Raw genomic sequence first — 55,528 nt, 5'->3', positions numbered from 1 at the left:
GGCCCGGGCATTGAGGCCGAATTGCGCGGCGACGGTGCCCTTGTGCTGCGCTATCACAGCAATGAGACCTCTGCCGAGGCGGTGCTGGAGGCGGTGCGTGCCGCGGGGATTTCCATCCGTGATGTAAAGACCGAAGAGGCCGACCTCGAAGATGTCTTCCTCGCGCTGACGAAGTCCCGCTGATGCTGATCCGTCCGTTTGAGCCCCGCGATGCCGCCGACTGGGCGCGGATCTTTCATGCCGCCGTGCATCAGGTCGGCGCGCGCGACTACACCCCCGAACAATGTGCGGCTTGGAGCCCGGAACCGGCCCCGCTCGACCGCGTGCTGGAACGCGGGCAGGACGGCCGTCGGATTTGGGTTGCGGCGGATGCGCGCGACGTGGCGCAGGGCTTTATCGAGCTGGAGGCCGACGGCCACATCGACTGTTTTTACCTCGCGCCAGAGGTGGCCGGAACCGGTATTGGCGCGGACCTCTATGCCTGCCTTGAGGCAGAAGCCCGCGCCCTTGGTCTTGCGTCGCTTTATGTGGAGGCCAGCGAGGCGGCGCGGCGCTTCTTCCTGCGGCAGGGGTTTGCCGAGGCAGGGCGCTGTGATTTTGAGCGTCGCGGCGTGATGATGCACAACTACGCGATGACCAAGACGCTCTAGTGTCCCGACGTCGGGCGGCTCAGCGCTCGATCCTGGCCTGATAGCAGTTGTTGCGGGCGGAGCGTATGTGGATGTAGCGCACATGCGGGTCGGCGAGGATCTCCTCGGCCTGCGCCATCATCCGGTCCTTTTCCACCACCACGCCAGTGCCATAGACGATGCGGTCGTCGTCCGAGTAGCCCTTGATCAGATAGTCGGGCGAGCGGGTGAAGACCTCGGGCATTGCCGCACCCTCGTGCCGGATGCAGGCGTCGGCACAGAGAAAGATCGGCCCGGTTTCCGCATAGGGCTGCGCTGCGGGAAAGGGGCGGTGGGCGAGGATCAGCATCTCGGCACCTTCCGGGATGTAGCGCAGGCAATGGCGGCAGGGGTTGCCGCCGCCGTCGGAGATGGCGCGCTCTGGCAGTTGGCCGTGCGCATCTGGCTGGCCGGATTGATAGGCGCGGACGGTGTTGGTCGACATTGCGATGATATGGGGCATGGGCTGTGGTCCTGTTTTGTTTGGCTGCCCTTTGGATAGTTCTCTCGCTGCCCGTCCAGCGACCCGGATCTTGCGCCTTCGCCGCAGTGGCAAACGTCCCATGCCGGGGGAGGCTCCCGCCCGTGTCACCTGCATTGGACATGCCGGCGCCCCCGTTGGGCCCGGCAGCGCGCTGCGAATCGCGCGCCGCTTGCAATGTGCAAATACCGCAGGGCCCGGTGTCACAAAACTGCCGAGATCGCACTCGCCGGTTTCCCAACCGCGTCACAGGCTGTAGAACCCGGATCAAACCACTGTCGCTGACCGGAGACGAAACATGCCCGCACCCAAACCTGTCGTTCTTTGCATTCTGGATGGCTGGGGCAGCGCTGCGCCGGGACCGGCCAACGCGCCCTATCTGGCAGAGACCCCGACGCTGGATGCGATCATGGCGGACGGCCCGGCTGCCCGCCTCATCACCCATGGTCCCGACGTCGGACTACCCTCCGGCCAGATGGGCAATTCCGAGGTCGGTCACACCAATATCGGCGCGGGCCGGGTGGTGGCGATGGATTTGGGCCAGATCGACCTGGCGATCGAGGATGGGTCGTTCTTTGACAATGACGCGCTGCAGGCCTTCATTGCCAAGTTGAAAGACACCGGTGGGGCGGCGCATCTGATGGGGTTGGTTTCCGATGGCGGCGTGCATGGCCATGTCACCCATATCCTCGCGGCTGTGAAGGCGATCCGCGATGCGGGTGTGCCGGTCTGGCTGCATGCCATGACCGATGGGCGTGATGTGGCACCCAAATCGGCGCTGGGCTATCTGGAGCAGCTTGAGGCCGGACTGGCGGAGGGCGCACGGATCGCTAGCGTCACCGGGCGCTATTTCGCAATGGACCGCGACAATCGCTGGGAGCGGGTGAGCCAGGCCTATGAGGCGATGGTCCACGGCAGGTGCCAGTTCACCGCGCAGACCGCAAAAGCGGCGGTCGAGGATGCTTACGCGCGTGAGGAGCTGGACGAGTTCATCAAGGCCACGGTGGTTGCAGATTTTGACGGCATGCAGGATGGCGACGGGGTCTTTTGCCTCAACTTCCGCGCCGACCGCGCCCGCGAGATCCTGCGCGCCATCGGAGAGCCCGATTTCACCGACTTCGACACCGGGCCGCGCCCCGACCTTGCCGGGCTCTTGGGCATGGTGGAGTATTCCGCCGATCACAACGGCTACATGACTACGGCATATCCCAAAAAGGCCATCGTCAACACGCTGGGCGAATGGGTGGCCAAGCAGGGCAAGACCCAGTTCCGCCTCGCCGAGACCGAGAAATATCCGCATGTGACCTTCTTCCTCAACGGCGGCAAGGAAACACCCGAGGTGGGCGAGGACCGTGCGATGCCCAAATCGCCCAAGGTGGCGACCTACGATCTGCAGCCGGAAATGTCCGCCCCCGAGGTGACCGAGAAATTCGTCGCGGCGATCGAGGCGGGCTATGACCTTATCGTCACCAACTACGCCAACCCGGACATGGTCGGTCACACCGGTGATCTGGACGCGGCGATCAAGGCCTGCGAGGCGGTGGACAAGGGGCTTGGCGCGGTGGTCACGGCGCTGAAGGCCGCCGGTGGTGCGATGATCGTCACCGCCGACCACGGCAATTGCGAGCTGATGGTGGACCCGGACACTGGCGGCGCCCATACGGCGCATACAACCAACCTCGTTCCTGTTGCTTTGGTAAATGGTCCAGAGGGTGTTGCCTTGCGCGATGGCCGGCTCGCGGACCTGGCGCCGACCCTGCTGGCGCTGATGGGGCTGGAACAGCCCGAGGAAATGACCGGGGAAAGCCTACTCGCATGATGCGCAATCTCGCGATGACCTTTGCGCTGGGCCTGTGTCTGCTGGCTGGCGTGTCTGCCTCTGCGGCGACCCAGAGCCCCGGCGAGGCTGCCAGCACGGCTGCGGCAGCGCTGGAAGCGGCGGGCGAACGCATGGATGCCGCACAAACCGCAAATGACCGGGTCAAGGCACTGACCGAAACCGTGCGGGCCTATGAGGACGGGCTGCAAGCCATGCGCGAAGGCCTGCGCCGGGTGGCCCGGCGTGAAACACAGCTGACCACGCAGCTGCGGGCCCGTGATGAGGAGGTGGCCGAGCTGCTGGGCGTCATCACCACCATCGAGACCTCGACGCCGCCGGTTCTGATGCTGCATCCCTCCGGGCCGCTAGGTGCGGCGCGTTCGGCGATGATGCTGGCAGAGGTTACACCGGGGCTGCAGGCGCGTGCCGATGCGTTGCGCAATGATCTGCAGGAAGTGCGTGACCTGCGCCTGTTGCAGCAGAACGCGGCACAGAAGCTCGAAGACGGGCTGCAGGGCGTCCAGGCGGCCCGGGCTGCGCTCTCGACCGCGATCGCTGACCGTCAGGACTTGCCGCAACGGTTCACCGAGGATCCGGTGCAGACCGCAATCCTGATTTCCTCGACCGAGACGCTGACCGGCTTTGCTGATGGGCTTGCACTGATTGCCGAGGCCAATGGGGTCCAAACGTCGGGTTCTGATATTTCCGACCGCCGCGGCGATCTTGCGCTGCCGGTCGAGGGGTTGTTGCTGCGTGGATATGGCGACAAGGACGCCGCCGGCGTCGCGCGGGCCGGCATTCTGGTGGCCAGCCGCCCCCGGTCGCTGGTCGTCAGCCCGACGGCCGCGACGATCCGCTACCTCGGTCCGTTGCTTGATCTCGGCAATGTGGTGATTCTGGAGCCGCAGCCGGACACGTTGTTCATCCTGTCCGGCCTTGCAGAGGTCTTTGGCGCTGCCGGTCAGGTGATCCCCGAGGGCACGCCGGTCGGTTTGATGGGCGGTGACGCGGCCGCGACAAGCGCGATTTTGTCACTTAGCGGTGAAGGGGGTGGAACTGGCCGGACAGAAACGCTCTATATAGAGGTTAGAATGGAAAACAGTCCCGTGGACCCTGAGACATGGTTCCGGACCGGGCAAGGTGGATAGGCAAGAGATGAAGAAATTTGCGATGGCGGCTCTGGGCGGGACGCTCGCGGGCATTGTGGCAACGACCTATGTGGCAGCACCGCTGCTGGCGCAGGAAAGCAACGAGGCATCCGTCTATGAACAGCTGGACCTGTTTGGCGACATCTTCGAACGCATCCGCGCGCAATATGTCGAGGAAGTAGACGAGACAGAGCTGATCGAGGCGGCCATTGGTGGCATGTTGCAATCGCTTGATCCGCATTCCAGCTATCTCTCGCCCGATGACGCTGACAAGATGCGGGTGCAGACCCGGGGCGAATTTGGTGGTCTCGGCATCGAGGTCACGCAAGCCGACGGCTTTGTGAAGGTCGTCTCGCCAATGGACGGCACGCCCGCCTATGAGGCTGGAATCGAGGCCGGTGATTTCATCACCCATGTCGATGGTGAGAGCCTGCTGGGCCTCGGCCTCGACGAAGCGGTGGAGCTGATGCGCGGCCCGGTGGGGTCCGAGATCATCATCACCGTGGTGCGCGAGGGCGAGGACGAGCCGTTCGATGTCTCCATCATCCGCGACACCATCAAGCTCACTGCTGTGCGTGGACGTACGGAAGGTTCGTCGGTTGTCGTGCGGGTTACCACCTTCAACGAGCAGACCACCCCCAACCTGGAGGCCAATCTCGAAGAACAAATCGAGGAACTGGGCGGGATGGACAACGTCAACGGCATCGTGCTCGACCTGCGCAACAACCCCGGCGGGTTGCTGACCCAGGCGATCAGCGTGGCCGACAGCTTCCTCGAAAGCGGCGAGATCGTCTCCACCCGTGGCCGTCAGGCGGCGGATGGTGAGCGGTTCAACGCCACTCCGGGCGACCTGATCGACGGCAAGCCGATCGTGGTGCTGATCAACGGCGGCTCTGCCTCGGCCTCCGAAATCGTCGCCGGTGCGCTGCAGGATCACCGCCGCGCCATCGTGGTGGGCACCAAATCCTTCGGCAAGGGCTCGGTCCAGACCGTGATGCCTTTGCGCGGCGATGGCGCCATGCGTTTGACCACGGCGCGCTATTACACGCCGTCCGGTCGGTCCATTCAGGCGCTGGGCGTCAGCCCCGACATCGTTGTTGCGCAACCGCGCAATCGCCCCGAGGCAGAAGAGGAAGAGCCCGCCAGCAGCGCCTTTGGCCCCCGGTCCGAGGCCGACTTGCGCGGACGCCTGAACAACGACAGCCTTTCCGAAGACGAGGTGCGTCAGATCGAGGCGGATCGCGAGAAAGCGGAGAAAGCAGCCGAGCTGCGCGAGGAAGACTATCAGATGGCCTATGCCATCGACATCCTCAAAGGGCTGTCGGCACTGGGGCCGAAACAGTAACATCTTCTGCTCGCAGGATATTCATCAAAGGCCGCCCTCACCGGGCGGCCTTTTTCATTGCTCAAAACGATGTTTTGATCGTTGATCCACAGAGCACAGGCGATTTCGGGGTGTTTTCCATATAGACGCCCGAATTTCGGCGGCATGGACCGCGCGTGCGCGCTAAGGTTTGGGCATGATGATGTTTGATCTGCCTGATTCCGAAACCCTCTATGCTGCGCTGCTGGCCCGCGATGCGGCCTATGACGGGCGTGCCTATGTGGGCGTTTCTTCTACCGGGATCTTTTGTCGCCTGACCTGTCCGGCGCGAAAACCCAAGTTTGAGAATTGCCAGTTCTTTGCCACGCCAGGTGCCTGTATCGAGGCCGGGTTCCGGGCCTGCAAACGCTGTCATCCTCTTAGTGCGGCTGCAGGGAATGACCCGATGGTGCGCCGCCTGCTGGATGCATTGGAGGCCCGACCCAGCTACCGCTGGCGTGAGGAGGATCTCTTGGCGCTGGGGGTGGATGCGTCCACCGCGCGCCGCGCCTTCAAGCGACAGTTCGGCATGACATTTCTGGAAATGGCCCGTCAGCGCCGGTTGCGCGAGGGCTTCACCGCGCTCAGCGCCGGTGAGCCGGTGATCGCGGCGCAGATGGATGCGGGCTTTGACAGTCCCAGCGCCTTTCGTGCCGCCTTTGCCCGGCTTGTCGGTGTGGCCCCCGGAGCTTTTCGCAAGGATGCACAATTATTGGCGGATTGGATCGACACGCCCCTCGGTGCGATGGTGGCCGTCGCCTGTCGGCACAAGCTGCACCTTCTGGAGTTCGCTGATCGCAAGGCGCTGCCGCGAGAAGTGGCCAAACTGCAGAAACGCCAGCCCGGAGGTCTGGGCTTTGGTCGCCCTGAGGTGATCGATCAGGCTGCGGCAGAGCTGACAGAGTATTACGCGGGCCGGGCGGCACGGTTTGACACCCCGTTGGCCTATCATGGCACCGCCTTTGAGGCTGAGGTCTGGCGTGCCCTGCGTGACATTCCGGCTGGAGAAACCCGCAGCTACGGTCAGTTGGCCAAAGATCTGGGGCGCCCCGGTTCCAGCCGCGCCGTGGCCCGGGCCAATGGTGCAAACCAGATCGCCGTGATGATTCCCTGCCACAGGGTGCTGGGGGCAGATGGCACGCTTACCGGCTATGGCGGAGGTCTGTGGCGTAAACAACGCCTGATCGAGATCGAGCGGGATTTGAGTGCCACTTCGGCGTAAGGAAGACCTGATAGGGCTTCTGGTGAGGTGTTTCCGACCGGATCGGTCGGACTCGCGCGCGCCGGGCCTATGGCCCGGCGCGCGCCCCACGGCGGACGTGCAAGCGGGCGCAATACCTCTTGTGCCACAGATTTCCCCAGTGGTGCCGTGTCACTCCCATACCGGAGGGCGTATCAGATGGTATCCCGGCAATGCCGTCGAAAGGCGCGCTTCAGCATGTCCAGTTCGGCGCGCAGCAACTCCACCTCGGCGCGCAGATCATCGGCCAGGGGGTCACCGGCGACCAGGGCGAAATCACCAAGTTTCACATCCGCTTCCGTGTCATAGATCAGGAAGCTTTGAACCCCATCGCCCACCGCCTCGCTTGGGATCGGGACGGACAGGCGCCAGCTTCCGGGGGCGTCCCCTTCGGTCAGCGTCACGTCTTCGACTTCCCGGTCCAGAAACCGAACCGAAATCTGCGGTCGGGCGCCGGAGGTAGGCGCATTGTCGATCTGTCCTTCCCAGAGGCCGGAACGGAAGCGGATTTTGCGAAGGGTCAGGGCGCTCATGAGGGGTCTCCTGGCACTGGGATCAGAGGTTGGCCCGGCGGAACCGGGCAAAAGTCACGTCGCGCAGCACCACCTGGTTCATGTCGGGCGCTTCAAAGATCAGATCCACCCAGGCTTTCTCGATCCGCTTTTCGTTCAACCGCGAATAGGCCAGATCATATTCCACCGAGACCGCCGTCTCGCCATGCGGAAGCTCCCGCACCAGCTGTTCGGTATTGGGACCGTGCTTGATGTTCAGGCGGGCAAAAATCTCGACAGGCTGTTCGCTCTCGACAATGCAGTCCAAGCGCACCAGATGCTGGCGGGTCAGGCCGATGGTCGCCTCCGCGGGCAGATCGATGACCAATGACAGAAACGAGCCATCGAATTTGAACACATCCATCCGCAGGCCAAACGGGGCCAGATCTTCTTCGCGGGTGTTGCGCAGCTGGCGCAGGGTCAGTTCTGAAATGGTGCAATCATGGAACAGCTTCACCTCGTGGCCGAGCGGCGTCTTGCTGGGCGCCGAGGACACGCCCGGAAGCGGCAACGGGCCGCGCCAAAGCTCCGGGCGCCAGGACCAGTCGGTACCGTGCGGACGGGCGAAATAGGACGATCCGATCCGCGGCAACGCAAGCTGGCCATCGGCGATATGGATCAGCTGGTCGAGGCGGGCGCGCAGCTTTCGGGCCTCATTGCGTTGTTGCCGCAGGCGGGCAAGACCCGCATCCGGGGCTTTGCGCACGGCGGCTTGCCAGCGGCGAAATGTGCTGGCGTTCAGCACCTGTTCAAGAAATCTGCCCATTCTTCCCCCGCAGATCGCGCTGTCGCGTGCTTTACCAGAGCGTGCTGCTCTGGATTTCGTCTACATATTAACGGATTAGCACAAGGGGACAACACGGCGACACCGAGTTTCTCTCTCCTGTGGCGCTGTGATGTCACGCGCCCGGAGTGCGCGGCGTGAACCTGCGCGCGGCCAGCGCCGTCGCGGGCACGGCAGAGTGCGCTCCTGCCGCGGCTCGCTCTGCAGCATCGTTGGAGGCGGGCGGAGCCGAGGTCTCCGCCAGATGTGTGGCGTTGCGGGTCGCGCGAACAAACTCGCGGATCAGGCGGGCGCCGGATTCACCCAGATAGCCGCTGCCGTCCGGCGCATAGAGCGCAATCGAAACGAGATGCCCATGCACCACAAACGCTCCGCGCCAATGGGTGCCGCTGGCCCCCTCTGCGGAATGCCCGGTCAGGTGCAGCTTCACCAGCGGAACACCTCCGTCGTTGCGGGTTTCAAGAACCCTCGCGCTAGAGCGGGACGTAGCAAACGCCGACCGTAGCGCATCGGCAGAGGGAGGCGGTGTGTTTGCGGCCACCGCGCCCACGGTGGCGGTCAGCATTGCACCATCGCCCGTCCTGAAACGCCCAAACGTGCCAAGCCGCTCGCAGCGGGCGAGCAGTGCAAAACCGCCGCTGCCGGTGTGCTGTTCCATTTGGGCGTCAAAACAGAAACCGGACGGGGCGGCGAGGATCAGTTGCCCATCGCCAAAAACCGCCGTCAGCGCACGCCCGCGCCCATTGCCGGAATGAGGAATATCCTGACCCGGAGGGGCAAAGGCCAGACGGTTGCCTTCCATGCATCCCGCCAACACGAGCGGCAGCACGAGCAAGAGCAGACATCGGCGCAGATCCACTCGCCCGCCTGCACGATCTAACAGGCCGGCAAAGACCTCTGTCCGGCGCCGACCGAGGGCGCAATGAATGGCTGTGGTCCGTGCCCGTAATCCGGTCAATGTCTGCCCCTGCACCCAGATTCTGCGTGACCCCGGCACCGGGGCACACCCTTATTTTCATACCCAGTTTGTTTAAACGGAGCCTTGAATCGGAACAAGTGCTAACGGAGAGTGAACACGCGTGACTTGAATTGCGGCAACAACACGCTTACCTGACGCGCCTTCGCGGGATGCGGTGACGTATCAGGCGCTCTTTGACAGATTTTCGGGGCGCGTTTGTCTGCGACAGACGGTATCGCTTTTGTTTTCAACCCGCCATGGGCTTCACGGCGGTCCGACGGACAGAAAGGACACGGCGTGGAGCCGAGCCTGTTTTCCTTCATCTGGCGCCATTCGAAACGCCAGCAGCTTGGTCTTCTGCTTCTGACCCTGCTCACGTTTCCGTTCCTGTATATCACGCTGGAACTGCCCAAACGTATTGTCAACGACGCTATCGGTTCGCCCAGCGAATGGGTGGATCTCTGGGGCTGGCGGCTGACGTCCGAGGACTACCTTCTGGTGCTCTGCTTTGCCTTTCTCGGGGCAGTGCTGGCCAGCGGCATGATGAAGATGCGGCTCAACACGCTGAAGGGGATCCTCTCCGAACGCCTGCTGCGGCGGCTGCGCTATCAGATGATTGCCCGCATGATGCGGTTTCCATCGGGGCATTTTCATACCACCAGCCAGGGCGAGATGGTGTCGATGATCACCTCCGAGTCCGAGCCGATGGGCGGATTGATGGGGGATGCGGTGGCGCAGCCGGTGTTCCAGGCCGGGCAGATGCTGACCATCGTGACGTTTCTCTTTGTCCAGAGCGTTTGGTTCGGCCTGGCTTCGGTGGCGCTGATCCCACTGCAGGCCTGGCTGATTCCAATGCTGCAACGCCAGATCAACCTTCTCAACAAGGACCGTATCGCCGAGGTGCGCGCGCTATCGGCCGAGATCGGCGAGACGGCGGCAGGGCTCAGCGATCTGCGCAGCAATGGCGGCTGGCGCTACCGGCTGGCGCAGGTCTCCAACCGTCTGGGCCGCCTGTTCGAGATCCGCCGCCGCATCTACATGAAGAAGTTCTTCATGAAGTTCCTCAACAACCTGATCGGCCACCTGACGCCGTTCTTTTTCTATTCGGTCGGCGGCGTTCTGGCGATCCGGGGCGAGATCACCGTGGGCGCGCTGGTGGCGGCATTGGCGGCTTACAAGGATCTGTCGGCGCCTTGGAAGGAGCTGCTGACCTATTACAATCAGGTGCAGGACATGTCGCTGCGCTGGCAGATCATGGCGGAGAAATTCGCCCCTCCCGGCATGATTGATGAAAAGCTGCTTGAAGGTGAGCCCCGGGAAGTGCCGCACCTGCGCGGAGAGATCGAGCTGCGCGACGTCACCGTAAAGGACGCCGAGGGCAAGCCGATCCTCGACGGCCTCAGCCTGACCATTCCGGCGGGCGCGCAGGTCGCAATCCAAAGCAGCTCGACCGCCGAACGTCAGGCGCTGGCGCAGGTGTTGACCCGTGAGGTGCTGCCAAGCCGTGGCGAGGTTATCGTGGCAGGCCGTCCGCTGGCAGAGCTGCATCAGGGGGTGATCGCCAGCCGTATCGGCTATGCGTTCAACGCGCCCTACCTGTTTGACGGCTCGCTTGGCGACAACGTGTTGATGCCGCTGCGCAGCCGTCCACGCGCAACCGGCCCCGAACTGCAATTGCTGCAGCGGGCGGAATCCCTGCGCGCGGGCAACAACCCGGATCCCCTGAACGCCGATTGGGTGAACCCGGATCTGGCCGGGTTGGGGTCCGAGGATGGCCTGCGCGACTGGTGGTTCCAGCTGGTCGAGGCCATGGGCATTGACGGGCAGCTCTTCCATCGCACCCTGCACGCCCGGCTGCAGGACCGCCACCGCGCGCTCGAAGCGCAGATCACCGAGCTGCGCCCCCGGATCGAGGCGCGCCTGCAGGAAAAAGGCCTGCGCGATGTGGTCTATCGCTTCCTGCCTGATCACTACAATCCGGCGCTGTCGCTGGCGGAGAACATGATGTTCGCCTTTCCGGTGCAGCCGGTTCCGGCCAAACTGTTCACAAACCCGGATGGCCCCTTTCAGCGCGTGTTGCGCGCCGAGGGGCTGGAGGCGCAGACCCGCGACATCAGTCTGGCGCTTCTCGACACCTTGCAGCGCACCTTCGGTCGCGGCGACACCTCGCATCCGCTGTTCCGTCGCCTCGGCCTTGACGAGGATCTTTATGCCCGCATTACCAAGGCCGCGGAGCGCCATCTGGCGGCGCAGGAGCTCAACCGCGAGGATCGCGCGCTGTTGTGTACCCTGCCATTCCTGCTCACCGAAGAGCAGATCGGCCCCGGCCTGCCGCGCGCGTACAAGACCCACATCCTGCGCATACGCGAGAACCGCAGCGATCTGCTGTTGAGTGAATGCAGCGGCGTCTATCGGCGCCTGCGGTCGGAAGAATACGCCCGCAAGCTGACGGTGCTGGAAAACGCTCTGTTTGGCCGTATCTCGGCGCATGCGGGGGCGCGGGCGCAGGCGGTCGAGGATGCCGTGGCGGATGTAATGGCCGACCACGACCTGAAAGCACGGCTGGCATTGATGATCTACGACCTGCCGACCGGCCTCGGCGGAGCGCTGCTGGAGCCTGTGTTCCGTGAACGTGCCGCCTTTACCCGCGCCGCGATCAAACGCCCGGACATCCTGATTTTGGACCATGTGCTGGCCAGCCACGACTCTGACAGCCGACTGAAAACCCGGACCCGACTGCAGGCGCTGCTGCCCAAGACCACCATGATCCACTTTGAGGATCATTTTGAAAACCCATCGCGCTATGATCTCTATCTGGAGCTGAAGGACGGGCGCGTCGACGGGCAGGAGGGGGCGGCAACGCCGGTCTGGACCGACACGGACGACACTGGCGGTGATTTCGACCGCAAACTTGCGGTCATCAGCGAGATTGATCTGTTTGCGCGGCTTGACGCGCGGCATCGCCGGCTGCTGGCCTTCTCCGCATCCTGGGTGAATGTCCCAACCGGGGCCGCAGTCTTTCGCGCGGGCGAAGAGGGCGATGCGGTCTATCTCTGCCTGTCCGGTCAGGCATCGCTGCGTTTTCCCGAGGATGGAAGCCATCTGGACATGATCGGTCCGGGGCGGTTGATCGGCGACCTGGCGGTGATCACCGGTGACCCCAGGCAACTGGATCTTTTGGCCGCAGAAGATTGTGTTTTCCTGCGCATCGGGTCACAGGAATATCGTACCGTGATCGAAAGCGACATTTCGGTGGCCCTGCAATTGTTGAAGACCGTGTCGGGCCACTTGTCCAGCGCGGCAGAGGCCCTGCAGGAGGCGCGCTCAGGTCGCATGCCCGCGGCCCCCTCCGCACTGGCGACCTCGGCGGATGACGGGACAGCCACAGCCCCGGTGGCACCAGATCATTGATGCTGATGATCGCCTGCGCCAATACATGATGACCAAAGAAGGCCCGCCGATATGAGCTACCACCCGCATGAGACCCTGCTGCAGGAGGCGCGCGCCAAATCGGAACTCTGGCGCTTTGCCCTCGGTGTGGTGTTGGTAATCGTCGTCTGGTTTGCCCTCAGCCTGTTGTCGGACGTGTTCCTGCTGCCCGTTTTGCTTGCGGCGACCGACCAAGCCGATTTCATCACTGGCACCAACCCGGCCGGAATGGCGATGCTGCTCGGCAGTTTCATCTACGCGATTGTCGCTGTCGGGCTGGTGGTGCAGGGGCTGCATCACCGCAGCCTCGGGTCGGTGATCGGTCCGAAGCACCGCGCCATCTGGCAGGGAACGCGCGTGTTGCGCATCCTCGCGGTGCTTGTGGCCGTGCTGGTCATCCTGCCCCCCTACAGTATGGGCGCGCCGTTGGGTCGAAATCTCGACCTTGCGCGCTGGCTGATGTGGCTTCCGCTCTCGCTCGCACTGGTGCTGATTCAGGTCAGCGCAGAGGAAATCCTGTTTCGCGGATATCTTCAGCAAGGTCTCGCGGCCCGGTTCAAAAGCCCACTGGTGTGGATGGTCTTGCCTTCGGCACTGTTCGGCATGGGACACTACATGCCGGCCGAGGCGGGAGAAAATGCCTGGCTGATCGTGGCGGGCTCGACCCTTTATGGTGTGTTGATGGCGGATCTGACGGCGCGGTCCGGCAGCCTTGGCCCCGCGATCGCAGTGCATTTCGTCAACAATGTCTGGTCGCTTCTGGTAATTGCCTCTCCGTCCAGTCTTCACGGGCTGGCGCTCTACCTGCATCCCTTTGCCATGGACGACATTGCCGCCCTGCGCCCCTGGCTGCTGGTGGATCTGCTGGTGATCCTCGTGTCATGGCTTGCGGCACGGGTTGCGATCAGGGCCTGATTGCAATTGACTGAAAGTCACCTTATCTGGGGACGCAACGCCAATCAGGCAGAGGCCATTTGATGAACTGGATCACCAACTACGTCCGTCCCAGGATCAACTCGATCTTTTCGCGCCGCGAAGTGCCCGAGAACCTGTGGAAGAAATGCGACGACTGCGGCACCATGCTGTTTCACCGCGAGTTGAGCGACAATCAGAACGTCTGCACCAACTGCGGGCACCACATGCACATCACGCCGCGGGATCGCTTTGACGCGCTGTTTGATGGCGGCATCTTCGCAGAGGTCAAGGTGCCGGAGCCCGTGGTGGATCCGCTGAAGTTCCGCGATCAGAAACGCTATCCGGATCGGCTGCGCACCGCACAGCGGACCACTGGCGAAAAGGAAGCGATGCTGGTCGCCACCGGCGAGATTGGCCGCACCCCGATCGTGGCCGCGGCGCAGGATTTCTCCTTCATGGCGGGCTCCATGGGCATGTATGTCGGCAACGCCATCATCGCCGCCGCCGAAGAGGCTGTGAAGCTGCACCGCCCGCTGGTTCTGTTCTCCGCCGCCGGTGGCGCCCGCATGCAGGAGGGCATCCTTTCCCTGATGCAGATGCCGCGCACCACCGTTGCGATCGAGATGCTGAAAGAGGCGGGCCTGCCCTATATCGTCGTGCTGACCCATCCGACCACCGGTGGCGTCACCGCGTCCTACGCGATGCTGGGCGATGTGCATATTTCCGAACCCAACGCGCTGATCTGCTTTGCCGGTCCCCGCGTGATTGAACAGACCATCCGTGAAAAGCTGCCTGACGGGTTCCAGCGCGCGGAATACCTGCTGGATCACGGCATGCTGGACCGCGTGACACCGCGCACCGCGATGCGCGGCGAGCTGGTCACCATCATCCGGATGTTGATGGGCCTGCCGCCGCAAGTGCACGGGGACCTGCCCGCGCCGGATCCGGAGCCGGAACAGATTTCGGTCGAAAAAGACGAAAAAGCGCCCGCAGAGGACGCATCGGGCGAAGACAAATAAGCCTGCGTCCCTTCATTGTAAGTCTTGCCTGACCGAAGGTCGGGCAGCGCCCGTCCCGCCCTCAACCCGGACGGGCGCTTCGCTTCCACCCCGACGGGACGGGCGCTGCTCTCATCGCATGTGGCACCGCCTCGCTCCGTGATCAGACCGGATCACGCCAGATGACTGACCAGACCTCCGACGCCATCCTCGCCCGCATGATGGCGCTTCACCCGAAGATCATCGACCTGACGCTGGATCGGGTCTGGCGCCTGCTGGCGGCCCTGGACAACCCGCAGGACAAGCTGCCGCCGGTGGTCCATATCGCCGGCACCAATGGCAAGGGCTCCACCCAGGCGATGATCCGCGCCGGGCTTGAGGGCTGGGGCAAATCCGTGCACGCCTATACCTCGCCTCATTTGGCACGCTTTCACGAACGCATTCGTTTGGCGGGCGATCTGATCTCCGAGGATCACCTGACGCAGGTGCTGGACGAGTGCTACAGCGCCAATGGCGACGAGACGATCACCTATTTCGAGATCACCACCGTGGCGGGGCTGCTGGCGTTTTCGCGGAGCTCTGCGGATTACACCCTGCTGGAGGTTGGCCTTGGCGGGCGGCTCGACGCCACCAATGTCATCACGCCCGAAGTCTCGGTGATTACGCCGATTTCCATCGACCATGAACAATTCCTTGGCAACACGCTGGCCAAGATCGCAGGCGAGAAGGCGGGCATCATCAAGCGCGGCGTGCCGGTGGTGGTCGGCCCGCAACCCGACGAGGCGATGGAGGTCATCGAAGACACCGCCCTGCGCCTGGGCGCACCGGTGATTGCCTATGGTCAGCACTGGCATGTCCATGAGGAACGTGGCCGTCTGGTCTATCAGGACGAACGCGGTCTGCTGGATCTGCCACTTCCCGCATTGATGGGCGCGCATCAAGTGCAAAACGCCGGGGCAGCGCTGGCAGTGCTGCGTCACCTCGGCGCGGATGAGGCCGCCTGCGAGGCTGCGATGACCGGCGCCGAATGGCCCGCCCGCATGCAACGCCTCAAAACCGGCCCGCTGGTCGAGGCCGCAGGCGCGGCAGAGCTATGGCTCGATGGCGGTCACAACGCCGCCGCCGGGATTGCGCTCGCCGATGTGCTGGCCAAGCTGCCCAAACGTCCGACGCATCTGATCTGCGGCATGCTCAACACCAAAGATGTGACCGGCTATATGCGCCCCCTTGCAGCCCAGGCCGACAGTCTGACCGCAGTGTCGATCCCCGGCGAAGCGGCGACGCTCAGCGCGGTAGACACGGCGGCTGCGGCGGCCTCCGTGGGGCTTGCGGCACAGGAGGCCGAGAGCGTTGCGGCGGCGCTGGACGCGATCCTGGCCCGCGATCCCGATTGCCGAGTGCTGATCTGCGGCTCGCTCTATCTCGCGGGCAATATCCTGCGCGAAAACGGCTAATACCCACCGCGCCTTCATCTTTTCGGAAATACCTCGGGGGAGGCCCAAAGGGCCGGGGGCAGCGCCCCCAGCTCCGGCTTCAATCCCCGCGCCCCCAGTCCTTGTCCTGCATTTCCCGCAGGCGCGAGGCGGTGCGTTCGAATTCAAAGGCGCCGTCGCCCTCCATATAGAGGAACTCCGGCTCTGCAGCCGCCGAGCAAATGAGCCGCACGCGCGCCTCGTAGAGGGCGTCGATCAGGGTCACGAACCGCTTGGCCTCGTTGAAGTTATTACGCCCGAGGCTGGGGATGTTCTCCAGCACCAGAACCTTTACCGCATCGGCCACCGCCAGGTAGTCGCCCGGGCCCAGCATGGTGCCGCAGAGGTCGTAGAATGTCGCCCGCGCCACCCCGTTGCGATAGGCGGGCAGGGTGACCTCGCGGCCCTTCACAGTCAGCACCAACGGCTCCGCCGCGCCGCCGGTCAGATCGCGCCAGATCTCTTCCATCTCGGCGCGGGTGTCGGCGTTCAGCGGCGTGAAATAGACCCGAGAGCCGGTCAGACGATCCTGCCGATAGTCCTTCGGGCTGACCATTTCATGCACCTGCATCTTCTCTTTGATGAGGTCGATGAAGGGCAGGAACAGCTGCCGGTTCAGCCCGTTCTTATAAAGATCATCCGGCACCCGGTTGGAGGTGGTCACCACCACCACGCCAGCCTCGAACAGCGCCTCGAATAGGCGGCCGACGATCATCGCATCGGTGATATCGGTGATCTGCATCTCGTCAAACGCCAACAAGCGCACCGAGGCCACCACGTCTGCCACCACCGGCGCCAGCGCATCCTCGGTGCCGGCCTCACGGGCGAGGTGCATCTTGGCGTGGATTTCCTGCATGAAGGCATGAAAATGCACCCGGCGGCTGGGAATATCGTCGAGGCTCTCGACAAAGAGATCCATCAGCATCGACTTGCCACGCCCGACGCCGCCCCAGAGATAGAGCCCCTTGACCTCCGGTCGCACTGCCTTGCGGAACAGGCCGCGCTTGACCGGCTCGGCGCGCAGGCCTTCGGCGATGCGGTCAAACTCCGGCAGGACCGCCTCTTGCGCTGGGTCCGGCTGGATCTGCCCGGCATCGACGCGGGCCTGATAGAGGTCAGTCATATGTGTCATGGTCCAGCCATAGCGGGATGATTTTGCAAAGGAAAGCGGCACGGGCACGGCGAGCGCGCCTGAGTGTTCAATTTTTCTGATGTATGCACACAAAACTCCTGAATTGACGGCCGCTGCCGGATCGCCACACTGTCGCGCAACAAGAACCGGAGACCGCCATGGACCGCCCCGCCCCCCTGTTCACGCCCGTCCTTTTGGTGGGCTGCCTGATCATCATGGTCAGCTTTGCCGTGCGCGCCTCCTTTGGGGTGTTCCAGATCCCGATTGCCGAGGATTTCGGCTGGTTGCGCAGTGAATTCTCCCTCGCCATTGCCATCCAGAACCTCGCCTGGGGCATCGGTCAGCCGATCTTTGGCGCCATCGCCGAGAAGATCGGCGACCGCAAGGCGATCATCATCGGCGCGGTGATCTATGCCGCCGGTCTGGTGCTCAGCTCCGGCGCCACCACCCCGTTTGAAATGCAGAGCTACGAATGGCTGGTGGGCTTTGGCGTTGCGGGCACCGGCTTTGGCGTGGTGCTTGCGGTGGTGGGCCGTGCCAGCTCGGACGAGAACCGCTCCATGTCGCTGGCGATCGTCACCGCGGCAGGCTCGGCGGGGCAGATCTTTGGCGCGCCGACGGCGGAATATCTGCTGGGGCTGATGTCCTGGCAATCGGTGTTCCTGGTCTTTGCCGGCGTGGTGCTGGCGCTGATCCTGTCGCTGCCGCTGATGCGAGCGCCGGTTTCCGCCGGCAAGGCGGAACTGGAAGAGAGCATGGGCGCGATCCTCAAGAAAGCCTTTCGCGATCCGTCCTACACGCTGATCTTCCTCGGGTTTTTCAGCTGCGGCTATCAGCTGGCCTTTGTCACCGCGCATTTCCCGGCCTTTGTGACAGAGATGTGCGGCCCGATCATGCCGGGTGGTATGCTGCATGGGCTGGGGATCACCACCACCTCGGCGCTGGGGGCGGTGTCGATCTCGCTCATCGGTCTGGCCAATGTGGGCGGCACGCTGCTGGCAGGCTGGGCAGGCAAGCATTATTCCAAGAAGTACCTGCTGGCGGGGATCTATACCGCGCGCACCATTGTGGCGGGGGCCTTCATCCTGCTGCCGATCACGCCGTTGTCGGTGATTATCTTCTCGGTTGCGATGGGGTCATTGTGGCTGGCGACGGTGCCACTGACCTCTGGCCTCGTGGCGCATATCTATGGGCTGCGCTACATGGGCACGCTCTATGGTATCGTCTTCCTCAGCCACCAGATCGGCGGCTTCCTCGGCGTGTGGTTGGGCGGTCGGATGTATGACATCTACGGCGATTACACCATGGTGTGGTGGATCGGTGTGGGCGTCGGCGCCTTCAGCGCCATCGTGCATCTGCCGGTGCGCGAACGCCCCTTGCCGGTGGCCCCGGCGGTCTGAGCGTCAGCCGGGGCAAGCGGATGGCGCAGCCCGTGCAGCTTAGTGCAGACCGTGACGAATGTTGTCGGAGATGACCCGCGCCACCTCCTGCGGGTGGGTGTAGACCACGCCATGTCCGGCGCCTTCAACCACGTCCTGCTTGGCGGAACGGTTGATCTCCGCCAGCCGCCCGATCACATGGCCGGGGATGATCCGATCCGCGCCGCCCCAGATTGCCAGGACCGGCAGGCCCTGAAGATGAAACAGCCGGTGCTCGGGGCCAAAATCATCACGCAGGATGCCGCGCATGGCCGCCAGGTTGGAGGGAAAAAAGCCCCGCCGCCGGGTCTGCGCCACCTGCGCACGGATCACGTCGGGCGGGGTATCGCTGTCTGTCAGGTGACTGCGAAGGTAGCGCCGCGCCGCCATCGGATAGGTCCAGCGCAGGAACAGGTCGCGCAGGCCGGGGCGGTGCTCCATGAAGCTCGCGACCGGAGACGTCGGTGAATGCAGCCCGACCGAGGCGATCAGGATCAGCTGGCGCACCCGTGGCAGGTTCTCGGCGGCAAAGGAGGTGGCGATGCATCCTCCGGCGGAATAACCAATAAGCGTGAAGTCCTCCACCACGCCCTCATGCGCCAGAAGATCCTGCAGTTGCTGGTGAAAGAAGGCGCGGTCCTGCGCTCCCGACACATGGTCCGACAGCCCGCGCCCGTAGAGATCATAGAGCAGCACCCGGTATCCGGTTTTTGCCAGTTCCTCGGCCAGTGGCACCAGCCCTTCTGAGGGGGTGGTGATGCCATGCACGCAGACCGCAACCGGACCGCGTTCTGGTCCGATCCAGTAGAAATGGGTCATCCCCTCGCTCAGCTCAGCAAAGCTGCCACGGGCAAAGCGGCGCATCGACTCCGTCATTGGGCTGCGCAGGGTTTCCTGTACCGAGGGCAGGAACAACAGGCTCAGGAGCAGAAGGCCAATGACCGGCAGCCAGATCATTCACTTTGGGTCCAGAGATCCAGAATATGACGGCTGACCATCAGGTCGAGATGCGCACCGCCGCCGTTCTTGAACAGGGTGATCGCCTGCGGATCATAGGCCGGGAATTGCGCGATGTTGTAGAAATCCGCCAGCACATCGGATCGCTGCAACGTTCCGGCGGCCAGGGGGATTTTGAACTCGCCGATATGGTCCAGCGTGGTGTCAAAACTGTCGCAATAGATCTGGGACTTTGCCAGCGCCGCATCGTCGGCCTCGCGCATGTCGGGTCGATAGGCGCCAATCATGTTGAGGTGTTGGCCGGGCCGCAGCCACTCGCCGCGGATCACCGGTTCGGTTGACATGGTACAGGTCAGGATAATGTCGGCGGCCGACACAGCCTGCGGCAGATCGGTGGCGACCGCGGTGCCGGGGTGGTCCGCCGCCAGCGCCTCGGCCTTGGCGGTGGTGCGGTTCCACACGCGGATCTGCGCATCGGGCCAGACGGCCGAGAAGGCTTCGATCAGGGTGCCCGCAACCGTGCCGGCGCCGACAATCAAGATTTCTTTCGCGTCCGGATTGGCCAGACGACGCGCGCCCAGCAGGCTGTCTCCGGCGGTTTTCCACTTGGTGACCAGATGGAAATCCACCAGCGCTTCCAGCAGGCCGTTGGTGTCGTTGAACAGGCTCACGCCGCCGTTCACCACCGGCAGATTGCGGTCCGGGTTGCCGGGGAAGATCATCGCGGTCTTGACGGCGATGCCCAGCCCGTCGATCCAGGCAGACCGCGACAGCAGCGTATCGTCGCCCCGGTAGAGAAACGTGTCGTCGACCTTTGCCTTGGGATGGCTGTGCCCCTCGGCAAGCGCATCACTCAGCGTGACCCAGTCCAGCAAGGCCTCTCCTTGGTCGAATTCAATGTTGGTCAGGCTCATTGCGCTTCCTCTTCAGTCAGTAGCCCCTCTGCAACCAACCGCGCGGCCCAGGTTTCGGGCTGGTCGAACAGATGGGTTTTCCAGCCGCGCACGGCGGCGGCGGTGATATTTTCGGGTCGGTCGTCGGTGAACAGCAGCTCATCGGGGCGGCGCCCGGTGCCCTGTTCCAGCTGCGCATAGATCTCCGCATCCGGCTTGATGCAGCGCAGATGGGCGGAGACAAAGGCCTGATCGAATTCGCGCAGGAACGGATAATGCGTTTGCGCGATCACGAAGGTCTCCGCACCGAAATTGGTCAACGCATAGACCGGCACGCCCTTGGCCTTCAGCGCCCGCAGCAAGCGCACCGAATGGGGGATTTCCGGGCTGGCCATCTTGATCCAGCTGTCGTGCCAGTGGCGGATTTCCTCGGCCCAGTCGGGATGTTTGTCGGCAAGGCCATAGATCGTCTCGCGGAACGGGTGGCCACGGTCGACGTCGAGGTTGGCGCCATGCAGATCGACCTCCTTGAACAGGGCGGTGCGGCGCGGCTCGCCAATGAGGCGGTCGTAAAAACGCTCCGGCTCCCATTCGAGTAGAACGTGACCGATATCAAAGACGACGGCGGTGATGGACATAAGGGCAGGCCTTTCTAGCCGGAGGAACGGGGCCGCGGACGTGGCGGCGGGCCGGGGGTGCGGGTTTCACGCCAGAGAGAAACAAGACCGGCGCCGATAATCAAGGCCGAGCCGAGCCAGACGGACTGATCCGGCCATTCTGCAAACACCAGAACCCCCCAGACCACAGCCAGCGGCATGGCGATATATTCAAAAGGTGCCACCAGCCCGGCCTCGCACATGCGATAGGCTTGACCAACCAGATAGCCGCCGATTGCGCCTGACACCCCGGCGACGGCAAAAATGCCCCACTCAAAGCCGTCGGGCCAGGCCCAGGGTTTGAGTACCACATCCGTAAGCGGAGCGCCGGTGGCCCAATTGCCATGGCCGAAGATCAGGCCGGCGAGGGCGCTGATGATCAGAAACCCGAGGGTGGGATAGAAGGACAGCGTTGCCGCCTTGTCAGATCCACCGGCGCGTCGGGTCAGGATATGCAGCGTCGCATAACCACAGGAGCCGAAGAAGGGCAGCAGCGCATAGGGCTGAAACGCGTCCATGCCGGGTTTGACGATCACCAGGATGCCACTGAACCCCACAATGACGGCGCCCCAACGCCAGGGTCCGACGCGTTCCTTCAGAAACAGGACGGAGAGGATGGTGACGATCAGTGGTGTCGCAAAGGCAATGGCCACCGCTTCGGCCAGGGGCAAGACCGCAAGACCGGAGAAAAAGGAGATATTGGCAAAGGCCACAGCGGCGACCCGCATCAGGTGCAACCGCGTGTTGCGTGTCCGCAGGATGCGATAGCCGCCCTCCAGCGGGATGATGATCGCCAGCAGCAGGGCCAGCGCCACAACAGAACGGAAGAACACCACCTGGTAGAGCGGATAACCGTCGGAGAGAAACTTGAAGGTCACATCAATCACGGAGAAGGCGACGGCGGCGCCAATCGCGGCGAGGATGCCGAGAACATTCGAATTGATCAGTGCTGTACGCATCGGTGTGTGCCTCCCCGGCGGTTGTCGCGCATGGTCAAGCACAGGGCAACGAGAATGCGGCACGGGTACAATTTCGCAAGATGTACCAATCGGTCAGAGTGGAGTGCGTGGCAAAGGGGGAGGGCTCCCGCCCGTCCGCCCTGCGCCAGAGGCACAGGCCTGTCGGTTGGGGGTGGCACCGCGCGCCCGTGGGGCGCGCGGTGCGGCCTTCCGCCCCGGACCGGGGCGGAAGGCCCGGCCCAACGCAACCAGGGGGGCTTGCCGCAGGGCAAGGCACCCGTTGGGGCGGGAGGGCCCCCGTCTCGCCTGCACCCGGTGTTGCATGCGGGCCGTGCGCACTGGTTGCGAAATCCTGAGGCATGTCTTTTAGGTTGTAGTGGATCGCGATCATCTGCCGGGCGTAAAATACTCGGCAACACACCAGGAACCGGCTCCCCCGCGTTGGGGGGCAGTGCAGAGATAACGTTGAGCACGCGGGGGGATACCCCCGGTCACCTCCGCCCCTGTGGCGGCGCCGCCATCCTTATCGGACAGTAGACCTTAGATGATCCGTTGATTGTCATTGGGGATCAGGATCCCGGATCAAAGCGGGGATGAGAGATCCAACCGGGGCGCTTTGGCGTGATCCCGGCGTTTGGCGTGGCGATCTGGGCTTATGTCAGACCAAAAACTTCATACTCGCGCGGAATGTGCTGGGTCGCACGCCACCAGTCCGATGCCCGGGAGCGGGTCTGGTGAAGGTCAAACGCCGCCGGACCCGTGAAACATTCCTCGACGCTCCAGATCAGCGGATCGTCTGTCTGTCGCACCTCGAATGAGACGCAGCCGGGCTCGTTCCGCGTCAGGCGGATATGTTCGGGCAGCTTGGCTTTGATCAGCGCGACATCCGCAGGGGTTGCGCAGATCATCCGCCCGCTCAGGCGCACCACATCGTCTGAACTGCTTTCTGTCATGTCAGTCATTGCCCTTCATCCTTTCGCCGCGCGGATTTCCCGTTCCAGCGAGTCCAGGAACCGTGAGCGGTCCGCCTTGGAAAACCCCTTGCCGCCGCCTGCCATGCCAAGCGGGTTGGCGGCGCGCAGATCCGCCATCAGGTCGCGCATTGCCAGCTGCTGGCCGATATTGGCCTCAGTGAACCGCTCACCGTTGTGGCGCAGCACCCGGGCGCCGGCCTCGATGCATTTTGCGGCCAGGGGGATGTCGCCGGTCACCACGATATCGCCCGGCCCGCAACGCTCGGCGATCCACATGTCGGCCACATCGGCGCCCGCATCGACGATGACATTCTCCACCAGCGGGTTCTGCGAGGGACGCAAGCCGCCGTTGGAGACCACGAACATCCGCAGTTTGTGGCGGCTGGCCACGCGCTCCGCCTCGGCCTTCACCGGGCAGGCATCCGCATCGATATAGAGCGCGCTCACTTTGTGGCCTTGTCCTTGCCAGTCTCGTCATCTTGGCCAGTCTCGCCATCCGCCTTATCGGCTTTGGCCTCTGCCGTCTTGGCCGGGGCTTTCTTGGGCTTGGCGGGCTTCTTGTCCTTGTAGGCCTCCGGGATCGGCATCCGGTTGAAGGCATCCAGCCCGGCGATCTTGTAGGCCTCGGCCAGGGTCGGGTAGTTGAAGGTGTTCTGAACGAAGTAATCCACCGTGCCCTTGAGGTTCAGCACCGCCTGCGCGATGTGGATCAGCTCGGTGGCGCCCTCGCCGACGATCTGCACCCCCAGCACCCGGCGGGTCTTGAGCGAGAACAGCATCTTCAGCATGCCGTGCTCCAGCCCCATGATATGCCCGCGTGAGGTCTCGCGGAACCGCGCGATGCCGACCTCGTAAGGGACCCCACGCTCGTTCAGCTCCTCTTCGGACATGCCGCAGGTGGACATTTCCGGCACCGAGTAGATGCCATAGGGGAACCAGGGGCTTTCGGGCACCGTGGGCACTTCCATCGCGTGACAGGCGGCGACGCGGCCCTGCTGCAGCGAGGTGGAGGCCAGCGACGGGTGGCCGATCACATCGCCGGTGGCGTAGATATGGGACACTTTGGTCTGATAGGTCTTGCGCTCCACCTCGAGACGGCCGCGATGATCGGTCTCCAGCCCCACGGCCTTGAGGTTCAGCCGATCCGTGTTGCCCATGCGCCCGGCGGCAAACAGCAGCATCTCGCCACGTATATGGCGGCCATTGTCCAGCGTCACCTCGATATGGCTGCCCTCGTCGTCGATGCTCTCGATGGGAGAGCCGAGCCGCAGATCGACGCCGTTTTCGCGAATCTGATGGGTGAATTCCTGGATCAGGGTACGGTCGATGAAATCGAGGAAGGTGTCGCGCGGCTCGATCAAGGTGACCCGCACATCCAGGGCCGAGAACATGGTGGCATATTCCACCCCGATCACCCCGGCGCCCACCACGATCAGCGAGCGCGGGATTTCCCCCATCTCGAGGAACTCGTCCCCGTCTACCACGGTGGTGCCGTTGAAGGGCACGGTGTCGGGGCGATAGGTGCGGGTGCCGGTGGCGATCAGGAATTTCTCGCCGGTGACGCGGGTGGTGTCGCCTGCCTCGACCTCAACCTCGACCTCGTTGGGACCGGTGAAATGCGCCATGCCGGCCAGCATATCCACATGGTTGCGGTTGAACTGGTGTTCCAGCACATCGACCTCGTGGTCGAGCGTCATGTGCAGGCGCGCCTTCAGGTCATCGGCCTTGATCTGGTCCTTCACCCGGTATGCGCGGCCATAGAAACTGCGCTCGCGCCAGCCGGTGAGGTTCAGCACGGTTTCGCGCAGTGTCTTTGATGGCACCGTGCCGGTGTGGACCGACACCCCGCCCAAGCGATCCTTGCGGTCGATCACCAGCACGCGGCGCTTGAGCTTGGCGGCCTGAATGGCGGCGGTCCGGCCGGAGGGGCCGGAACCGATGACGATCAGATCATAGTCGAACTTGGAACGGGTCGCGGTCATGGTGTTACTCCCGGTAGAGGGCGTCGGCGTGGAAGGAGACATGCTCCTCCATGAAGGTGGAGACGAAGAAATAGCTGTGATCATAGCCCTTCTGCATCCGCAGGCTGGCCTCTTGGCGGCGCGCGGCGATGGCGCTGGCCAGCGCTTCGGTCTTCAGCAGATCGCCGAACTGGTCCGCCGTGCCTGTGTCGATCAGCACCGGACCATCAAAGCCCACGTCGCGCATCAAGAGCGCGGCGTCATGCTTGGCCCAGAGGCTCTCGTCCGCGCCGAGATAGGCGCCCAGCTGCTTGCGGCCCCAATCGGAGGCGGTGGGGTTGCAGATCGGCGCAAAGGCCGAGACCGAGCGGAACCGCCCCGGCAGGTTCATCGCCAGCGTCAGCGCGCCGTGGCCGCCCATGGAGTGGCCAGTGATGCCTTGCCGGGCCATGTCGAGGTTGAAGTTCTCCGCCAGCAGCGCCGGCAGCTCCTCGGCCACGTAGTCCCACATCTGGAAATGCGGCGCCCACGGGTCCTGAGTGGCGTTGACATAAAAGCCCGCGCCCTGACCCAGATCATAAGCCTCGTCATTGGCAACCCCCTCGCCGCGCGGGCTGGTGTCGGGAAAGACCATGGCGATGCCCTGCTCGGCGCACCAGGCCTGCGCGCCGGCCTTGGTCATGGCGTTCTCATGGGTGCAGGTGAGGCCGGAGAGATACCACAGGAGCGGCACCGGACCGTCGGTCGCCTCTTCCGGCAGGAACAGGCCAAAGGTCATGTCGCAGTTGGTGGCGGAACTGGCGTGGCGGTAGACACCCTGAATGCCGCCAAAGGCCCGGTTCTCGGCCAGGGTTTCCATCGAAGTTGCCATCGAAGACCTCCATAAATCGGTGTTGGCTCATCGCTAACCGGATGGGGCGTATTAATCCAGTGCTGGGGCGTCGTCTTGACCCCTTTTTGCGCCGGAAGGTTTCAATTGGCTGAAGATCGCATTTTTCAAATGGTTGGGTTGGTGTTTAGGGCAGCACCTGAGCTTGGGGAGGCGTGAAGCGCCTTCCCGGGGGAAGGTCAGGCGCTGTCTGGCCATACGGCCGAACTCATAACAGCGTATTGGCCCAGGCGATCACCAGCGGCACCGACACGATCGACACCACAGTGGAGATCAGGATCGCTGCCGAGGCGCGTTGCGGTGCGACGCCGTAGTGCTGCGCCAGCATGTAGACATTGCCCGCCACCGGCAGCGCGGCGGCAGAAATCGCCACCGCTGCAGAAAACGGCGCAACCGGCATCAGCCACAACACGCCCGCCGCCACGCCCAAGGGATGCAACACCAGCTTGGCAAACGAGAGCCAGCCTGCGACCTCCACCCGTTCGGCGGATTTCGAAGCCAGCGACGCGCCAATGGCAAACAACGCGCCGGGGGTGGCGGCACCGCCCAGGATCGCAAGGAAATCATTCATCGGCGTCGGGATCGGCACCTGTCCGGCAGACCATGCAAGCCCCGCCACAATGGCCAGGATCATCGGGTTCTTCAGCAGTCCCACGCCGACCAGTCGCAGCGTTGCAAGGCTCAGACCCGCACCGCGATGGATATTGATCAGCACCACGATCAGCGAGGAAAACACCACCAGATCCACCGTGAGCACAAGCATCATCGGTCCTACGGAAGCCTCACCAAAGAGGATCACCATCATCGGAATGCCAAGAAAGCCGACATTGCCGATCGCCGCGCATTGGGCCTCTACTGCGGCGGTCGATATATCCTGTCGCCGCAGCATCGCCACAACGGTCGCCACCGCATAAACCCCAAGCGTGCCTGCAAGGTAGCCGAGGATCAGGTTGGGATCGAAAATTTCCGCCACCGACAGGTTCGCGGCAAAGCGGAAAATCATCGCCGACAGTGGAAAGAAGAACACGAACTTGGTCAGGAACGCGGTGGCTTCTTCGGTGAAAAAGCGCGTGCGCCCGGCCCAGTAGCCCAGGCCGATGATTGCAAAGAACGGAAGTGTGCGAAAGAAAATCTCGGCCATTTCCAGAATTGGTAACCTGAACTGACCAGAAGAAAAAGGCTTTTTGCCTGCGCTCTGCACGCATGAACACGGCACTGTCGCTTTCCTGCTGTCAGCTTGTGCGTTAATGCTGGTCCATTGCACGGATCGGGGCTTGGGACGGCCTCGGAGGTGTGCAACTGGACTGGAGTGTATGTGTCACGCAGCACGTATGAGTGGGCAAGGGACGGCCCCGGCTGCGTGCAAGGAGGATGGACAAGGTGATGAACCAAAGCGCAACCGCCGTGCGCAGGGGCCGGAAATTCGATCAGGTGCTGGAGGGGGCCCGCAAGGTCTTCATGGCAGATGGGTTCGAAGGCGCAAGTGTCGATGACATTGCCCGCGCGGCAGAGGTCTCCAAGGCGACGCTCTACAGTTATTTCCCCGACAAGAGGCTGTTGTTCATGGAGGTGGCGCGCAGCGAATGCGCCCGTCATGCAACGCGGCAACTGGACATTCCCGAAGGCTCTGGGCCGCGTCAGGTGTTGACGCAGCTGGCACGCCATATCCTGTCGGTCATCCTGTCCGAGGTGGGTCAGAAGATCTATCGCATCTGCGTGGCAGAGACCGAGCGGTTTCCCGATCTGGGCCGAGAATTCTTCGCCAGCGGCCCGCAGGTGGAGCGTGACAAGCTCAAGGACTACCTGCGGGCGGCGGTGGCGCGCGGCGAGTTGGAGATCGAGGATTTCGACATGGCCGCCGAGCAATGGATGGCGCTGTTGCGCGCGGATCTGTTCCCGCGTCTGATCTTCAATCTGCGCGACGGTGTTGAGGAGGCCGAGATCAACCGGGTTGCCGACGCGACCGTCGATATGTTCCTCGCGCGCTATGGCGCCTCGTCGTCCGGTTAAAGCCTGGTTGAGACCGCAGGTCGCAATCCCGGCGTCATCTGGCTTCGGGGCCGAGGGGGCGATCCGTTGATGCCCGTGAGCCGTGGTGCGGCGGTCGATCAATGCGCTCTCGCTGCAAAGACTTCGGTGCGGGGCGAAGCCTTTGCCGTGGGCAACGCCCGGCATCGACGCTAAGATCGGCGCATGGCGACACCGCGTTTTGATATCATCGGACAGGCGATTGCGGATGCAAGCCGCACCCGGATGCTCTGCGAGCTGATGGAGGGGCGCGCCTTCACCAACAAGGAACTGGCCAGCGCCGCAGGGGTCACGCCGCAGACGGCCTCTGCCCATCTGCGCCTGTTGCAGGATGCCGGTCTGGTGGTGGCGGAAAAGCGCGGGCGTTGTGTTTTTCATCGCCTGTCGGGACCAGAGGTGGCGCACACGCTGGAGCAATTGGCAGCGATTGCCCCCATGGACAGCCTGTACCGCGCACAGCGCCGCAAGGCCGGCGGGCTCGCGGAGGTGCGCAGCTGCTATGATCACCTCGCCGGGCCGCTGGCCGTGGCACTTGCGGATGCGCTGATCGCGCGCGGTCATCTGCGCGAAGAGGCAGGCGGCTTTCATCCGGTTGCAGGCGCCGTCTGGGCAGGGCTTGGTGTGACGGTGCCGGAGCATGTCGGGCGCACGCCCTTTGCCCGGCCCTGCATGGATTGGACCGAGCGGCGTTTGCACATAGCAGGCCCGATGGGGCGGCAGATCCTCACCCATGCGCTGGAGGCTGGCTGGCTTCGCCGCCCTGTGCGCGGCCGTGGGCTGGAGGTGACGGCACCGGGGCACCGTGCCCTCCATGAGATGCTTGGTCTGGGGGGCGTGCTGGCGCGTGGGACCACATCGAAAAGCTGTGAAGAGGCTTGATTTACGGCGCAAATGCCCCGACGTTAAAGAGATGAACGATCACAGCACCGGGTCCTTCCCGACACCGCCGCCGTCTGAACAGATCGCCTTTCACCGGCGCGAGCTCTCCGTGATCATGTCGCTCTATGGCCGCATGGTGGCGGCCGGGGAATGGCGCGATTACGGCCTGTCACACCTGCGCGAAATGGCTGTGTTTTCAGTGTTTCGCCGCACGGCTGAAAACCCTCTTTATCGGATCGAGAAACGTCCCAAGCTGCGCAACCGGCAGGGGCAATATTCCGTGGTAGGGATGGACGGCCAGATTCTGAAGCGCGGCAATGACCTCAAGACCGTGCTGCGGGTGTTGGAGCGCAAACTGATCCGCGCCGTGGAGTAACAGCCCGTGAGGCGCATCGCGCAACGGTTTTATGGGGGATGGCCGGGGCCGCGCGGGGGCCTGAGGCCCCCGCGCGGCCCCGGCCCGGATCGGATCGCTGCGCGATCCGACCGCTCTTGATCGCACAGCCTTCGCGCCCTGCAACCTGGATGCTTGGTCAGCCCAGGCGTTTATGCGCTGTCACTGGCCCGTCGCCCTGATCAACGATGCGGGTGATCGCCGCGTGGAGCGGTTCCAGAGTCACCGCCATGGCATGCGCATTTGCGTGCAGCAGTGTCAGCGGGTCGCGCACCCAGCCCACATGCCCTTTCCAGAATAAGAGGTCCCCCCGCTCATACGGGCTGCCGTCGGGCAAAGCGCTGCCCAGAGAGGCCTCCTGCGGGCCGCTGTCGCCGGGGCATTCAAGACCGCAGGCATGGCACGAAAGCTGCACCAGTCCGGAGCAATCAATGCCAAAGCGGCTATTGCCCCCCCACAGATAAGGCGTGCCCAAAAGCGCTTCGGCCACCGTCACCGGATCGGGGGCGCGGGTCGCCAGTGGGGACAGATGCACCAGCGGCACGAACCCCTGATCTGTCTGAGCAAAGCGGTCGTGCGTGCCACGTACCGCAACCTGGCTGCCAAGGCTGAGCGCGGTCAGCTCCGGTGATTTGAAGTCCGCCTGCGCATAGGCATGGGTGGCGGGCGCGCTGACCCAATGGGTCATGGGAAGCGGCTCCGCCAGATGCGTCTCGGCGACCCAGCCGGTGTAGCCGTCCTTTTCTGCGCGCAAGTGGCACCAGCCGTCCTGGCGCGACAGGATCTCGGCGTGATCGCCCATCAGCAATTGCCGCTCGCGCGCGCCATTTGGTGCTTTGCACAGATCGCTGACCGGGCGGGCGATGCGGGTACGGGTCATGACAGCGCCAGCATGTCCGGCAGCGCCTGGAATAGCGCGCGGGTGCCCTGACCGACGCCACCTTTGGGACGGGCGGGCAGGCTGGATGGGCACCAGCCGAACACGTCGAAATGCATGTAGCGCGCCTCGCCGGCGAAGCGACGCAGGAACAATGCGGCGGTGATCGCCCCGGCCAATCCCCCGGATGGTGCGTTGTCCAGATCGGCAATGCCGGGCTCGATCATCGCCTCGTAGGGGGCGTGAAACGGCAGCCGCCAGACCGGGTCCGCCGCGTCCTGCGCGTTGCTCGCCAGTGTCACCGCATCGCCCTCGCGGTCCGTGAAAAACGGGGCAATGTCGGCGCCGACAGCCACCCGTGCAGCCCCGGTCAGGGTCGCCATGGAAATCAGCAGATCGGGGGTGTCTTCCTGGGCCAGCGCCAGCGCATCGGCCAGCACCAGACGGCCCTCGGCATCGGTGTTGTTGATCTCAACCGTCAGCCCCTTGCGCGACGTCAGAATGTCACCGGGGCGGAAGGCAGGGCCGGAGACGGCGTTTTCCACCGCCGGGATCAGCACCCGCAATTGCAGCCTGAGACCCGTCGCCATGATCATATGCGCCAGACCCAGCACATTTGCCGATCCGCCCATGTCCTTTTTCATCAAGGCCATGCTGGCGCCGGGTTTGAGGTTCAGGCCACCGGTATCAAAACACACGCCCTTGCCCACCAGAGTCAGCGTCGGGCCCTCGCTGCCCCAGCGCATGTCGATCAGACGCGGGGCGCGATCAGAGGCACGGCCCACCGTGTGAATGAGCGGGAAGTCCTGCGCCAGCAGATCCTCGCCGACCACGGTCGTGACGGTCGCGCCATGCACCTCTGCCAACGATTCGACCGCCTGTTGCAACTGTTCCGGACCCATGTCCTCGGCTGGAGTATTGATGAGCGTGCGGGTGAACGTCTCTCCCGCGGCCATCACCTCGACCCGCGCGGCATCGACGCCCTCGGGCGCCATCAACCGGGCCTTGGCGCCCGTATTTTTTGCATAGCGATCAAAGGCGTATTGCGCCATCAGCCAGCCAAAGCACTCGACCTCGGGGGACAAGTCGGCGGGCAGGTCCGAGGCCAACGCATAGGTGCCTTCGGGCAGTTTGGCGGCAGCCGCGGCGAGCAGGAAGCGCTGGCGTTGGCGACTTTTGGGCGATCCTGCGCCAACCAGAGCACCACTTGCGGTGCCATCCGTGCCGGGCAGCACCACCACCTGACCCCATGCGCCGCTAAAGCCCATGGTGCGGGCCCAGCCTGCGGTTGCAGCGTCTTGCTGGGACAGCCAAGCCTCCAGGGTGCGCTCTGTTACGATGTGCAGGGGAAGCCCCGCGTCGGAAGCGGGGGCAAAGGTCGGAACGGCCAGGTTGGGCACGGCAAAATGGGGCTGCATGGACAGGTCCTCTTGGTATGGCTTGGGTCTAATGCCTCTTGCCACCAGAGTATCTGTCGCAGCCGCCGCCGCAAGCCCAACCGGGCCGAACTCAAAACCAACATGGACGCGCCGCGTCTGCGGCGAATCCCTCAGACCGTCAGGTCGTGCTGTTCCCAGACCGCGGTCAGGGAGCTTTCGCCGACGCGGATCAGGCGGAACAGCGTCGCTGCCACCGCCGGAGAATCATCCGCGTCAATTGCGCTGGTAACATCGCATGCAATGCCGGCCATGGCCGTCATTCCGATCTGCTCCGAGATCGCGATCAGTGATCTTGCGCTCTTGCGCAGATTTTCGAAGTCGTCTTGACGCCAAAGTCGTTCGCAATGCGTCAGACGCACCGCGAGCTCCTCGATGGCGCGGCACACGACATCTTCGGCACTTGTTTCACCCAGCTGAGAGTAGAGCTCTGTCAGCTTTTGCGGGTCCAAGTGGACGTTTTCCCTAAGATTGACTGTGAGTATATTAGCCACCACTATTCACCCCGTATTCGGTATGCCCCCACGGCATGGCACCAATTTGCGCCGCACTGGTTGTCAAAAGGTTTCCATCCGAAACGTATATCTCTCGAATTTGCCGTGAATTGCGGTTATCACAACCGACAGTCGACAACCCGAGGTATATGACATGGACTATGCAAAGCCCCTGCCGAGCTATCTGGTATCCCGTTATCACGGCTGGAAAGCAACGGTCTATGAAGAGAACCAGGGCTGGTATCGCCGCCTTGCCAAAGAGGGACAGCGCCCGCGGGCCATGGTGATTTCCTGCTGTGACAGCCGGGTGCATGTGACCTCGATCTTTGGCGCCGATCAGGGCGAGTTCTTCATCCACCGCAATATCGCCAATCTGGTGCCCCCCTATGCGCCTGACGGCGATCACCACGGCACCTCTGCCACGGTCGAATATGCCGTGACGGTACTCAAGGTGGCGCATCTGATCGTGCTGGGGCATTCGCAATGTGGCGGTGTTCAGGGATGCATCGACATGTGCAAGGGCCACGCGCCGGCGCTGGAGGAAAAGACCAGCTTTGTCGGGCGCTGGATGGATATCCTGAAGCCGCGATTCTCCGAGGTCGAGCACATCGAGGATGCGCATGAACAGGCCCGCCAGTTCGAGCGCCAGGCTGTTGTTGCCTCGCTGGAAAACCTGATGACCTTCCCGTTCATCGAGAGCGCGGTAACGTCCGGAGAGCTCAGCCTGCATGGGCTCTGGACCGATATCGGCGAGGGCGGGCTGGAGTGCTACGACCCCAAGTCGAGCAAGTTCACCAAGGTCTGAAGACATCGGAACGAGCAGCTGGTTCGGGGCGGTTCAGGCCCCGGATTTCAGCTGCTCCGCCGCCCTGGCGTAGCCGCCGGATGCGCCATCCACGAAATGCATGTGATCGTCTTGCATCGGTGATGGAACAATGCAGGTCACCAGAGCCTCGTCCTGCGTATGCAGCCCATAGTGGGCAACGCCATTGGCCCGAGCCTCGGTCAGCAATCCCTCGATCACCGCCTGAGTCTGTGCGGTGCAGTCGACGGTCATTTTCAGCCCGTCATCAAATTTGCGAAAATCGGCGTTTGCGGCGATCACGGAACGATATCGGACCGGGTCAAAATTGCCCGTGGGGCGTCCGCGCAGGAATAGAATCCCCGCAAATACAGAGTTCGCAAGCAGCGCGCATTTTCGAAGAATTGCAGGTAAGTTTCCGCGTGACAGGCGGGCCTCCATCGCAAGGCCGCGCGGCGGAAACCGCATGTTCGGCCCGGCGACCGGCAGCGGGTGGCCGCCGCGATCACTCTTGCGGACCTCTGACAGAATCTCGCGCACCAGTTGGTCAAAGGCGGCGCGATCCGCGTCGGGTTGTGGCACCACCAGCAGGGACAGGATTTGCCCGTTGACCGAGGCGACGTTGTCCCAGCGACAGGACAGCCCGTCCAGATTGGGGGATTGCACCGGGTGGGCGGGCGGAATGTCGAAACGTCCGGCCTTCATCTGCCCTTCGACCCAGGCCACACCGCCGCCGTCGAACATCGCATAGTCCAGATGCTCGGAGGCGGCAAAGCGGGCGACGCGCACGTCAAAGCCCTCGGTCCGCACCTCCGCCACAGGCACCAGGGCGGCGCGCAGGGTGATGTCGAATTCCTGCTGCACCCAGGACCGCAGCTTTGCCAGCTCCCGCCGCGCGGTCTCGGCCAGATTGGGCGGCACTGCAAAGGAGGTGCCGTCGCCGCCAAACACAAACGGAAACGGCGCGTGGTCAAAGGCGTTCATCAGCGCGGCGATGGCGGAGGCACCGACCATGTTCACCGTCTTGTAGCGCCCCTGCGCCAGCAGCCCGGTCGAATCCACGATGTCGCAGCAGCCGACAAGCCAATCCTCGGGCAGCGGCGTGAACCGGGTGCCGCGGGTCAGCTCCGCAAAGCTCTTCATCTTGGTGAGGCTGGCGTAGAACGGATCTGCGCGTATCATTCACTGTCTCTGCATTGGGCGGCCATGCGCCGCGAATTGGGCGCTGATGGCGTAAACCTGTAGTGATTTTCATGCGGAACAAGCCACCCTCGCGCAAGCGTGACAGGCCGAAACATCGCCTTCAACAGAGGCGCAGGGGCAGAAAAGCCGCAGTCTTATGGAACAAAACCCTGTGAAACGGTGTTTCACGCTGAATCGCGCCTTTCAATGCAGCCGCAGAAACTATATCACACCGCAGCCGGTCATGAGGCCGGACCAAATTTGGAGAAACTATCATGGGTTATCGCGTCGTTGTCGCCGGCGCCACGGGCAACGTGGGCCGTGAAATGCTGAATATTCTGGCCGAACGCCAGTTTCCAGTGGATGAGATTGCCGTTCTGGCATCGCGCCGTTCGTTGGGGACGGAGGTCACTTTCGGCGACAAGACACTGAAGACCCAGGACCTCGACACGTTCGATTTCACCGGCTGGGACATGGCGCTGTTTGCCATCGGGTCTGACGCCACCAAGCAATACGCGCCCAAGGCCGCAAAGGCGGGTTGCGTGGTGATCGATAACTCGTCGCTCTATCGCTACGACCGCGATGTGCCGCTGATCGTGCCGGAGGTGAACCCCGAGGCCGTGCATGGCTATGACAAGAAGAACATCATCGCCAACCCCAACTGCTCCACCGCGCAGATGGTTGTGGCGCTGAAGCCCTTGCATGACCGTGCCAAGATCAAACGCGTTGTGGTGTCGACCTACCAGTCGGTTTCCGGCTCCGGCAAGGATGCCATTGACGAGCTGTGGGATCAGACCAAGGCGCATTACAATCCGACCGACGATTACCAGCGCAAGGTCTACCCGAAGGACATCGCCTTCAACGTGATCCCGCATATCGACGTGTTCCTTGATGATGGCTCCACCAAGGAAGAGTGGAAGATGGTCGCCGAGACCAAGAAGATCATCGACCCCAGCATCAAGCTGACCGCGACCTGCGTGCGGGTGCCGGTGTTTGTCGGCCACTCCGAGGCGATCAACATCGAGTTCGAAGACTTCCTTGATGAAGACGAGGCCCGCGACATCCTGCGGGAGGCTCCGGGCATCATGGTGATCGACAAGCGTGAGGACGGCGGCTACGTGACGCCGAAAGAATGCGTCGGCGATTTTGCCACCTTCATCAGCCGCATCCGTCAGGACTCGACGCTGGACAACGGTCTGAACATCTGGTGCGTCTCCGACAACCTGCGCAAGGGCGCTGCCCTGAACGCGGTGCAGATCGCCGAGCTGTTGGGCCGTGAGGTTCTGAAGAAGGGCTGATCGTCGTCCAATAAGGACACGGAGCTGACGCCCGGATGGGACATACCATCAGGCAATCGGCCAATATCGGATCATGAGGGGCGTCCCGGCGGGGCGCCCCTTGCTTTTGCGCAGGCATCGGGCGAGCGTGGGCGCAATGATTTGATCTGCAGGTGATTTCCATGCGCGTTCTTCTGTCCTCCGCCCTCCTTGGGGTCGCGGCCCTGATGTCCACCACCGCCCTTGCCGATACGTTCTCGGCCACAAGCCGCGTCAGCGCGGTCACCGTCTACCCCAGCGAGGCGCTGATCACGCGCACCGCGGAGGTGGAGCTGCCGGCGGGCCGCCACCGTATCCTGATTGGCGGCATGCCCTTCATTGACGAGATCGAAGGCCTGCAGGTGATCCACCCCGGAGTGCGCCGTGTTGGCCTTTACATGCGCGAGGGCTATCCGGTGTTGCAGGATGCCTCGACACCCGAGCGCGAGGCCGCCAAGGCCCGCGTCGTGGAGGTGGAGGATCAGATCGACGCCCTGCACCGCGCGTCGGCAGAGGCGCGACTGGCCGCGGACGGGGCAGAGGCCTCGATCGCATTCCTGACCCAGCTGGGGCGGGGCGAGGGCACGGCCCTTCCCGATCCCGATCAGCTGCGCGCCCTTATCACCACCATTGGCGAGGAAACCGCGCAGGCGCGCGAGACCATTCTGCGTGCCGAAGCAACGGAACGCAGCTTTGAGCGGGACCTGACAGCGCTTGAGGCGGAGCTGCTGCGGGCCCAGGCCGAGCTTGAGGCGCTGTCGCAGCAGGACGAGAAGCAGATGTTCCTGGCGCTGGATGTGCTGGCCTCCGAGGGGGTGACGGTCCCGCTGCGCCTGAGCTACCCGGCGGATGCGGTGTCTTGGCAGCCTGCGTACGAGTTCAACCTCAAGACCGGCGACGCCCCGCAAGTTGCATTGCGTCGTGACATCATGATCCAGCAGGCCACGGGTGAGGACTGGGTGGATGTGGCGTTGCGCGTCTCGACCTCGACACCGGATCAGCGGATCAATCCAAACGAGCTGTGGCCCGCCCGGCGGTGGATCGAGGACGATTACGAGGCAAAGCAGCAGTTTTCCTCCGATAGCCGGGTCATGAGTGATTCCCTCGAGGCCTCGGTTGCAGCGCCTGTCATGATGGAAGAAGCAGGTGGCGGCTTTGGCACCGTGACCAGCGAGGCGGGCGTCTCCTACAGCTTTGAAACGCCGGTGACCCTGCGCTCCGGGGCGGAGCTTGCCTATCTCAACCTGCCGGATGTGACGATGATGGCGGAGGTGACCGCGCGCGCGGTGCCGCGTCGCGACCAGACCGCCTTTCGCATGGCCAGCGTGACCAACACCAGCGGGGAGGAGCTGCTGGGCAGTTCCAACAGCCGGTTCTTTGTCGATGGTGAGTTGATCGGCTCCGGGCATTTCGGCGGGCTGACCTCGGAGGCCGAGGCGGATCTGGGCTTTGGCCCCATTGATGGTCTGCGCATCAAACGCGACCTGCTGGATCAGAGCGAAGGCGGGCGCGGCGTGATCTCGCGCAGCAACCAGCGCGACCTTACAGCGGAGATCGAGGTGGAGAACCTGACCGGCGACACCTGGCCCCTGAGAGTGTTGGATCAGGTGCCCTACAGCGAGCAGGAGGATCTGGAAATCAACTGGTCCGCCAGCCCTGCGCCGAGCGAGGAGAACGTTGAGAAGCAGCGCGGCATCCTTGCGTGGGATCTGGAAATGCAGCCGGGCGAGACCCGTATTATCACCCTCAACACCCGCCTTTCATGGCCCGAGGGAAAAGTTCTGCGATAGGCCAAGTGCATCGGGGAACGGCTCAAAAGTACACTAAACTGTACTTTTGGGCCGCCTGAGTAACCTAAGAGCGCCCCATTTTTGCCTTCGATCAGGGTATTCTGATCTCAGAGTGGATTGGAGGGTGAACCATGAGTTTTCATGACCAGAATGACGAAGTCGAAAAGCTGACGTATGGGCAAACCGCTTGGGGCTGTGCCAGCACCCGAGAGCGCCTGGACTCCGAGTCAATGATGTTGCTGCGGGCCAACCTGAGCGAGCCGATGACCACGGCCGACAGCTGGCCGACCCTGCGGGAGATGCTGCGCGGCAAGGGATTTGACATGAAGCCCCGTGCCGGCCGTCTGCGTCTGGTGGACCTGCAAAGCCGCGTCGAGATCTGCACTTTTGGCCTGCTGGGCCATCCCCGCGTCGAGCTGGAAAAACGCTTTGGCGGCTTGCCACAGATGCACTGAGCTCGTCGCATGCACTCAGACCGCCGTTCCCGTGGGCAACAGTCAGGGCGGTGCGGTTGCGTTGGCAGTGACCTTACCTCAGCCGGTTCCGTCGTCTGACCATCGGGATGCCAGCGCCCGTGCGCTCTGGGCCAGCAAGACCACGTCGATCCCGACCGCGAGGAACTGCGCGCCCATGTCGGCATAGGCCTGTGTCGCCTCTTCGGTGACACCAAGAATGCCGGGCGCTTTGCCCGCCGCCTTGATCCTTGTGATCGCATCAGCGATCACCGCGCGCACCTCCGGATGGGCGGAATTGCCCTGATGGCCGATGTCGGTGGACAGATCTGCCGGACCGATAAAGATCCCGTCGACCCCCTCGACCGCGAGGATGGCATCAAGGTTCTCAATGCCGATGCGGTTTTCCACCTGCAACAACAGGCAGATCTGCGCGTCTGCGGTCTGAATATACTCCGGCGTGCCGCCAAAGCGGGTGGCGCGCGCTCCGGCCGCGCCGACGCCGCGTGTGCCTTCGGGCGGGTATCGGCAGGCGCGCACCAGCTCGGCGGCCTGATCTGCGGTTTCCACCATTGGCACCAGAACCGTCTGAGCGCCCGCGTCCAGCACTTGTTTGATGATCCAGGTCTCGCCGATCGGCACCCGCACCACCGCTTCGGCGCTGGATGTCGCAAGTGCGACCAGCTGGTCACGGATCGAGCGGATGTCGTTGGGCGCGTGTTCACCGTCGATCACCAACCAGTCAAAGCCCGCCGTGCCCATCAATTCGGTGGTGATGGCCTCGCCGAAGCTGCACCAGCAGCCGATCTGACGCTGGCCCTCGGTGAGGGCCTGTTTGAAGTGATTTTTCGGCGCGGTCATGTCTAACCTCTTTTACTCAAATGAAATCTCGACCGTGCCGAAATCGGCAAAATCGGCATGTATCTGGGTTCCGGGCGGGCATTCCACGGGCCGGATGAAGGAGCCTGACAGGACGATATCGCCCGCCTCGATCTGTTGTCCATAGTCCGCCATGCGTCGCGCCAGCCACAGGACCGAGGTGACGGGATCGTCCAGCACGCCCGCGCCCAGGCCGGTTTCCTCCACCACGCCATCGCGTTTCAGGATCGCACCGACGCGGCGCAGATCAAAGGCGTCGACCGCGTGTTTGGCTCCGCCCATCACGATGCCCGCATTGGCGGCGTTGTCGCTGATGGTGTCAGTGATGATCCGCGCCTGCCCCGTGGCGGGATCGGTGCGCAGGATGCGGGTGTCGAGAATTTCCAACGAGGGGGCCACATAGTCAGTGGCCTTCAGGATGTCGTCGCGGGTGCAATCGCGGCCCGCAAGCGGGGATTTCATCACAAAGGCGATCTCGGCCTCGACACGGGGTTGGATAAACCGCCCCTCTGGCACGGTGCTGGCATTTTCAAACACCATATCATCGAGGAGCACGCCCGAGTCCGGCGTGGTGATATTCAGCGCCTGCTGCATGGCGCGGCTGGTGAGGCCGATCTTCCAGCCGATTTTGCGGCGACCCTGCGCGAGTTTCTGCGCCACCAGTGCGGCCTGCACCGCATAGGCGTCGTCCAGCGTCATGCCCGGATAGGCGAGCGAAAGGAGGTCGCATTGCTGGCCGGTCTCCTCGGTCTGAAAAAGCTGCGCGGCGGCCTCGGCGTGTTGATCCGGGGTCATGCCTCATCCTCTACCGTGTTGCGCAGAATGCCGATGCCTTCGCCCTCGACCTCGATCACGTCGCCGGGTTTCAGGAACCGTGGCGGGTCAAACCGCGCGCCTGCGCCGGTGGGGGTGCCGGTGACGATGATGTCGCCGGGCACCAGCGTGGTGAAGGTGGAGATATAGGCGATCTGACGGCGGATCGGGAACAGCATTCGGGAGGTGCGGTCGTCCTGGCGCAGCTCGCCATTGACCTTGGTGGTGAGGCGTATGTCATCGAGCTGTGCTGGAGCCGTGAAGGGCACCAGCCAGGGACCGATCGCGCCGGAAGAGTCCCAGTTCTTGCCCTGCGTCACGTTGAATTTGGCATGGCGTACCCAGTCGCGGATTGTGCCTTCATTACAGAGGGATATCGCGGCGATATGGTCATAGGCGTCTGCTTCGGCAATTCGGCGGCCGCCCTTGCCGATGACAATGGCGATCTCGCCTTCGTAATCCAGCTGCGGGCTTTCGGGCGGGCGGATCAGCGGGCGACCTGAGCCGGTGAAGCTGCGCGCAAAACGCGGAAACAGCGACATGTTCGGCGGGGCCTCTTGTCCGTCTTTATACTCCGCATTGCGGTCGGGAAAGTTGACGCCGACGCAGATGATCTTTTCCGGGCGGGGCACCGGGATCTGATAGGTGATCTGGTCGAGTATATGGGTCACGGCCCGCCCCTGCGCGGCTTGGGCGAGGGTGTGGAGGGCGTCGGCCTCGATCACCTCGCGCAGGCTCGGCCAGTCGGGGAAATCTGGTGAGAGGGCGATTGCGCCCGCGTCGGTGATCACGCCGTAGAAGGTTTCGTCCGCGGCGGTGTAGGTGGCAAAGCGCATCATGTCAGTCCTCGTGCAATCTCGGCGATCACATCATGGGCCAGCATGATGTCTGCTTCGGTGGTTTCAAACGCGCCCGCCTGAAACCGGATCACCAATGCGCCGTCGACGCGGGTCTGGGTGAGGTAGATGCGGCCATCGTCATTGATCTTGTTGACCAGCTCAAGGTTCAGCGCATCGATGTCTGTGGCGCCCTCGGGCGTGTAGCGGAAGGTCCAGAGCGACCACATCGGCGGGGTGATGATCTCAAAATCCGCCTCTGATGCGAGTGCGTCGTGAAGTTGGCGCGACCATGCAACGTGATTGCGGATGCGTTGTCGCAATCCTTCAATGCCGTAGGTGCGGATCAGGAACCAGATCTTCAGCGCGCGGAAGCGGCGACCAAGTGGCACCGACCATTCGGAATAGTTGATGATGCCATCGTGGCCGTGGGTCTTGAGGTATTCCGGGCTGATGGCGAGGGTGCGCACCAGATCGTCCGCATCGCGCAGGAAATGCGCCGAGCAATCAAACTGCGCGCCGAGCCATTTGTGCGGGTTGAAGACGATGCTGTCGGCGTTCTCAACGCCGGGCCAGTAGTCACGAAACTCCGGGCAGATCATCGCGGAACCGGCCCAGGCCGCGTCCACATGGGTGTAGAGGTCGTGGGCTTGGGCGACCCTGATGCAATCGGCCACGGGGTCAGTGGCGCCGGTGCCGGTGCCGCCCACGCAGAGGATGACACCCGCCGGATGCAGGCCAGCGGCCTTGTCGGCCTCAATGGCGGCCTCAAGGGCGGCGGGGTCCATGCCGCGCCAGTCGCCTTTGATTGGCACGCGCACGAGGTTGGCCTGACCGATGCCCGCAACCCAGATGGCGCGATCCACAGACGTATGCACCTCCGCCGAGCAATAGATCCGCAAGGTCGGCTGGCCGGACAGCCCTTGTTGGTTGCCCTGCCAGTTCAAGGCCCGTTCGCGCATGGTGAGCACGGCGGCAAGGGTGGCGGAGGAGGCGCTGTCCTGAATGACGCCGCGAAATTCCCCGGGCAGGCCAAGGGATTGGCGCAGCCAGTCCATCATCCGGGTTTCCATCTCGGTCGCCGCCGGAGAGGTCTGCCAGAGCATGCATTGCGGTGCGATGGCGGAGGTCAGGAATTCTGCCAGTACCGAGGGCGCGGCGGCATTGGAGGCGAAATAGGCAAAGAAGCGCGGGTGCTGCCAATGGGTGATACCGGGCATCACCTTTTCCTCAAAATCGGCAAAGATCGCCTCCATCCCCTCGCCTTGTTCTGGCGGGGTTTCTGGTAGGGCGTTCAGCATATCGCCGGGTTTGGTCTGCGCGCGCACCGGGCGCTCGCCCACGGTGAGGTGATAATCCTGCGCCCAGTCGGCGACCTTGCGGCCCCAGCCTGCGAAATCGGTCCAGTTCATTATATGCTCCCTTGTTCGGGCTTTGGCCCGGGCAGCGCCTTTCCGGGGGCCGGTCAGGCGCTGCCCTCTGGTGTGTTACGGCGCGATGATCGGTTGTGCCTTGAGATCACTGTCGCGGATCTCGGCACCGTCAAACAGCGATCCTTCTTCGAACCAGCTGCGCGGCGCGGGTGCGCCCCAGAGGGTTTGACGCTGAGGATCGGTGAGGGACCATTTGATCGGTTCCAGGTCTGCGTCGCAGGTCTGATAGTCCGAGCAGTAGATCTCAATCCGGTGGCCATCAGGATCGCGCACATAGAGGAAGAAGGCGTTGGAAATGCCGTGGCGGCCGGGGCCACGTTCGATATTGGCGACGTAGCCGGTGGTGGCCATCAGGTCGAGAAGGTCGATGATGTTGAGCGGGGTTGGCACCCAGAAGGCGGTGTGATGCAGGCGCGGCCCGGTTCCATTGGTGAAGGCCACATCATGCACGCCGCCCTTGCGGTGCATCCATGCGGCCCAGACGCGGCCGGACTCGTCATCCTCGGTATATTCGGTGACGCGAAATCCCATCTCGCCATAAAAGGCGATCGCCTCGTCCACATTGGCGGAGAACATGTTGAAGTGGTCGATGCGCAGCGGTTTGACGCCGTTGTAGAGCCTGTATTTCTGGTGGATCGGCGGCAGGCGGTCCATCTTGACGTAGAATTCCAGCGGCACACCCCATGGATCGCGGGTGCGGAAGCACTTCCCCATGAAGGGGCGCTCGATCCACTCCACGGGCAGGCCTTTGCCCTCGAAGAAGGCGGCGGCTTTGTCGAGTTCAGGGGTGTCGTAGAGTTTGAAGCCGAGGCAGGAGACGCCGGCGCTGTCGGATTGACGCAGGATGATGCAGTGATGGCCGCGTTCCTCCATCGCGCGCAGGTAGATGCGGTTGTCGTCCTCTGCCGTGACTTGCAGGCCGAGGATGTCGACATAGAAAGCGCGGGAGGCGGCAAGATCGGTGACGCCGTATTCAACATGGCTGAGGCGGGTGATGTTGAAGGGCGGGTAGAGGGTCGGTGCGGGAATGGGCATGTCGGGTCTCCTCCGAATGGACAGGCCGAATGTTAGGGCGACATGCGAGGGGCTCTGCCCCTCGCGCTCCCCGAGGTATTTGGGAAAAGATGAAGGGTTCAGGCGCCGAGGCGGGGGATCTTGTGGTGCCCGATCGCAAAGCCGATGTGCTTTTGTTCCATGTAGAACTCAAAGCTCCAGTCGCCGCCGTCGCGCCCGATGCCGGATGCTTTGACGCCACCAAAAGGCGTGGGCAGGTGGCGGACGTTTTCCGAGTTCACCCAGATCATCCCAGCCTCAAGCTGGTTGGTGAAGCGCATGGCGCGGGTCACATCGTTGGTCCAGACATAGGCGGTGAGGCCATATTGGGTGTCATTGGCGATGTTCAGCGCCTCGTCTTCGTCGGTGAAGCGGATGGCGGTGAGGACCGGGCCGAAGATTTCCTCCTGCGCGATGGTCATGTCGTTTGTGGCCCCGGTGAAGAGGGTGGGGCGGACGAACCAGCCTGTGTCGCCGTGGCGCGCGCCGCCAGCAGCGATGGTGGCGCCGTCCTTGCGAGCGATGTCGAAATAGGAGGTTACCTTGTCGAAGTGGACCTTGTGGATCAGCGGGCCGATCTCGGTTTTTGGGTCCAGCGGGTGGCCGACCTGAATATTGTTGACGCGCTCGATCAGCTTGGCCTCAAACGCCTCGGCGATGTCCTGGTGGATCAGCAGGCGGGAGGAGGAGGTGCAGCGCTCGCCATTCAGGGAGTAGATCATGAAGATCGCCGCATCCAAGGCGCGGTCCAGGTCGGCATCGTCAAAGACCACAACCGGGTTCTTGCCGCCGAGCTCAAAATGCACCCGCTTCAGGGTTGGCGCGCCCTGGGCCATGATCATCGAGCCGGTCTTGCTCTCGCCGACAAAGGCGATGGCCTTGATGTCCGGGTGTTCGGTGAGGGCGCGGCCTGCCTCTTCGCCGAAGCCATTCACGAGGTTCCACACGCCCGGCGGTAGGCCGGCGTCATGGGCGATCTCGGCAAGGATGCGGGCAGTAAGGGGCGAGAATTCCGCCGGTTTATGCACCACGGTGCAGCCTGCGGCCAGCGCGGGCGCGATCTTCCACGTCGAGAGCATGAAGGGGGTGTTCCACGGCGTGATGACGCCGATCGGGCCGAGCGGCACCCGGGTGGTGACATTCATCAGCGTCGGCGAGGGCAGCATCTGGCCGTCCCGGGCGCTGGGCGCACGATCCGCAAAGAAGCGGAAGTTATCCGCACCGCGCAGGGCGGCCTTGGACATGAAGCGCAGGGCTTGACCGGTGTCCCAGCATTCACAGAGCGCGATCTCCTCGGCGCGAGCAACGATGCCGTCGGCAATGCGATGCAGGATCGCCTTGCGCTCTGTGGCGGGCATGTCGCGCCAGGCGGGAAAGGCCGCCTTGGCGGCCTGTGCGGCGGCGTCGATGTCAGTGGCATCGCCACGGGCCACGGTGCAGATGACACTTTCGTCCACCGGGGAGGTGGTCTCGAAGGTCTGGCCGGAGGCGGCGGGGCGGGCCTCGCCATTGATCAGGTTGGTGATGCCGCTTGCGCGGTGTTTGTCCAGCAGGGCGTCGAGTGTGGCGAGATTGGCGGCGAGATCGCTCATGCGGGGTCTCCTGTGCTCAGATGATCGCGGATGGTGCCGCATTTGGGCGAAAGCGCGGGGTCGATGTCGCGCATCTCCAGCGAGAGCGCGATGGGGTGGGTGTCCATCGCCGGGGCGAGATAGGCGCGGGCGGCGTTGAAGATCGTCTCAGTAGCGGCCTTGCGGGTGGGCAGGTCGCGCCCGCCGCGCAAGCGGACCGAGATGTCGAGATACATGAAGTCGGGGTTGCCATCGGCCATGCTAACGTGGTCCGCTGCAAAGGCACGGACCCGGACGCCTGCCAGCGGCAGGACGCCGGTGTCGATGGCTGCACGGCGCAACAGGTCGCAGAGCTGTGCTATGTCGATGATCTGCGCCAGCCGGGGTGCGTAGTCCAAGGTGATATGGGGCATTCGGGTCCTCCTCCCAAACTGCTTAACATGTTATCTTTATGTGCCCTTGCTGTCAACGACAGGCTGCGGAAATTACTTAACTTCGCGAAATGATTGCCAAGATTGCCGTTCAGGGCGATACAGGAGGGCATGACACATGCATTGCCCTCCACGGACCGCTCTCTTCCCATTGCCTTGCTGCGCGCGCGCGAGCGGGTGATGGGGCCGATTCGTCATTTGCTGAGCGACGTTGATCTGACCGAACAACAATGGCGGGTGCTGCGCGTGGTGCAGGAAAGCGGGCCGATCGATCCGACGCAGATTGCTGATCGTGCCTGTTTGCTACTGCCGAGCCTGACCCGGATCCTGCAGAAGCTGGAGGAGAAGGGCCTGATCAACCGGGTCCGCGACGAGGCCGACCGTCGCCGTCAGGTGATTACCCTGACCGCGGCAGGGGACACGGTGATCGAGGAGAACATCGATGCCAGCCTCGAATTGATCGAACGCACGCGCGAGAAAATGGGGCCGGACCGCTATGAGGCGCTGCTGGACCTGCTGAACGACCTTTACGAGCTGGACGACTGAGCCGCGTCAGGCGGGGCGACGCAGCAGGATTTGCACATCCGCCACATTGGTGCCGGTGCCGCCGATGCTCACCAGCGCGTCTGCAGCCTGCAGCGCGGCGTAGCTGTCGTTATTGTTCAACAATGCCTCTGGGTCCGCGCCTGCCTGCGCAATCTCTGCCCAGGTTTGCGAGGTGACCAGACCGCCCGCCGCATCCGTGGGGCCATCGCGGCCATCGGTGCCGCCGGAGAGGAACACCCAATCCCCGTCCAGCCCATCTGCCGCCTGTGCGATGCGCAGGGCGAGCTCCTGATTGCGCCCGCCACGGCCGGTGCCGGTCAGGCGCACGGTGGTCTCGCCGCCGAACAACAGCGCGACGGGGCGGTCCATGGGGGCGGAGTGTGCAGCCGCTAGCACCCGGGTCGCGGCCTCTGTCACGTCGCCGGTGAGGTCGTCGATCAGCTCTGGCACCTGCCAGCCGAGGGCCTCGGCCCGGTCGCGCATCGCCTCCAGGCTGAAGCGGTTGGAGCCGATCAGGATGTTTTGCGCCTCAGGCGTTTCGTGGGCGGCACCGGCCTCTGTCAGATGGGGTTGCGCGGCGATGGGTAGGGTGTGCCACAGTCCTTGGTCCTGCAGCAGTGCGCGGGCGTCCTGTGCGGTGCCGAGCGGGGCGACGGTGGGGCCGGAGGCGATGGCGCGCAAGTCGTCGCCGATCACATCCGACAGGATCAACGCGGTGACCCGCGCGGGGGCGGCAGCACGACAGAGGCCTCCGCCCTTGAGCTGCGACAGGTTCTGACGGATCAGGTTCATGCGATTGATGTCCAGCCCGGAGGCCAGCAACATCTCGTTGACGGCGGCCTTGTCCGTGAGGGTCAGCCCCGGTGCTGGTGCCACCATCAGGGCGGAGCCACCGCCGGAGATCAGCATCAGCACCTGATCCTGTGGGCTGAGGTCCTTCAGTAGATCGAGCACTCGCGCCCCGGCGGCGGCGCTGGTCTGGTCCGGGACGGGATGTGCGCCGGTGATGACCTCGGCCCCGGCGAGATCCGCTTGGTTTTCCGGGTTGGTGATGGCCAGCGCGGTGGCGGGGGCCTCGGGCAGGGTGGCCAGTGCGGCGCGCATCATCGGCACCGCGGCCTTGCCCACGGCGATGACGGTGCGGCGGCCCTCGCCCTCAAGCGGTGCAAGGGGCTGCGTGGCGAGGTGTGCACGCACAGCGGCGGCGGGATCAGCGCGGTCAATGGCACAGCGGAACAGCTCCAGCGCGGTGTCGTGCAGGCTTTGGGTCATTGGCGGGCGGTCCTGTGCGTGAGGGCGGTTGTGGGCATAGTGTCCCCCGGTTGAGGTGGGGGTCAATGGGGCGGGCTTTCAAATCGAGCCTTATAATCCTTCATGCTTTTGGGATCATCAAAATGATTGGACTGAGGGCGCTCACACGGTTTGATGGGGGCAGAGATTTTGAGAAGGCGATGTGATGACAAAACCGACCTATTACGCCCCCCACGGAGGGCTGCCGCCGCAGACCCAGCTCCTGACGGACCGGGCCATGTTCACCGAAGCCTATGCGGTGATCCCCAAGGGCACCAACAGCGATATCGTGACCAGCTTCCTGCCGTTCTGGGCGAAGTCGCGGTTTTGGGTGATCGCGCGGCCGCTGTCGGGCTTTGCCGAGACGTTTTCGCATTACATCGCCGAGGTGCAGCCCGGTGGTGGCTCCGCCCGGCCCGAGACCGAGGCAGGCGTCGAGGCGGTGCTGTTTGTGGTCGAGGGGCAGATGTTGCTGACCATCGACGGGCAGGCGCATGAAATGGGTGAGGGCGGCTATGCCTTCCTGCCGCCATCCGCCACGTGGACATTGACCAACAGCAGCGATGCGCCAGTGCGATTCCACTGGATCCGCAAGGCCTATCAGGCGGTCGAGGGCATCGAGGCGCCGGAGGCCTTTGTCACCAACGAACAGGAGGTGACGCCCACCGCGATGGCGGGAACCGATGGCAAATGGGCCACCTCGCGTTTTGTCGATCCGAAAGACCTGCGCCACGACATGCATGTGACGATCGTGACGTTTGAACCCGGCGCGGTGATCCCCTTTGCCGAGACCCATGTGATGGAACACGGGCTCTATGTGCTGGAGGGCAAGGCGGTCTATCGACTCAACCAGGACTGGGTCGAAGTCGAGGCCGGTGACTACATGTGGCTGCGCGCCTTCTGCCCGCAGGCCTGCTACGCCGGTGGTCCGGGGCTGTTCCGCTATCTGCTCTACAAGGATGTGAACCGGCATATGCCGCTGGCACCGCTGCGTTGAGGACAGCGCCCGAGCCTGGGTGGGGGTAAAGCCCCCTCCCGGGGAAGGTCGGGGGCTGTCCGGCCTGTCGGCCAGACTGTTGCTAAAATGAAAAAGGGCCGCGCGATGCGGCCCTTTTGCTGTCATATGGGTGCCCGTCAGCCAGCGTCGCGCGATTGACCAAGCGAGCCTTTGGAGTGGCCCGACATGCCGCCGGAGACCTCCTCGGTCGATTCGTTCGCCAGCTCTTCCGGCAGGATCAGGTTCAGCACGATGGAGATCACGGCGGCGGGCAGCAGGCCGCTGGTCAACAGGATGCGCGGCGTGTCCGCGACATGTTGCAAGGCGCCGGGTTCCAGCTGCAGCCCGAGGCCGATGGAGAGCGAGATGGCAAAGATCACCATGTTGCGCCGGTTCCACTCCACGTCCGACAGGATCGAGATGCCCGCTGCGACCACCATGCCGAACATCACGATGACACCGCCGCCGAGCACTTCGATCGGAACGGTGCGGATCAGCGCGCCGACCTTCGGGATCAATCCGCAGACAATCAGGAAGACCGCCCCGCAGGTCACCACGTGGCGGCTCATGACGCCGGTCATGGCAATCAGGCCGACGTTCTGGCTGAAGGAGGTGTTGGGCATGGCGCCAAAGGCCCCGGCCAGCGCCGAGCCGAACCCGTCGGCGTAGATCGCGCCTTCGATTTCGGTGTCGGTGGCTTCGCGACCCGCGCCGCCCTTGGTGATGCCGGAGACATCGCCCACGGTTTCCACCGCCGAGACAAAGGCCATCAGGCAGAAGCCCAAGATGGCGGCGAAGGAGAACTCGAACCCGTATTTGAACGGCTGCGGCAGCGCAAATGCGGCGGCGTTGCCCCAGGAGCCGGCGATGGCGTCAAAGCTGAGCATGCCGACCATCAGCGCGTAGACATAGCCGACGATGAGGCCCAGCAGCACCGCGGAGACCGACAGCATGCCGCGGGTGAAGAACTTCAGCCCCAGCGTCACCAAAATCACCACCAGTGCGGCTGACCAGTTGAGCAGCGAGCCGTATTCCGGTGTGCCGATGGCGGGAACGCCACCTGCGGCGTATTGAATGCCGACCTTGACCAGCGCGAGGCCGATCATGGTGACCACGAGGCCGGTGACCAGCGGCGGCAGCGCAAAGCGGATCTTGCCGATGATGAGGCCGAGAGCGGCGTGGAACAGCCCGCCGATCAGCACCCCGCCGAAGAGCGCGGCAAGCGCGTCGACGCCCTTGCCCGCAACCAGCGGGATCATGATCGGGAGGAATGCGAAGGATGTGCCCTGAACGATCGGCAGCCGTGCGCCCACCGGGCCGAGGGTGAGCGTCTGCATCAGGGTGGCGATGCCAGCAAACAGCATCGACATCTGGATCAGGTAGAGCAGTTCCGGGAAATCGGGCGAGTTGGAACCAAACCCGAACCCGGCGGCGCCTGCGACGATGATCGCTGGCGTCACATTGGAGACGAACATCGCCAGCACGTGCTGGATGCCCAGCGGAATGGCCTTGGCCAGCGGGGGCATGTAGTCGGGATCGCGGAGCTGCTCCGGCGTCCCGATGGAGGTATCAGACATTTTCTGTTCCCTGTTGGTTGGCGGATCTCCCGGCCTCGTTTGGCGGGTCGGGATGATCCAGATGAAAGAGGGAGGTCAGCCTTCTGTTTGTGCGGCGACCTTGGTGACAATCCAGGGATCGTCGAACCAGTGTTCTTCGAGGTTTGCGCCCTCACCGATGCGGTCGATGACGATATACTGACCGGGCGCCTCAAACGGAGCGAGTACCCCGTGCCAGACGCCCCGGTGCAGGTTGATCGACTGGCCGGGCTGGCTGAGGAAGGCGCGCGGCGTGCCGGGGGTGCCGTCTTCATCCGGAGCCACGACCACCAGAATTGGCACGCCGGTGACCGGCACAAAGGCCTGACTGCCCTCGGGGTGACGTTCGACCATGTCTACCTTGTGGGGCAGGGTGCGGGCCTCAGCATCAAACAGGCTGATCCCGGCCCGCCCGTCGGCAAAGTCGAGCTGTGCGAGGTCGTGGTGACGGCCGCATTTGCCCTGGTTGATGAGCTTGTCGGGCTGCGCCTTTGGTTCCAGCACCTCGCCAAAGGGGGCGAAGTCTGCGGCGGTCAGCGGTTGGGCGATCAACTCACGGGTCATGGCAGCAGATCCATCAGACGGAATTGCGCGATGCGTTCGACCTGACGGCAGGCCTCGGCAAACTCGGTCGCACGGTCATTGTCGATGCGGCGCTGGAAGGCGGCCAGAATCGAGGCCTTGTCGTGGTCGCGCACCGCAATGATGAAGGGGAAGCCGTGTTTGGCCACATAGGTGTCATTCATCGCGGTGAAGGTCTCGCGTTCCGCATCCGTCAGCATGTCGAGCCCGGCGCTGGCCTGTTCCGAGGTGCTCTCGGCGGTCAGGCGCCCGGCGCTGGCGAGTTTGCCGGCCAGATCCGGGTGCGCGGTGAGCACGCCGAGGCGCTCCTCGTCGGAGGCAGTGCGGAACATGCGGCAGAGCGCATTGTGGACCCCGGCGGCGCAGTCATGCGCGGGGCCGAGTTCCAAGTCAAAGGCGCGGTCTGCAATCCAGGGCGAATGCTCGAAGATCGACCCAAAGGTGGCGACAAAGCTTTCGCGATCCATCCGGCTTGGACGGGTGCGGCGCTGATGCGGGTGGTTTTCCGCCCAATGTTCGGCGATCTCCACACGACGCGGGCACCAGACGCCCTCATGGGTCTGGATATACTCGATAAAGCGTTTGAGTGCGGCGATCTTGCCCGGGCGACCCACCAGACGGCAGTGCAGACCGATGGTCATCACCTTGGGCGCGCCGGCCTCGCCTTCGGCATAAAGCGCATCGAAGGCGTCGGTCAGATAGGAGCCGAAATCCTCGCCCGTGACCCAACCGGGCGCGGTGGCAAAGCGCATGTCGTTGGCTTCGAGCGTATAGGGAATGATCAGCTGGTCGTGATCGCCAACTTCCAGCCAATAGGGCAGGTCGTCATCATAAGTGTCGGAGATATAGTCAAAGCCGCCCTCTTCGGCGACCAGACGCACGGTGTTGGCGCTGCACCGGCCAGTGTACCAGCCGCGCGGGCGTTCCCCGACCACCTCGGTATGCAGGCGGATCGCCTCTTTGATCGAGGCGCGCTCTTCATCCTCGGGCATGTCCTTGTGCTCGACCCATTTGAGGCCGTGGGAGGCGATTTCCCAGTCCGCGTCCTTCATCGCCTGCAGCTGTTCGGGGCTGCGGGCGAGGGCGGTGGCGACGCCATAGATGGTCAGCGGGATGTCGGCGCCGGTGAACAGGCGGTGCAGGCGCCAGAACCCGGCCCGCGCGCCGTATTCATAGATCGATTCCATGTTCCAGTGGCGCTGGCCTTGCCATTGCGCCGCGCCGGGGATGTCGGAGAGGAAGGCCTCGGAGGCGGCATCGCCGTGCAGGGTGCAGTTCTCGCCGCCTTCTTCGTAGTTCAACACGAACTGGACGGCGATTTTTGCATCATTGGGCCAAGCGGGATGCGGGGCATGCGCCCCATATCCACGCATGTCTCGGGGATAGCGTGTCACGATTGGGATCTCCGCGTCTTTTAGGTTATTTACATGTTATACATATGAAATGGCCGCGGGGCTTTACCGCATTTTTTGAAAGTGCTGTTTGACGCTTCTGCGTGCATCTGCGGCAAAGCTCTCGCAGTATGGCGATAAAATCAGCGAGACGTGATTGGGCGTGGGCCTGTCGCACGGTTCCGTTGAACATTGTACCGCCAAAAAGGAGACGTCACAGATGACCGGATATCTGACAACACATGTTCTGGACACCGCGCGCGGCTGCCCGGCCGAGGGCATCAAGATCGCGCTTTATAAGGTGAGCGGTGATTCTAACGAAAAGATTGCCGAGACGGTGACCAATGCGGATGGTCGCACCGACAGCCCGATCCTGCCGGCAGAGACATTTGAGACCGGAACCTATGAGTTGGTCTTCTTTTGCGGTGACTATCTGCGCGCGTCGGGTCAGGCGGGGGATGCGCCGATGTTCCTCGACCAAGTGCCGATCCGGTTTGGCATGAGCGAGGCGGACAGCCATTATCATGTGCCGCTGCTGTTGTCGCCCTATGGCTATTCCACCTATCGCGGCAGCTGACGGCAGCCTCCGGCGGAGGTATTTTGGGAAAAGATGAAGGGCGGGGCCATGGGGCGCCGTCCTTTTGCCGTTTCAGGCGGCCTTTTCGGGCAGAGACGCCAGAATGTGGTCGATCATGAAATCGAGGAACAGCCGCACCTTCGGGTCCTGATGGCGACGGTGCATGTAGAGGCAGGCCATCTGGATCGTCGCGGGGGGCTCTTCTGTCAGCACGGGCACCAGCGTTCCCTCAGCGAGGTGTTCGAAAACCTCGAACAGGGGCTTCAGGATGATGCCATGACCGTCGAGCGCCCATTGGGTCAGCACATCTCCGTGGTCCGATTCAAACGGGCCGGTGACGGCCACCCGCCGGATGCCATCAGGGCCGTGCAGGGGCCACTGGAATTCCGGCGCGCCGGGATAGCGCAGGTTCAGGCAGTCATGTGCGTCGGTTTTCAGCTCGGCGCTGGATTGGGGCAGGCCACGGGTCTCGATATAGGCGGGGGCGGCGCAGAGCACGCGCGGGCAGTCGGTGATCTTGCGGATCTTGAGGTTTGAATCCTCCGGCAGGCCGAGGAAGAAGGCCGCGTCCAGCCCTTCGGCGGCCAGATCGAGTTTGCGGTCCGACAGGCGCAGGCGGATGTTGATCAGCGGGTAGGCGGCGTTGAACTGCGGCACCGCCGGGGCGATCAGCCGCTGGCCCAGACCAAGGGGAGCCGCCACATAGAGCGTGCCGCGCGGCGTCTGGGTCACGTTGGAGATATCGGCCTCGGCCTCTTCCACCGCTTCGAGGATCTTGACCGCGCCGTGATAGAACAGCTGGCCCTGTTCGGTCGGGTTCAACAGGCGCGTGGTGCGTTGAAACAGGCGCACCTTAAGGTGTTCTTCCAGCTGTGAAATCCGCGACGAGGCCACGGCGGCGGAAATGCGCATGTCCCGCGCGGCGGCGGACATGTTTCCGAGCTCGTAGACGCGGACGAAAGTGCGGATATTGTTCAGATAGGCCATGTTGGGTATTTCATTGTTAGCTTATGTTTGAAGCAGCTTGGAATTTTTTCCTGATACACGAAAATGACGCCCTCGCCTAGGGTCAGGACAAACGCGCAAGGAGTGAGCTATGCAAGAGCTTGTCATCATGTGGGACTGGCTGGGCTTTGCGGTCCGCTGGCTACATGTCATCACCGCGATCGCCTGGATCGGATCGTCCTTCTACTTTATCGCCCTCGACCTGGGGCTGCGGAAGGTGCCGCATCTGCCGGTGGGGGCGCATGGTGAAGAGTGGCAGGTCCACGGCGGCGGTTTCTATCACATCCAGAAATATCTGGTGGCGCCGGAGAACATGCCGGACCATCTGATCTGGTTCAAATGGGAGAGCTATGCCACCTGGCTGTCTGGCGCCGGTCTGTTGATGATCGTCTACTGGGCCGGGGGGGAGCTGTACCTGATCGACCAGGGCAAGGCGGATCTGGCCCTGTGGCAGGGGATCCTGATCTCGGCGGCCTCGCTCAGCATCGGCTGGCTGATCTATGACTTCCTGTGCAAATCGCCTCTGGGCGAAAAGCCGACCGTCCTGATGGTGTTGCTGTTCGTGCTGCTGGTGGCGATGGGCTGGGGGTACAACCAGATCTTTACCGGCCGCGCGGTGATGCTGCATCTGGGCGCCTTCACCGCCACGATCATGACCGCCAACGTGTTCTTCATTATCATGCCGAACCAGCGTGTCGTGGTGGCGGACCTGCAGGCGGGCCGTCCGGCGGATCCAAAGTACGGCAAGATTGCCAAGCTGCGGTCGACCCACAACAACTACCTGACGCTGCCGGTCATCTTCCTGATGCTGTCCAACCACTACCCGCTGGCCTTTGCCACCGAGTACAACTGGATCATCGCGGCGCTGGTGTTCCTGATGGGGGTGACGATCCGGCACTATTTCAACACGCTGCATGCGGGCACCGGCAATCCGACCTGGACCTGGCCGGTCACCATCCTGCTGTTCATTGCCGTCATGGCGCTGAGCCAGGCACCGCTGATGCAGGACACCTACGAGGAATCCGAGGCGCGTGAATTGACACAGACCGAGCTGGCTTACGCCGGCTCGGAGCATTTCGATGACATCATGAGCGTGGTGCCGGGACGGTGTGCGATGTGCCATGCACGCGAGCCCTATTATGAGGGCATCCGCCGGGCGCCGAAGAACGTGCTCTTGGAAACCGAGGCGGATGTGGCGAAATACGCCCGCCAGATCTATCTGCAGGCCGGGGCCACCCATGCCATGCCGCCCGCCAATGTCACCTATATGGAAGATGACGAGCGCGCGCTGATCCGCAAGTGGTTTGCCGATGGCGCGGCAAAGCTGCCCTTCTATATGGCCGGCAACTGAGCACCGTCTTGCCGGTCGGGGCACACCCGCCCGTCGCAACAGCATTAAAATGCAGCCGCGCCCGCCGGGCCGCGCACCGCTGACGCGGTGCAGGGGGCGCCTGGGCTGACCTGTTTTTCTGATACCGAACTAAGGGGATCTATGATGTCCGCTTCCGCGACCCTTCTGCGTGGCCGCACGCTGAGTTTTCATGCCGAGCCCACCGGGCCCGAAGACACCGCTGCCTACTCTTATATAGAGGATGGCGCGATCCTGATGCAGGACGGGCGCATCACCGCACAGGGCCCCTATGCCGAGATCGCGCCGCAGGCCGCAGGCGCCGAGGTGGTCGACCACCGCCCGCATCTGCTGATGCCCGGTTTCATCGACCTGCATCTGCATTTCCCGCAGGTGCAGGTGGTGGCCTCCTGGGGTGAGCAGCTCCTGGACTGGCTCAACACCTATACTTTCCCGGCGGAGGTGCAGTTTGCCGACGCAGGCCACGCAGAACGGATGGCGCGCGGCTTTTATGACCTGATCCTCGGCCATGGCACCACAACGGCGGTGGCGTTCTGCTCGGTGCATCCGACGTCGGCCGAGGCCTATTTCGCCGAAGCGGCCCGCCGCAACATGCGGATGATCGGCGGCAAGGTGATGATGGACCGCAACGCACCCGAAGGTCTGACCGATACCGCGCAGCAGGGCTATGACGAGACCAAGGCGCTGATTGAGCGTTGGCACGGGAAGGGGCGCGCGTCTTATGCGATCTCTCCACGGTTCGCGATCACCTCCACGCCCGCGCAGCTGGAGGCGGCGGGCGCCCTGGTGCGCGAACACCCCGAGGCCTATGTGCAGACGCACCTGTCGGAGAACCGCGACGAGATCGACTTCACCCTCAGCCTCTATCCGGACGCGCCGGACTACCTCGGTATCTATGAGCGCTACGGGTGTGTGGGGGAGAAGACCCTGCTGGGCCATGCGATCCACCTAGAACCGCGCGAGATCGAGCTGCTGGCGGATGTTGGGGGCAAGCCGGTGTTCTGCCCGACCTCGAACCTGTTCCTCGGCAGCGGGTTGTTCGATGACGCAGGCCTGCGCGGCAAAGGTATTCGCAACGGCATCGCCACTGATATCGGCGCTGGCACCAGCTACTCGATGCTGCAGACCCTCAATGAGGGCTACAAGGTCCTGCAGCTACAGAACCAGAAGCTGCATCCGTTGAGCGCCTTCCACTGGATCACGCGCGGCAATGCCGAGGTGCTGGGGCAGGTCGATCAGATCGGCACACTGGATGTGGGCACCGAAGCGGACATCGTGGTGATGGACGTGTCGGCCACTCCGGCAATGGCCTTGCGGGCAGAGGCGGCTTCATCCCTGAGTGAGGAGCTGTTCATCCTACAGATGCTTGGCGATGACCGGGCGGTGGCAGAGGTCTATGTGGCGGGCAAGGCGAGCAAGCCGAAGACCTGAGACCAGATCACCAGATCGGTCGTTCAGAAGGCGCGGAGGGTTTCCTCTGCGCTTTTTTGTTTTTGCGGCTGGGTTTCGCGCTGGGTGCGACTCGCTTTGTTGGTTTGGCCTGCGAGCAGCGACGCGATTCCGCGGTTGAGTCTGTGGGTAAGTGGGGGTGGCTTGTGGATAAGGGGTTTTGGCGGGGAGTTGGGGATGTGTTTGGCGGGTGGAGCGGGGCGAAAGCGGTGGGGTGGAAGTGTTTTTTGAAGGCTTAACGCTTTGATATTAAACATAGTTCACAGAAGTTTCGCATTTTTTGTGCGGTTTTGGTATTTTTGGGTTGCGGCTCATTGGGTCTAACCTTAGAACCCCCTCTACCGGCGGCGCTGAGGCGCTACGGTGGCAGACTGGACGGGGCGGCGGCGACGCAGG

53 protein-coding genes (1 of these 53 cut by a window edge) are annotated in these 55,528 nt (G+C 63.4%); 23 read left to right on the top strand and 30 right to left on the bottom strand.

From position 1 onward, the window contains the following. Positions 1-183: the 3' end of an ABC transporter ATP-binding protein gene (locus CLV89_RS14355; RefSeq protein ID WP_106164357.1), read on the top strand. 747 nt of this gene lie to the left of the window's left edge; 183 of the gene's 930 nt are visible here — the last part of the coding sequence; the start codon falls outside the window, past its left edge; the stop codon is at positions 181-183. Beyond that, a complete protein-coding gene (locus CLV89_RS14350; RefSeq protein WP_106164356.1) occupies positions 183-650 on the top strand; it encodes a GNAT family N-acetyltransferase in 468 nt (155 codons plus the stop codon). The genes CLV89_RS14355 and CLV89_RS14350 overlap by 1 nt, the downstream gene beginning before the upstream one ends. Positions 651-669: 19 nt before the next feature. Here the strand turns inward: CLV89_RS14350 and CLV89_RS14345 are convergent, their stop codons facing one another. Next, the gene (locus CLV89_RS14345; protein ID WP_106164355.1) at positions 670-1,131 is read right to left on the bottom strand and encodes a DUF1203 domain-containing protein; all 462 of its coding nucleotides are present in this window, start codon (positions 1,129-1,131) and stop codon (positions 670-672) included. A gap of 316 nt (positions 1,132-1,447) precedes the next feature. On the opposite strand from CLV89_RS14345, the gene gpmI reads away from it, so the two are divergent. From gpmI to CLV89_RS14325, 4 genes are all read left to right on the top strand, one after another. After that, positions 1,448-2,968 (top strand): 2,3-bisphosphoglycerate-independent phosphoglycerate mutase, encoded by a 1,521-nt coding sequence (gpmI, locus tag CLV89_RS14340; RefSeq protein WP_106164354.1) that lies wholly within the window; start codon positions 1,448-1,450, stop codon positions 2,966-2,968. Then, on the top strand, positions 2,968-4,116 hold the full coding sequence (locus CLV89_RS14335) for a murein hydrolase activator EnvC family protein (RefSeq protein WP_423837300.1): 1,149 nt from the start codon (positions 2,968-2,970) through the stop codon (positions 4,114-4,116). Before gpmI ends, CLV89_RS14335 begins: the two co-directional genes overlap by 1 nt. 7 nt (positions 4,117-4,123) lie before the next feature. Then, the gene (locus CLV89_RS14330) at positions 4,124-5,461 is read left to right on the top strand and encodes a S41 family peptidase (RefSeq protein ID WP_106164352.1); all 1,338 of its coding nucleotides are present in this window, start codon (positions 4,124-4,126) and stop codon (positions 5,459-5,461) included. A 178-nt stretch (positions 5,462-5,639) separates the two neighbouring features. Then, a complete protein-coding gene (locus CLV89_RS14325) occupies positions 5,640-6,701 on the top strand; it encodes a bifunctional transcriptional activator/DNA repair enzyme AdaA (RefSeq protein ID WP_106164451.1) in 1,062 nt (353 codons plus the stop codon). Positions 6,702-6,874: 173 nt separating this feature from the next. Here the strand turns inward: CLV89_RS14325 and CLV89_RS14320 are convergent, their stop codons facing one another. The 3 genes from CLV89_RS14320 to CLV89_RS14310 form a co-directional block, all read right to left on the bottom strand. Continuing rightward, complete coding sequence (locus CLV89_RS14320) at positions 6,875-7,252, bottom strand: hypothetical protein (RefSeq protein ID WP_106164351.1); 378 nt, start codon at positions 7,250-7,252, stop codon at positions 6,875-6,877. Positions 7,253-7,274: 22 nt separating this feature from the next. Then, positions 7,275-8,036, bottom strand: coding sequence for a DUF6478 family protein (locus CLV89_RS14315; protein WP_106164350.1), 762 nt, complete (start codon positions 8,034-8,036; stop codon positions 7,275-7,277). Positions 8,037-8,169: 133 nt separating this feature from the next. Then, positions 8,170-8,856, bottom strand: a complete 687-nt coding sequence (locus CLV89_RS14310; protein ID WP_243395020.1) for a hypothetical protein — start codon at positions 8,854-8,856, stop codon at positions 8,170-8,172. Positions 8,857-9,309: 453 nt separating this feature from the next. On the opposite strand from CLV89_RS14310, the gene CLV89_RS14305 reads away from it, so the two are divergent. The 4 genes from CLV89_RS14305 to CLV89_RS14290 all read left to right on the top strand — a co-directional run bounded on the left by CLV89_RS14305 (position 9,310) and on the right by CLV89_RS14290 (position 15,808). After that, entirely contained in the window at positions 9,310-12,423 is a 3,114-nt protein-coding gene (locus CLV89_RS14305; RefSeq protein WP_106164349.1) for an ABC transporter transmembrane domain-containing protein, read from the top strand. Between the two features lie 51 nt (positions 12,424-12,474). Beyond that, positions 12,475-13,356, top strand: coding sequence for a CPBP family intramembrane glutamic endopeptidase (locus tag CLV89_RS14300; protein ID WP_106164348.1), 882 nt, complete (start codon positions 12,475-12,477; stop codon positions 13,354-13,356). Between the two features lie 62 nt (positions 13,357-13,418). After that, positions 13,419-14,375 carry an acetyl-CoA carboxylase, carboxyltransferase subunit beta gene (gene accD, locus CLV89_RS14295; RefSeq protein ID WP_106164347.1) on the top strand — a complete coding sequence of 319 codons (957 nt, stop codon included), beginning with the start codon at positions 13,419-13,421 and terminating at the stop codon, positions 14,373-14,375. 161 nt (positions 14,376-14,536) lie between these two features. Then, complete coding sequence (locus CLV89_RS14290) at positions 14,537-15,808, top strand: bifunctional folylpolyglutamate synthase/dihydrofolate synthase (protein WP_106164346.1); 1,272 nt, start codon at positions 14,537-14,539, stop codon at positions 15,806-15,808. A gap of 79 nt (positions 15,809-15,887) precedes the next feature. On the opposite strand, the gene zapE is transcribed toward CLV89_RS14290, so the two are convergent. Then, positions 15,888-16,958, bottom strand: coding sequence for a cell division protein ZapE (gene zapE, locus CLV89_RS14285; protein ID WP_106164450.1), 1,071 nt, complete (start codon positions 16,956-16,958; stop codon positions 15,888-15,890). 158 nt (positions 16,959-17,116) lie between these two features. On the opposite strand from zapE, the gene CLV89_RS14280 reads away from it, so the two are divergent. Next, entirely contained in the window at positions 17,117-18,358 is a 1,242-nt protein-coding gene (locus CLV89_RS14280) for an MFS transporter (RefSeq protein WP_106164345.1), read from the top strand. 39 nt (positions 18,359-18,397) lie between these two features. On the opposite strand, the gene CLV89_RS14275 is transcribed toward CLV89_RS14280, so the two are convergent. From CLV89_RS14275 to CLV89_RS14235, 9 genes are all read right to left on the bottom strand, one after another. Further along, positions 18,398-19,333 (bottom strand): alpha/beta fold hydrolase, encoded by a 936-nt coding sequence (locus tag CLV89_RS14275; protein WP_106164344.1) that lies wholly within the window; start codon positions 19,331-19,333, stop codon positions 18,398-18,400. After that, positions 19,330-20,247 (bottom strand): ornithine cyclodeaminase family protein, encoded by a 918-nt coding sequence (locus CLV89_RS14270; protein WP_106164343.1) that lies wholly within the window; start codon positions 20,245-20,247, stop codon positions 19,330-19,332. The genes CLV89_RS14275 and CLV89_RS14270 overlap by 4 nt, the downstream gene beginning before the upstream one ends. After that, a complete protein-coding gene (locus tag CLV89_RS14265; protein ID WP_106164342.1) occupies positions 20,244-20,864 on the bottom strand; it encodes an HAD family hydrolase in 621 nt (206 codons plus the stop codon). The genes CLV89_RS14270 and CLV89_RS14265 overlap by 4 nt, the downstream gene beginning before the upstream one ends. 14 nt (positions 20,865-20,878) lie before the next feature. Then, the gene (locus CLV89_RS14260; RefSeq protein ID WP_106164341.1) at positions 20,879-21,841 is read right to left on the bottom strand and encodes a DMT family transporter; all 963 of its coding nucleotides are present in this window, start codon (positions 21,839-21,841) and stop codon (positions 20,879-20,881) included. A 653-nt stretch (positions 21,842-22,494) separates the two neighbouring features. Then, a complete protein-coding gene (locus CLV89_RS14255; protein ID WP_341477123.1) occupies positions 22,495-22,803 on the bottom strand; it encodes a putative quinol monooxygenase in 309 nt (102 codons plus the stop codon). 6 nt (positions 22,804-22,809) lie between these two features. Next, positions 22,810-23,262 carry a YaiI/YqxD family protein gene (locus CLV89_RS14250; protein WP_106164340.1) on the bottom strand — a complete coding sequence of 151 codons (453 nt, stop codon included), beginning with the start codon at positions 23,260-23,262 and terminating at the stop codon, positions 22,810-22,812. After that, the gene (sthA, locus tag CLV89_RS14245; protein ID WP_106164339.1) at positions 23,259-24,797 is read right to left on the bottom strand and encodes a Si-specific NAD(P)(+) transhydrogenase; all 1,539 of its coding nucleotides are present in this window, start codon (positions 24,795-24,797) and stop codon (positions 23,259-23,261) included. The genes CLV89_RS14250 and sthA overlap by 4 nt, the downstream gene beginning before the upstream one ends. Positions 24,798-24,801: 4 nt before the next feature. Continuing rightward, the gene (gene fghA, locus CLV89_RS14240; RefSeq protein ID WP_106164448.1) at positions 24,802-25,635 is read right to left on the bottom strand and encodes an S-formylglutathione hydrolase; all 834 of its coding nucleotides are present in this window, start codon (positions 25,633-25,635) and stop codon (positions 24,802-24,804) included. Between the two features lie 238 nt (positions 25,636-25,873). Next, positions 25,874-26,806, bottom strand: a complete 933-nt coding sequence (locus CLV89_RS14235; RefSeq protein WP_106164338.1) for an AEC family transporter — start codon at positions 26,804-26,806, stop codon at positions 25,874-25,876. A gap of 242 nt (positions 26,807-27,048) precedes the next feature. Between CLV89_RS14235 and CLV89_RS14230 the strand changes: the two genes are divergently transcribed. The 3 genes from CLV89_RS14230 (at position 27,049) to CLV89_RS14220 (ending at position 28,948) form a co-directional block, all read left to right on the top strand. Beyond that, positions 27,049-27,675, top strand: coding sequence for a TetR/AcrR family transcriptional regulator (locus CLV89_RS14230; protein ID WP_207796937.1), 627 nt, complete (start codon positions 27,049-27,051; stop codon positions 27,673-27,675). A gap of 183 nt (positions 27,676-27,858) precedes the next feature. Then, on the top strand, positions 27,859-28,572 hold the full coding sequence (locus tag CLV89_RS14225; RefSeq protein ID WP_106164337.1) for an ArsR/SmtB family transcription factor: 714 nt from the start codon (positions 27,859-27,861) through the stop codon (positions 28,570-28,572). A 31-nt stretch (positions 28,573-28,603) separates the two neighbouring features. Continuing rightward, on the top strand, positions 28,604-28,948 hold the full coding sequence (locus CLV89_RS14220) for a DUF2794 domain-containing protein (protein ID WP_106164336.1): 345 nt from the start codon (positions 28,604-28,606) through the stop codon (positions 28,946-28,948). 157 nt (positions 28,949-29,105) lie between these two features. On the opposite strand, the gene CLV89_RS14215 is transcribed toward CLV89_RS14220, so the two are convergent. From CLV89_RS14215 to CLV89_RS14205, 3 genes are all read right to left on the bottom strand, one after another. Then, the gene (locus CLV89_RS14215) at positions 29,106-29,846 is read right to left on the bottom strand and encodes a C40 family peptidase (RefSeq protein ID WP_106164335.1); all 741 of its coding nucleotides are present in this window, start codon (positions 29,844-29,846) and stop codon (positions 29,106-29,108) included. Continuing rightward, entirely contained in the window at positions 29,843-31,261 is a 1,419-nt protein-coding gene (locus tag CLV89_RS14210; protein WP_106164334.1) for a leucyl aminopeptidase family protein, read from the bottom strand. The genes CLV89_RS14215 and CLV89_RS14210 overlap by 4 nt, the downstream gene beginning before the upstream one ends. Before the next feature lie 131 nt (positions 31,262-31,392). After that, positions 31,393-31,731, bottom strand: coding sequence for a hypothetical protein (locus tag CLV89_RS14205; protein WP_106164333.1), 339 nt, complete (start codon positions 31,729-31,731; stop codon positions 31,393-31,395). Positions 31,732-31,927: 196 nt separating this feature from the next. On the opposite strand from CLV89_RS14205, the gene CLV89_RS14200 reads away from it, so the two are divergent. Next, positions 31,928-32,578, top strand: a complete 651-nt coding sequence (locus CLV89_RS14200; RefSeq protein ID WP_106164332.1) for a carbonic anhydrase — start codon at positions 31,928-31,930, stop codon at positions 32,576-32,578. Between the two features lie 33 nt (positions 32,579-32,611). Here the strand turns inward: CLV89_RS14200 and CLV89_RS14195 are convergent, their stop codons facing one another. After that, positions 32,612-33,757 carry a DUF3095 domain-containing protein gene (locus CLV89_RS14195; RefSeq protein ID WP_106164331.1) on the bottom strand — a complete coding sequence of 382 codons (1,146 nt, stop codon included), beginning with the start codon at positions 33,755-33,757 and terminating at the stop codon, positions 32,612-32,614. A gap of 275 nt (positions 33,758-34,032) precedes the next feature. Here CLV89_RS14195 and CLV89_RS14190 point away from each other — a divergent pair, with 275 nt between their 5' ends. The 3 genes from CLV89_RS14190 to CLV89_RS14180 all read left to right on the top strand — a co-directional run bounded on the left by CLV89_RS14190 (position 34,033) and on the right by CLV89_RS14180 (position 37,318). Beyond that, positions 34,033-35,055, top strand: coding sequence for an aspartate-semialdehyde dehydrogenase (locus CLV89_RS14190; RefSeq protein ID WP_106164330.1), 1,023 nt, complete (start codon positions 34,033-34,035; stop codon positions 35,053-35,055). A 161-nt stretch (positions 35,056-35,216) separates the two neighbouring features. Continuing rightward, positions 35,217-36,863: a DUF4139 domain-containing protein gene (locus tag CLV89_RS14185; RefSeq protein WP_106164329.1), complete on the top strand. Its 1,647-nt coding sequence runs from the start codon at positions 35,217-35,219 to the stop codon at positions 36,861-36,863. 131 nt (positions 36,864-36,994) lie between these two features. Continuing rightward, a complete protein-coding gene (locus CLV89_RS14180) occupies positions 36,995-37,318 on the top strand; it encodes a hypothetical protein (RefSeq protein WP_106164328.1) in 324 nt (107 codons plus the stop codon). Between the two features lie 78 nt (positions 37,319-37,396). On the opposite strand, the gene CLV89_RS14175 is transcribed toward CLV89_RS14180, so the two are convergent. The 7 genes from CLV89_RS14175 to CLV89_RS14145 all read right to left on the bottom strand — a co-directional run bounded on the left by CLV89_RS14175 (position 37,397) and on the right by CLV89_RS14145 (position 44,313). Further along, positions 37,397-38,176, bottom strand: coding sequence for an aldolase/citrate lyase family protein (locus CLV89_RS14175; RefSeq protein WP_106164327.1), 780 nt, complete (start codon positions 38,174-38,176; stop codon positions 37,397-37,399). 12 nt (positions 38,177-38,188) lie between these two features. Continuing rightward, the gene (gene hpaH / locus CLV89_RS14170; RefSeq protein ID WP_106164326.1) at positions 38,189-38,989 is read right to left on the bottom strand and encodes a 2-oxo-hept-4-ene-1,7-dioate hydratase; all 801 of its coding nucleotides are present in this window, start codon (positions 38,987-38,989) and stop codon (positions 38,189-38,191) included. Next, a complete protein-coding gene (locus tag CLV89_RS14165) occupies positions 38,986-39,843 on the bottom strand; it encodes a fumarylacetoacetate hydrolase family protein (protein ID WP_106164325.1) in 858 nt (285 codons plus the stop codon). The genes hpaH and CLV89_RS14165 overlap by 4 nt, the downstream gene beginning before the upstream one ends. After that, the gene (locus tag CLV89_RS14160) at positions 39,843-41,255 is read right to left on the bottom strand and encodes a pyridoxal phosphate-dependent decarboxylase family protein (protein ID WP_106164324.1); all 1,413 of its coding nucleotides are present in this window, start codon (positions 41,253-41,255) and stop codon (positions 39,843-39,845) included. Before CLV89_RS14160 ends, CLV89_RS14165 begins: the two co-directional genes overlap by 1 nt. A 75-nt stretch (positions 41,256-41,330) precedes the next feature. After that, positions 41,331-42,311 carry a 3,4-dihydroxyphenylacetate 2,3-dioxygenase gene (hpaD, locus tag CLV89_RS14155; RefSeq protein WP_106164323.1) on the bottom strand — a complete coding sequence of 327 codons (981 nt, stop codon included), beginning with the start codon at positions 42,309-42,311 and terminating at the stop codon, positions 41,331-41,333. Positions 42,312-42,409: 98 nt separating this feature from the next. Beyond that, a complete protein-coding gene (gene hpaE, locus CLV89_RS14150; RefSeq protein WP_106164322.1) occupies positions 42,410-43,921 on the bottom strand; it encodes a 5-carboxymethyl-2-hydroxymuconate semialdehyde dehydrogenase in 1,512 nt (503 codons plus the stop codon). Next, a complete protein-coding gene (locus CLV89_RS14145; RefSeq protein ID WP_106164321.1) occupies positions 43,918-44,313 on the bottom strand; it encodes a 5-carboxymethyl-2-hydroxymuconate Delta-isomerase in 396 nt (131 codons plus the stop codon). Before CLV89_RS14145 ends, hpaE begins: the two co-directional genes overlap by 4 nt. A 129-nt stretch (positions 44,314-44,442) precedes the next feature. Here CLV89_RS14145 and hpaR point away from each other — a divergent pair, with 129 nt between their 5' ends. Continuing rightward, positions 44,443-44,877: a homoprotocatechuate degradation operon regulator HpaR gene (gene hpaR / locus CLV89_RS14140; RefSeq protein ID WP_106164320.1), complete on the top strand. Its 435-nt coding sequence runs from the start codon at positions 44,443-44,445 to the stop codon at positions 44,875-44,877. 6 nt (positions 44,878-44,883) lie between these two features. On the opposite strand, the gene CLV89_RS14135 is transcribed toward hpaR, so the two are convergent. Next, positions 44,884-46,149: a glycerate kinase type-2 family protein gene (locus CLV89_RS14135; protein WP_106164319.1), complete on the bottom strand. Its 1,266-nt coding sequence runs from the start codon at positions 46,147-46,149 to the stop codon at positions 44,884-44,886. A 184-nt stretch (positions 46,150-46,333) separates the two neighbouring features. Between CLV89_RS14135 and CLV89_RS14130 the strand changes: the two genes are divergently transcribed. Further along, the gene (locus CLV89_RS14130; RefSeq protein ID WP_106164318.1) at positions 46,334-47,164 is read left to right on the top strand and encodes a bifunctional allantoicase/(S)-ureidoglycine aminohydrolase; all 831 of its coding nucleotides are present in this window, start codon (positions 46,334-46,336) and stop codon (positions 47,162-47,164) included. A 137-nt stretch (positions 47,165-47,301) separates the two neighbouring features. On the opposite strand, the gene CLV89_RS14125 is transcribed toward CLV89_RS14130, so the two are convergent. The 3 genes from CLV89_RS14125 to puuE all read right to left on the bottom strand — a co-directional run bounded on the left by CLV89_RS14125 (position 47,302) and on the right by puuE (position 50,735). After that, entirely contained in the window at positions 47,302-48,741 is a 1,440-nt protein-coding gene (locus CLV89_RS14125; RefSeq protein WP_106164317.1) for a uracil-xanthine permease family protein, read from the bottom strand. A gap of 75 nt (positions 48,742-48,816) precedes the next feature. Then, complete coding sequence (locus tag CLV89_RS14120) at positions 48,817-49,323, bottom strand: ureidoglycolate lyase (protein WP_106164316.1); 507 nt, start codon at positions 49,321-49,323, stop codon at positions 48,817-48,819. Then, complete coding sequence (gene puuE, locus CLV89_RS14115; protein ID WP_106164315.1) at positions 49,320-50,735, bottom strand: allantoinase PuuE; 1,416 nt, start codon at positions 50,733-50,735, stop codon at positions 49,320-49,322. Before puuE ends, CLV89_RS14120 begins: the two co-directional genes overlap by 4 nt. Positions 50,736-50,952: 217 nt before the next feature. Here puuE and uraH point away from each other — a divergent pair, with 217 nt between their 5' ends. Further along, complete coding sequence (uraH, locus tag CLV89_RS14110; protein ID WP_106164314.1) at positions 50,953-51,309, top strand: hydroxyisourate hydrolase; 357 nt, start codon at positions 50,953-50,955, stop codon at positions 51,307-51,309. 72 nt (positions 51,310-51,381) lie between these two features. Here uraH and CLV89_RS14105 read toward each other — a convergent pair whose 3' ends face one another. Then, complete coding sequence (locus CLV89_RS14105; RefSeq protein WP_106164313.1) at positions 51,382-52,296, bottom strand: LysR family transcriptional regulator; 915 nt, start codon at positions 52,294-52,296, stop codon at positions 51,382-51,384. A gap of 109 nt (positions 52,297-52,405) precedes the next feature. Between CLV89_RS14105 and CLV89_RS14100 the strand changes: the two genes are divergently transcribed. Both CLV89_RS14100 and guaD read left to right on the top strand, forming a co-directional pair. Further along, on the top strand, positions 52,406-53,665 hold the full coding sequence (locus CLV89_RS14100) for a urate hydroxylase PuuD (RefSeq protein ID WP_106164312.1): 1,260 nt from the start codon (positions 52,406-52,408) through the stop codon (positions 53,663-53,665). 144 nt (positions 53,666-53,809) lie between these two features. Beyond that, a complete protein-coding gene (gene guaD, locus CLV89_RS14095; protein ID WP_106164446.1) occupies positions 53,810-55,114 on the top strand; it encodes a guanine deaminase in 1,305 nt (434 codons plus the stop codon). Positions 55,115-55,528 lie beyond the last annotated feature (414 nt).

It is taken from the genome of Tritonibacter scottomollicae, from assembly GCF_003003215.1.
In the GTDB taxonomy this organism is placed as follows: Bacteria; Pseudomonadota; Alphaproteobacteria; order Rhodobacterales; family Rhodobacteraceae; genus Epibacterium; species Epibacterium scottomollicae.
Note: the sequence above shows the minus strand (reverse complement) of the source record. Positions and strands in the feature narration are given on the sequence as shown.

What these genes read in the sequence shown, in the direction of transcription:
- CLV89_RS14350 (WP_106164356.1), top strand. Translation starts at nt 183, where the DNA reads ATGCTGATCCGTCCGTTTGAGCCCCGCGATGCCGCCGACTGGGCGCGG.
- CLV89_RS14345 (WP_106164355.1), bottom strand. Translation starts at nt 1,131, where the DNA reads ATGCCCCATATCATCGCAATGTCGACCAACACCGTCCGCGCCTATCAA.
- gpmI (WP_106164354.1), top strand. Translation starts at nt 1,448, where the DNA reads ATGCCCGCACCCAAACCTGTCGTTCTTTGCATTCTGGATGGCTGGGGC.
- CLV89_RS14335 (WP_423837300.1), top strand. Translation starts at nt 2,968, where the DNA reads ATGCGCAATCTCGCGATGACCTTTGCGCTGGGCCTGTGTCTGCTGGCT.
- CLV89_RS14330 (WP_106164352.1), top strand. Translation starts at nt 4,124, where the DNA reads ATGAAGAAATTTGCGATGGCGGCTCTGGGCGGGACGCTCGCGGGCATT.
- CLV89_RS14325 (WP_106164451.1), top strand. Translation starts at nt 5,640, where the DNA reads ATGATGTTTGATCTGCCTGATTCCGAAACCCTCTATGCTGCGCTGCTG.
- CLV89_RS14320 (WP_106164351.1), bottom strand. Translation starts at nt 7,252, where the DNA reads ATGAGCGCCCTGACCCTTCGCAAAATCCGCTTCCGTTCCGGCCTCTGG.
- CLV89_RS14315 (WP_106164350.1), bottom strand. Translation starts at nt 8,036, where the DNA reads ATGGGCAGATTTCTTGAACAGGTGCTGAACGCCAGCACATTTCGCCGC.
- CLV89_RS14310 (WP_243395020.1), bottom strand. Translation starts at nt 8,856, where the DNA reads ATGGAAGGCAACCGTCTGGCCTTTGCCCCTCCGGGTCAGGATATTCCT.
- CLV89_RS14300 (WP_106164348.1), top strand. Translation starts at nt 12,475, where the DNA reads ATGAGCTACCACCCGCATGAGACCCTGCTGCAGGAGGCGCGCGCCAAA.
- accD (WP_106164347.1), top strand. Translation starts at nt 13,419, where the DNA reads ATGAACTGGATCACCAACTACGTCCGTCCCAGGATCAACTCGATCTTT.
- CLV89_RS14290 (WP_106164346.1), top strand. Translation starts at nt 14,537, where the DNA reads ATGACTGACCAGACCTCCGACGCCATCCTCGCCCGCATGATGGCGCTT.
- zapE (WP_106164450.1), bottom strand. Translation starts at nt 16,958, where the DNA reads ATGACACATATGACTGACCTCTATCAGGCCCGCGTCGATGCCGGGCAG.
- CLV89_RS14280 (WP_106164345.1), top strand. Translation starts at nt 17,117, where the DNA reads ATGGACCGCCCCGCCCCCCTGTTCACGCCCGTCCTTTTGGTGGGCTGC.
- CLV89_RS14275 (WP_106164344.1), bottom strand. Translation starts at nt 19,333, where the DNA reads ATGATCTGGCTGCCGGTCATTGGCCTTCTGCTCCTGAGCCTGTTGTTC.
- CLV89_RS14270 (WP_106164343.1), bottom strand. Translation starts at nt 20,247, where the DNA reads ATGAGCCTGACCAACATTGAATTCGACCAAGGAGAGGCCTTGCTGGAC.
- CLV89_RS14265 (WP_106164342.1), bottom strand. Translation starts at nt 20,864, where the DNA reads ATGTCCATCACCGCCGTCGTCTTTGATATCGGTCACGTTCTACTCGAA.
- CLV89_RS14260 (WP_106164341.1), bottom strand. Translation starts at nt 21,841, where the DNA reads ATGCGTACAGCACTGATCAATTCGAATGTTCTCGGCATCCTCGCCGCG.
- CLV89_RS14255 (WP_341477123.1), bottom strand. Translation starts at nt 22,803, where the DNA reads ATGACTGACATGACAGAAAGCAGTTCAGACGATGTGGTGCGCCTGAGC.
- sthA (WP_106164339.1), bottom strand. Translation starts at nt 24,797, where the DNA reads ATGACCGCGACCCGTTCCAAGTTCGACTATGATCTGATCGTCATCGGT.
- fghA (WP_106164448.1), bottom strand. Translation starts at nt 25,635, where the DNA reads ATGGAAACCCTGGCCGAGAACCGGGCCTTTGGCGGCATTCAGGGTGTC.
- CLV89_RS14235 (WP_106164338.1), bottom strand. Translation starts at nt 26,806, where the DNA reads ATGGCCGAGATTTTCTTTCGCACACTTCCGTTCTTTGCAATCATCGGC.
- CLV89_RS14230 (WP_207796937.1), top strand. Translation starts at nt 27,049, where the DNA reads ATGAACCAAAGCGCAACCGCCGTGCGCAGGGGCCGGAAATTCGATCAG.
- CLV89_RS14225 (WP_106164337.1), top strand. Translation starts at nt 27,859, where the DNA reads ATGGCGACACCGCGTTTTGATATCATCGGACAGGCGATTGCGGATGCA.
- CLV89_RS14220 (WP_106164336.1), top strand. Translation starts at nt 28,604, where the DNA reads ATGAACGATCACAGCACCGGGTCCTTCCCGACACCGCCGCCGTCTGAA.
- CLV89_RS14215 (WP_106164335.1), bottom strand. Translation starts at nt 29,846, where the DNA reads ATGACCCGTACCCGCATCGCCCGCCCGGTCAGCGATCTGTGCAAAGCA.
- CLV89_RS14210 (WP_106164334.1), bottom strand. Translation starts at nt 31,261, where the DNA reads ATGCAGCCCCATTTTGCCGTGCCCAACCTGGCCGTTCCGACCTTTGCC.
- CLV89_RS14200 (WP_106164332.1), top strand. Translation starts at nt 31,928, where the DNA reads ATGGACTATGCAAAGCCCCTGCCGAGCTATCTGGTATCCCGTTATCAC.
- CLV89_RS14195 (WP_106164331.1), bottom strand. Translation starts at nt 33,757, where the DNA reads ATGATACGCGCAGATCCGTTCTACGCCAGCCTCACCAAGATGAAGAGC.
- CLV89_RS14190 (WP_106164330.1), top strand. Translation starts at nt 34,033, where the DNA reads ATGGGTTATCGCGTCGTTGTCGCCGGCGCCACGGGCAACGTGGGCCGT.
- CLV89_RS14185 (WP_106164329.1), top strand. Translation starts at nt 35,217, where the DNA reads ATGCGCGTTCTTCTGTCCTCCGCCCTCCTTGGGGTCGCGGCCCTGATG.
- CLV89_RS14180 (WP_106164328.1), top strand. Translation starts at nt 36,995, where the DNA reads ATGAGTTTTCATGACCAGAATGACGAAGTCGAAAAGCTGACGTATGGG.
- CLV89_RS14175 (WP_106164327.1), bottom strand. Translation starts at nt 38,176, where the DNA reads ATGACCGCGCCGAAAAATCACTTCAAACAGGCCCTCACCGAGGGCCAG.
- hpaH (WP_106164326.1), bottom strand. Translation starts at nt 38,989, where the DNA reads ATGACCCCGGATCAACACGCCGAGGCCGCCGCGCAGCTTTTTCAGACC.
- CLV89_RS14165 (WP_106164325.1), bottom strand. Translation starts at nt 39,843, where the DNA reads ATGCGCTTTGCCACCTACACCGCCGCGGACGAAACCTTCTACGGCGTG.
- CLV89_RS14160 (WP_106164324.1), bottom strand. Translation starts at nt 41,255, where the DNA reads ATGAACTGGACCGATTTCGCAGGCTGGGGCCGCAAGGTCGCCGACTGG.
- hpaD (WP_106164323.1), bottom strand. Translation starts at nt 42,311, where the DNA reads ATGCCCATTCCCGCACCGACCCTCTACCCGCCCTTCAACATCACCCGC.
- hpaE (WP_106164322.1), bottom strand. Translation starts at nt 43,921, where the DNA reads ATGAGCGATCTCGCCGCCAATCTCGCCACACTCGACGCCCTGCTGGAC.
- CLV89_RS14145 (WP_106164321.1), bottom strand. Translation starts at nt 44,313, where the DNA reads ATGCCCCATATCACCTTGGACTACGCACCCCGGCTGGCGCAGATCATC.
- hpaR (WP_106164320.1), top strand. Translation starts at nt 44,443, where the DNA reads ATGACACATGCATTGCCCTCCACGGACCGCTCTCTTCCCATTGCCTTG.
- CLV89_RS14135 (WP_106164319.1), bottom strand. Translation starts at nt 46,149, where the DNA reads ATGACCCAAAGCCTGCACGACACCGCGCTGGAGCTGTTCCGCTGTGCC.
- CLV89_RS14130 (WP_106164318.1), top strand. Translation starts at nt 46,334, where the DNA reads ATGACAAAACCGACCTATTACGCCCCCCACGGAGGGCTGCCGCCGCAG.
- CLV89_RS14125 (WP_106164317.1), bottom strand. Translation starts at nt 48,741, where the DNA reads ATGTCTGATACCTCCATCGGGACGCCGGAGCAGCTCCGCGATCCCGAC.
- CLV89_RS14120 (WP_106164316.1), bottom strand. Translation starts at nt 49,323, where the DNA reads ATGACCCGTGAGTTGATCGCCCAACCGCTGACCGCCGCAGACTTCGCC.
- uraH (WP_106164314.1), top strand. Translation starts at nt 50,953, where the DNA reads ATGACCGGATATCTGACAACACATGTTCTGGACACCGCGCGCGGCTGC.
- CLV89_RS14105 (WP_106164313.1), bottom strand. Translation starts at nt 52,296, where the DNA reads ATGGCCTATCTGAACAATATCCGCACTTTCGTCCGCGTCTACGAGCTC.
- CLV89_RS14100 (WP_106164312.1), top strand. Translation starts at nt 52,406, where the DNA reads ATGCAAGAGCTTGTCATCATGTGGGACTGGCTGGGCTTTGCGGTCCGC.
- guaD (WP_106164446.1), top strand. Translation starts at nt 53,810, where the DNA reads ATGTCCGCTTCCGCGACCCTTCTGCGTGGCCGCACGCTGAGTTTTCAT.